The 55803-nt window shown below is 64.2% G+C and carries 58 protein-coding genes (1 of these 58 only partly in view); 35 read left to right on the top strand and 23 right to left on the bottom strand.

What is annotated here, in order from left to right; all coding sequences use genetic code 11:
• Nucleotides 1–170, top strand: the final stretch of a protein-coding gene (locus UP10_RS26560) for a DUF1501 domain-containing protein (protein ID WP_044590193.1). The gene continues 1054 nt to the left of window position 1, outside the view; 170 of the gene's 1224 nt are visible here — the last part of the coding sequence; the start codon falls outside the window, past its left edge; it ends in the stop codon at nt 168–170.
• A gap of 161 nt (nt 171–331) precedes the next feature.
• On the opposite strand, the gene UP10_RS26555 is transcribed toward UP10_RS26560, so the two are convergent.
• From UP10_RS26555 to UP10_RS26540, 6 genes are all read right to left on the bottom strand, one after another.
• Nucleotides 332–1273, bottom strand: a complete 942-nt coding sequence (locus tag UP10_RS26555; RefSeq protein WP_044590192.1) for an aldo/keto reductase — start codon at nt 1271–1273, stop codon at nt 332–334.
• Between the two features lie 315 nt (nt 1274–1588).
• Nucleotides 1589–2050 carry a GNAT family N-acetyltransferase gene (locus UP10_RS26550; protein ID WP_044590191.1) on the bottom strand — a complete coding sequence of 154 codons (462 nt, stop codon included), beginning with the start codon at nt 2048–2050 and terminating at the stop codon, nt 1589–1591.
• A 90-nt stretch (nt 2051–2140) separates the two neighbouring features.
• Nucleotides 2141–2953 (bottom strand): PAS-domain containing protein, encoded by an 813-nt coding sequence (locus UP10_RS26545; protein WP_044590190.1) that lies wholly within the window; start codon nt 2951–2953, stop codon nt 2141–2143.
• 198 nt (nt 2954–3151) lie between these two features.
• The gene (locus UP10_RS45420) at nt 3152–3289 is read right to left on the bottom strand and encodes a hypothetical protein (RefSeq protein ID WP_197082684.1); all 138 of its coding nucleotides are present in this window, start codon (nt 3287–3289) and stop codon (nt 3152–3154) included.
• 62 nt (nt 3290–3351) lie between these two features.
• Nucleotides 3352–3528, bottom strand: coding sequence for a hypothetical protein (locus UP10_RS45415; protein ID WP_197086901.1), 177 nt, complete (start codon nt 3526–3528; stop codon nt 3352–3354).
• Nucleotides 3529–3695: 167 nt separating this feature from the next.
• Nucleotides 3696–4349, bottom strand: coding sequence for a glutathione S-transferase family protein (locus UP10_RS26540; protein ID WP_044590189.1), 654 nt, complete (start codon nt 4347–4349; stop codon nt 3696–3698).
• 573 nt (nt 4350–4922) lie between these two features.
• Here UP10_RS26540 and UP10_RS26535 point away from each other — a divergent pair.
• From UP10_RS26535 to UP10_RS26500, 8 genes are all read left to right on the top strand, one after another.
• The gene (locus UP10_RS26535; protein WP_044539491.1) at nt 4923–6125 is read left to right on the top strand and encodes a pyridoxal phosphate-dependent aminotransferase; all 1203 of its coding nucleotides are present in this window, start codon (nt 4923–4925) and stop codon (nt 6123–6125) included.
• A gap of 238 nt (nt 6126–6363) precedes the next feature.
• The gene (locus tag UP10_RS26530) at nt 6364–6882 is read left to right on the top strand and encodes a DUF992 domain-containing protein (protein WP_044590188.1); all 519 of its coding nucleotides are present in this window, start codon (nt 6364–6366) and stop codon (nt 6880–6882) included.
• Nucleotides 6883–7117: 235 nt separating this feature from the next.
• Nucleotides 7118–7603, top strand: coding sequence for a DUF992 domain-containing protein (locus UP10_RS26525; protein WP_044590187.1), 486 nt, complete (start codon nt 7118–7120; stop codon nt 7601–7603).
• Between the two features lie 186 nt (nt 7604–7789).
• Nucleotides 7790–9838 carry an elongation factor G gene (locus tag UP10_RS26520; RefSeq protein ID WP_044590186.1) on the top strand — a complete coding sequence of 683 codons (2049 nt, stop codon included), beginning with the start codon at nt 7790–7792 and terminating at the stop codon, nt 9836–9838.
• A 95-nt stretch (nt 9839–9933) separates the two neighbouring features.
• Nucleotides 9934–10575 carry a YoaK family protein gene (locus tag UP10_RS26515; protein ID WP_044590185.1) on the top strand — a complete coding sequence of 214 codons (642 nt, stop codon included), beginning with the start codon at nt 9934–9936 and terminating at the stop codon, nt 10573–10575.
• Nucleotides 10576–10606: 31 nt separating this feature from the next.
• Nucleotides 10607–11449, top strand: coding sequence for a shikimate dehydrogenase (locus tag UP10_RS26510; RefSeq protein WP_044590312.1), 843 nt, complete (start codon nt 10607–10609; stop codon nt 11447–11449).
• A 118-nt stretch (nt 11450–11567) separates the two neighbouring features.
• Nucleotides 11568–12146: a hypothetical protein gene (locus UP10_RS26505; RefSeq protein ID WP_502692260.1), complete on the top strand. Its 579-nt coding sequence runs from the start codon at nt 11568–11570 to the stop codon at nt 12144–12146.
• Nucleotides 12147–12355: 209 nt separating this feature from the next.
• Nucleotides 12356–12964 carry a single stranded DNA-binding domain-containing protein gene (locus tag UP10_RS26500; protein WP_044590183.1) on the top strand — a complete coding sequence of 203 codons (609 nt, stop codon included), beginning with the start codon at nt 12356–12358 and terminating at the stop codon, nt 12962–12964.
• 173 nt (nt 12965–13137) lie between these two features.
• Here the strand turns inward: UP10_RS26500 and UP10_RS26495 are convergent, their stop codons facing one another.
• Nucleotides 13138–14274, bottom strand: a complete 1137-nt coding sequence (locus UP10_RS26495) for an alpha-hydroxy acid oxidase (RefSeq protein WP_044590182.1) — start codon at nt 14272–14274, stop codon at nt 13138–13140.
• A gap of 131 nt (nt 14275–14405) precedes the next feature.
• Between UP10_RS26495 and UP10_RS45410 the strand changes: the two genes are divergently transcribed.
• From UP10_RS45410 to UP10_RS26445, 11 genes are all read left to right on the top strand, one after another.
• Nucleotides 14406–14579 (top strand): hypothetical protein, encoded by a 174-nt coding sequence (locus UP10_RS45410; protein ID WP_197086900.1) that lies wholly within the window; start codon nt 14406–14408, stop codon nt 14577–14579.
• A 216-nt stretch (nt 14580–14795) separates the two neighbouring features.
• Entirely contained in the window at nt 14796–16139 is a 1344-nt protein-coding gene (gene glmM, locus UP10_RS26490) for a phosphoglucosamine mutase (protein WP_044539378.1), read from the top strand.
• Between the two features lie 281 nt (nt 16140–16420).
• A complete protein-coding gene (locus UP10_RS26485; RefSeq protein WP_044590181.1) occupies nt 16421–17677 on the top strand; it encodes an MFS transporter in 1257 nt (418 codons plus the stop codon).
• A 310-nt stretch (nt 17678–17987) separates the two neighbouring features.
• Nucleotides 17988–18845 (top strand): outer membrane protein, encoded by an 858-nt coding sequence (locus UP10_RS26480; RefSeq protein WP_044590180.1) that lies wholly within the window; start codon nt 17988–17990, stop codon nt 18843–18845.
• Nucleotides 18846–19022: 177 nt separating this feature from the next.
• Nucleotides 19023–19874, top strand: a complete 852-nt coding sequence (locus UP10_RS26475) for an outer membrane protein (RefSeq protein WP_044590179.1) — start codon at nt 19023–19025, stop codon at nt 19872–19874.
• 75 nt (nt 19875–19949) lie between these two features.
• Nucleotides 19950–20540, top strand: a complete 591-nt coding sequence (locus tag UP10_RS45405) for a glutathione S-transferase family protein (protein WP_044590178.1) — start codon at nt 19950–19952, stop codon at nt 20538–20540.
• Between the two features lie 18 nt (nt 20541–20558).
• Nucleotides 20559–21029, top strand: coding sequence for a GNAT family N-acetyltransferase (locus UP10_RS45400; RefSeq protein ID WP_044590177.1), 471 nt, complete (start codon nt 20559–20561; stop codon nt 21027–21029).
• Between the two features lie 167 nt (nt 21030–21196).
• Nucleotides 21197–21409 carry a hypothetical protein gene (locus UP10_RS26460; protein ID WP_044590176.1) on the top strand — a complete coding sequence of 71 codons (213 nt, stop codon included), beginning with the start codon at nt 21197–21199 and terminating at the stop codon, nt 21407–21409.
• 78 nt (nt 21410–21487) lie between these two features.
• Complete coding sequence (locus tag UP10_RS26455) at nt 21488–22660, top strand: phosphoserine transaminase (RefSeq protein ID WP_044590175.1); 1173 nt, start codon at nt 21488–21490, stop codon at nt 22658–22660.
• A gap of 232 nt (nt 22661–22892) precedes the next feature.
• Nucleotides 22893–24482 (top strand): phosphoglycerate dehydrogenase, encoded by a 1590-nt coding sequence (gene serA, locus UP10_RS26450; RefSeq protein ID WP_044590174.1) that lies wholly within the window; start codon nt 22893–22895, stop codon nt 24480–24482.
• Nucleotides 24483–24642: 160 nt separating this feature from the next.
• On the top strand, nt 24643–25815 hold the full coding sequence (locus UP10_RS26445; RefSeq protein ID WP_044590173.1) for a thiolase family protein: 1173 nt from the start codon (nt 24643–24645) through the stop codon (nt 25813–25815).
• Between the two features lie 76 nt (nt 25816–25891).
• Here the strand turns inward: UP10_RS26445 and UP10_RS26440 are convergent, their stop codons facing one another.
• A complete protein-coding gene (locus UP10_RS26440) occupies nt 25892–26338 on the bottom strand; it encodes a MarR family winged helix-turn-helix transcriptional regulator (protein ID WP_197086903.1) in 447 nt (148 codons plus the stop codon).
• A 96-nt stretch (nt 26339–26434) separates the two neighbouring features.
• Between UP10_RS26440 and UP10_RS26435 the strand changes: the two genes are divergently transcribed.
• The gene (locus tag UP10_RS26435) at nt 26435–27862 is read left to right on the top strand and encodes an MFS transporter (RefSeq protein ID WP_044590311.1); all 1428 of its coding nucleotides are present in this window, start codon (nt 26435–26437) and stop codon (nt 27860–27862) included.
• 175 nt (nt 27863–28037) lie between these two features.
• Nucleotides 28038–29717 (top strand): mucoidy inhibitor MuiA family protein, encoded by a 1680-nt coding sequence (locus tag UP10_RS26430; RefSeq protein ID WP_044590171.1) that lies wholly within the window; start codon nt 28038–28040, stop codon nt 29715–29717.
• Nucleotides 29718–29731: 14 nt separating this feature from the next.
• On the opposite strand, the gene UP10_RS26425 is transcribed toward UP10_RS26430, so the two are convergent.
• On the bottom strand, nt 29732–30292 hold the full coding sequence (locus UP10_RS26425; RefSeq protein WP_044590170.1) for a helix-turn-helix domain-containing protein: 561 nt from the start codon (nt 30290–30292) through the stop codon (nt 29732–29734).
• 55 nt (nt 30293–30347) lie between these two features.
• Nucleotides 30348–31133, bottom strand: a complete 786-nt coding sequence (locus UP10_RS26420; protein WP_050043816.1) for a cysteine hydrolase family protein — start codon at nt 31131–31133, stop codon at nt 30348–30350.
• Nucleotides 31134–31408: 275 nt separating this feature from the next.
• On the opposite strand from UP10_RS26420, the gene hmuQ reads away from it, so the two are divergent.
• Entirely contained in the window at nt 31409–31744 is a 336-nt protein-coding gene (gene hmuQ, locus UP10_RS26415; protein WP_044590169.1) for a heme-degrading protein HmuQ, read from the top strand.
• 200 nt (nt 31745–31944) lie between these two features.
• Here hmuQ and UP10_RS26410 read toward each other — a convergent pair whose 3' ends face one another.
• The 4 genes from UP10_RS26410 to UP10_RS26395 all read right to left on the bottom strand — a co-directional run bounded on the left by UP10_RS26410 (nt 31945) and on the right by UP10_RS26395 (nt 36342).
• Nucleotides 31945–32787 (bottom strand): carbohydrate ABC transporter permease, encoded by an 843-nt coding sequence (locus UP10_RS26410; RefSeq protein WP_502692259.1) that lies wholly within the window; start codon nt 32785–32787, stop codon nt 31945–31947.
• A gap of 52 nt (nt 32788–32839) precedes the next feature.
• Nucleotides 32840–33796 (bottom strand): carbohydrate ABC transporter permease, encoded by a 957-nt coding sequence (locus tag UP10_RS26405; protein ID WP_044590167.1) that lies wholly within the window; start codon nt 33794–33796, stop codon nt 32840–32842.
• A 109-nt stretch (nt 33797–33905) separates the two neighbouring features.
• On the bottom strand, nt 33906–35243 hold the full coding sequence (locus UP10_RS26400; RefSeq protein WP_044590166.1) for an ABC transporter substrate-binding protein: 1338 nt from the start codon (nt 35241–35243) through the stop codon (nt 33906–33908).
• A 55-nt stretch (nt 35244–35298) separates the two neighbouring features.
• Nucleotides 35299–36342 (bottom strand): C-terminal binding protein, encoded by a 1044-nt coding sequence (locus UP10_RS26395; protein ID WP_044590165.1) that lies wholly within the window; start codon nt 36340–36342, stop codon nt 35299–35301.
• 276 nt (nt 36343–36618) lie between these two features.
• On the opposite strand from UP10_RS26395, the gene UP10_RS26390 reads away from it, so the two are divergent.
• The gene (locus UP10_RS26390) at nt 36619–38304 is read left to right on the top strand and encodes a methyl-accepting chemotaxis protein (protein WP_044590164.1); all 1686 of its coding nucleotides are present in this window, start codon (nt 36619–36621) and stop codon (nt 38302–38304) included.
• A gap of 112 nt (nt 38305–38416) precedes the next feature.
• Here UP10_RS26390 and UP10_RS26385 read toward each other — a convergent pair whose 3' ends face one another.
• Both UP10_RS26385 and UP10_RS26380 read right to left on the bottom strand, forming a co-directional pair.
• Complete coding sequence (locus tag UP10_RS26385; RefSeq protein ID WP_044590163.1) at nt 38417–39367, bottom strand: DMT family transporter; 951 nt, start codon at nt 39365–39367, stop codon at nt 38417–38419.
• Nucleotides 39368–39591: 224 nt separating this feature from the next.
• Complete coding sequence (locus tag UP10_RS26380; protein WP_044590309.1) at nt 39592–40437, bottom strand: hypothetical protein; 846 nt, start codon at nt 40435–40437, stop codon at nt 39592–39594.
• Nucleotides 40438–40569: 132 nt separating this feature from the next.
• Here UP10_RS26380 and UP10_RS26375 point away from each other — a divergent pair, with 132 nt between their 5' ends.
• Entirely contained in the window at nt 40570–40971 is a 402-nt protein-coding gene (locus tag UP10_RS26375; RefSeq protein ID WP_044590162.1) for a DUF1330 domain-containing protein, read from the top strand.
• Nucleotides 40972–41097: 126 nt separating this feature from the next.
• Here UP10_RS26375 and UP10_RS26370 read toward each other — a convergent pair whose 3' ends face one another.
• Nucleotides 41098–41712, bottom strand: coding sequence for a TetR/AcrR family transcriptional regulator (locus tag UP10_RS26370; RefSeq protein ID WP_044590161.1), 615 nt, complete (start codon nt 41710–41712; stop codon nt 41098–41100).
• 85 nt (nt 41713–41797) lie between these two features.
• Between UP10_RS26370 and UP10_RS26365 the strand changes: the two genes are divergently transcribed.
• On the top strand, nt 41798–42202 hold the full coding sequence (locus tag UP10_RS26365; RefSeq protein ID WP_044590160.1) for a hypothetical protein: 405 nt from the start codon (nt 41798–41800) through the stop codon (nt 42200–42202).
• Between the two features lie 3 nt (nt 42203–42205).
• On the opposite strand, the gene UP10_RS26360 is transcribed toward UP10_RS26365, so the two are convergent.
• The 5 genes from UP10_RS26360 to UP10_RS26340 all read right to left on the bottom strand — a co-directional run bounded on the left by UP10_RS26360 (nt 42206) and on the right by UP10_RS26340 (nt 47024).
• Nucleotides 42206–43360, bottom strand: coding sequence for an alpha-hydroxy acid oxidase (locus tag UP10_RS26360; RefSeq protein WP_050043822.1), 1155 nt, complete (start codon nt 43358–43360; stop codon nt 42206–42208).
• A 99-nt stretch (nt 43361–43459) separates the two neighbouring features.
• Nucleotides 43460–44266 carry an MlaD family protein gene (locus tag UP10_RS26355; protein ID WP_044590158.1) on the bottom strand — a complete coding sequence of 269 codons (807 nt, stop codon included), beginning with the start codon at nt 44264–44266 and terminating at the stop codon, nt 43460–43462.
• A gap of 112 nt (nt 44267–44378) precedes the next feature.
• Entirely contained in the window at nt 44379–45305 is a 927-nt protein-coding gene (locus UP10_RS26350; protein ID WP_044590308.1) for a DMT family transporter, read from the bottom strand.
• A 258-nt stretch (nt 45306–45563) separates the two neighbouring features.
• Entirely contained in the window at nt 45564–45953 is a 390-nt protein-coding gene (locus tag UP10_RS26345) for a hypothetical protein (RefSeq protein WP_044590157.1), read from the bottom strand.
• 21 nt (nt 45954–45974) lie between these two features.
• A complete protein-coding gene (locus tag UP10_RS26340) occupies nt 45975–47024 on the bottom strand; it encodes a LysR family transcriptional regulator (protein WP_044590156.1) in 1050 nt (349 codons plus the stop codon).
• 94 nt (nt 47025–47118) lie between these two features.
• On the opposite strand from UP10_RS26340, the gene UP10_RS45970 reads away from it, so the two are divergent.
• From UP10_RS45970 to UP10_RS26315, 5 genes are all read left to right on the top strand, one after another.
• Nucleotides 47119–48339 (top strand): GNAT family N-acetyltransferase, encoded by a 1221-nt coding sequence (locus UP10_RS45970; RefSeq protein WP_245321882.1) that lies wholly within the window; start codon nt 47119–47121, stop codon nt 48337–48339.
• Between the two features lie 4 nt (nt 48340–48343).
• Nucleotides 48344–48937, top strand: coding sequence for an isochorismatase family protein (locus tag UP10_RS26330; protein WP_044590155.1), 594 nt, complete (start codon nt 48344–48346; stop codon nt 48935–48937).
• Complete coding sequence (locus UP10_RS26325; protein WP_044590154.1) at nt 48930–49166, top strand: hypothetical protein; 237 nt, start codon at nt 48930–48932, stop codon at nt 49164–49166. Before UP10_RS26330 ends, UP10_RS26325 begins: the two co-directional genes overlap by 8 nt.
• Before the next feature lie 112 nt (nt 49167–49278).
• Nucleotides 49279–50481, top strand: a complete 1203-nt coding sequence (locus UP10_RS26320) for an MFS transporter (protein WP_044590153.1) — start codon at nt 49279–49281, stop codon at nt 50479–50481.
• 106 nt (nt 50482–50587) lie between these two features.
• Entirely contained in the window at nt 50588–50845 is a 258-nt protein-coding gene (locus UP10_RS26315) for a hypothetical protein (RefSeq protein ID WP_044590152.1), read from the top strand.
• 6 nt (nt 50846–50851) lie between these two features.
• On the opposite strand, the gene ybaK is transcribed toward UP10_RS26315, so the two are convergent.
• Nucleotides 50852–51334, bottom strand: a complete 483-nt coding sequence (gene ybaK / locus UP10_RS26310) for a Cys-tRNA(Pro) deacylase (protein WP_044590151.1) — start codon at nt 51332–51334, stop codon at nt 50852–50854.
• Nucleotides 51335–51685: 351 nt separating this feature from the next.
• Here ybaK and UP10_RS26305 point away from each other — a divergent pair, with 351 nt between their 5' ends.
• The 4 genes from UP10_RS26305 to UP10_RS26290 all read left to right on the top strand — a co-directional run.
• Nucleotides 51686–52978 carry an adenylosuccinate synthase gene (locus UP10_RS26305; protein ID WP_044590150.1) on the top strand — a complete coding sequence of 431 codons (1293 nt, stop codon included), beginning with the start codon at nt 51686–51688 and terminating at the stop codon, nt 52976–52978.
• Nucleotides 52979–53013: 35 nt separating this feature from the next.
• Entirely contained in the window at nt 53014–54585 is a 1572-nt protein-coding gene (locus tag UP10_RS26300; protein WP_044590149.1) for a hypothetical protein, read from the top strand.
• 288 nt (nt 54586–54873) lie between these two features.
• On the top strand, nt 54874–55302 hold the full coding sequence (locus UP10_RS26295) for a DUF5413 family protein (RefSeq protein ID WP_044590148.1): 429 nt from the start codon (nt 54874–54876) through the stop codon (nt 55300–55302).
• Between the two features lie 258 nt (nt 55303–55560).
• Nucleotides 55561–55803, top strand: a 243-nt coding sequence (locus UP10_RS26290) for a transposase (protein ID WP_502692180.1), incomplete at its 3' end; no start/stop codon positions are given.

Genomic DNA, 55803 nt, shown 5'->3' with positions numbered 1-55803 from the left:
TGAAACCCGCCAATCTCTACCAGGCCCGCGACCTCGCCCCGACCATCGATCTGCGCGCGGTGATCAAGGGCGTGCTGCACGATCAGCTCGGCGTCGGCGAGCGCGCGCTCGCGGAGACGGTGTTTCCGGATAGCAGCCCGGTGAAGCCGATGAAGGGGCTGGTGGCGTAAGCGCGAGCCACAAATTCGATGTCGTCCCGGCGCAGGCCGGGACCCATTACCACCGAACGTTGTTGTTAGGAATCGCCGGGGCCCCAGCGCGGCATACCCATACTCATTCGTGGTTATGGGTCCCGGCCTTCCAGGCTGTGTGAAAACCTGATCGGCGGCGGTTACCCCTTCGTAATCCGATCGATCTCCGACATCTCGTCCGCGCTCAGCTTCCAGTCGATCGCCTTCACGTTCTGCTCGACCTGCTCGACGCGCGTTGCTCCCGCGATCACGCTGGAGACCTGCGGGCGTGCCGCCAGCCACGAAAACGCAAGCTCGAGCATGGTGTGGCCACGCTCCTTGGCAAAGGCCTGCAGCTTCTCGACGATGTCCTCGTTACGCGGTGTGACGTAGCGATCTTTCAGCGCCGGTGCTTTCGCAAAACGCGTATCGGCGGGGGCGGCGGCACCGCGTTGGTATTTTCCGGTGAGAAGGCCGCTGGCGAGTGGAAAGAACGGCAGCAGGCCGAGATTGTATTCCTTCGCCGCCGGCAGCAGGTCCTTTTCGATGTCGCGCACCACGAGACTGTATTCGTCCTGGCAGGAGACGAAGCGGACGACGTTCATCGCGCGCGCGACGTACTCGGCCTCGGCGATGCGCCATGCCGGGAAATTGGAATTACCGATGTAGCGCACCTTGCCCTGGCGGACGAGATCGTCGAGCGCGCGCAAGGTCTCGTCGATCGGCGTCAAGGGATCGTAATCGTGCTGCTGGTAGAGATCGATGTAGTCGGTCTTCAGCCGGGTCAGGCTCGCTTCCACCGCCGACATGATGTAGCGCCGCGAGGCGCCCTGCTTGGTGCCGTCGGCCGCCATCGGCTTGGAGTATTTGGTGGCGAGCACGATGTCCTTGCGGCGATCGCCCAGCACCGTGCCGAGCACGGTTTCCGAGCCACCCTGGCCTGCGTAAATGTCGGCGGTGTCGAACAGGGTGATGCCGAGGTCGATTGCCCTGTGGATCACCTTGCGCGAAGTTTCCAGATCGGTGCGCTGACCGAAATTGTTGCAGCCGATGCCGACCGCGGATACGCGCAGGCCCGAGCCGCCGAGATTACGAATTTCCATGAGATAATCCTGTGGGGGAGAAGCAAGGTCGGCGCATTGTGGCGCGTTGCCCCTCACCCGGCAAGGTGCGCTCCGGCCGCGCACGGCGCATGGCAATGGCGCAAAAAAAAAGCGGTCCCGGTCAGACGCGGCGACTGACGGGGACCGCTCGGGGCGCGAGATCCGAGACGGGGGGCCTGATCTTACGCAGGGCGAAGCCTAGCCGGGCTTTGTAACGCCCCGGTGACATCTGATCTTATCCACAGGGCTTCGGAGACGCGCTCAGAAGCTGCACTCAGAAGCGGTGCTCAGAAGACTTGGACTCAGAAGTGGTATTCAAAAGACTTGGCGATAGATGACGAAGCCCGGCTTCTCCGCGACCTTGTCGTAGAGCTGCATCGCGGTGTGGTTGGTCTCGTGGGTCTGCCAGTAGACCCGCGGCGAGCCTGCGAGCTTCGCCTGCGCGTAAACGCCGTTGATCAAAGCGCGGCCGACGCCTTTGACGCGCGCGGCCGCGTCGGTGAAGAGATCCTGCAGGTAACATGTCGGTTCGATCGCCGTCGTCGAGCGGTGAAACAAATAGTGCGTCAGCCCGAGCAGTCTGCCGTCCCGCTCGGCGACCAGCGCATGCACCGGCTCATAGGCATCAAAGAAGCGCTGCCACGTCACCGCGGTGATCTCAGGCGCCAGCGCCGTCGGCCCTGAACGTCCGTAGAACGCGTTGTAGCCGTCCCACAGCGGAAGCCACTGGGCGTAGTCCTGCCGGGCAACGAAGCGGATGGTGACGTCGTCGGACATGAGTGATCCTGCGGTGAGCGATGCGGCGAGCGGCCGGCAACGTTCTATCGTCGGGATCGTGCGGGATCAATTGCGCAAGCGCATCCTGCGTCACTCCGCGGCGTGCAGAGGCGGCGCCTGCGCGCGCTCGCTGCCGCGCAGCGAACGGAAATAGTCGGCCCTGTCGGGATCGTCGGTGTATCGCACCAGATCCGTCACCGGCGTGTAGCTCAGCATGCGCCCGCCATCGGGCAGCGCGGTGCAGCTGAAGCGCAGCACCTGGCCGTCGGCAAGGGTGATATTGATCGGCGTGGAATCGCCTGCGCGCATCTTCTCGGTACGCTCTGCGATGAACGCGCCCATCTCGTCCTCCGGCAACTCCCACGCGCCGGTGTCGCGGCCGTGATACATCAGCGCGATGAAGGGCGGCTTCGAGTCAGCCTGCGCGTCGGAGAGCGCGAAATATTCGCGGAAGGCGCGGTTGATGAATTCGGCGCGGGTGTCGGAGTCAAGCAGCACGATGCCGATGTCGACCTGGTCGAGCGCGTTGGCGAGCCGCGCTGCGGTGGCGTTATGCTCCTGATCGGCGGCGAAGGCATCGATCCATTTCTGCCGCAGCAGTCCGGTGATCAAGGCGGTGCCGGCGGCGGTTGCCGCCAGCATCAGCATCCGCGACACGTCTGTTACGCCGTAACCGGGCATCGCGCGATGATCGAGGAAGAACAGCGCCGAGCATATCACCGCGATCCCCGCGCTGGTCAGCCCGGAGGCGATGCCGCTGACGGAGGCGGCAAGTGCGACGATGCAGACGAACAGCGGCGCGGGGTTGGGGACCGCGACTAGATAACGATCGACAAGGAAGGCGGTCAGCGCGGTGACCGCCGTCAGAGCCGGACCCGAAATTGTACGCCAGTCGAACCGCATGGGCGTTCTCGTTGCCTGTCGAGAATAAGGGCCGCAGTTTGACGGCAGGTCCGCAACGCTGCCGGCATTTCCACTGTGAGCGTTAAGGCCTGCCTGCGGCGGCCGGGCGAGCTTTCGCCGCTTTCAAATCAAATGATAGGCACGTCGGCGAGCAACCGGCTCCGTGCATCTTCCGCAAACGGCGTTGAGCGCCGCGGTCTATTTGGCAGGCGTCATGATCCGCATCGGATGCGCACGGTCTTCGCCACGCGTGCCGGTCACGATCAAGAGCGACGCCGCGAGCAGGATCGCGACCGCCAACGTCACGGTTACCAGTCCGACGGGTGTCTTCATCATGTCGAGCCGCGCCGCCTCCACCGCGCCTTGCTGCGCAAAGGTGCCAACCGGAAAATGCTGAGTTAGGTCGCGAGCGGCATCGCGATGGCGATCTTGCTCGACAGCACCGTCAGCGTGACGACGAGGCAGAGCGTCAGCGCGCCGATCGCGAGCGATGCGGCGATCGCATTCGTCAGCCGGGTCGATGCCACGGGGGCAGGGCGGCTCTCGAAGCCTGCCGTGCCGGACGACCGTACCATGGTCTAAATCCTTCAGGGCGCGGGCGAATCACCCGCGACGTTCAACCCAAAATGTGCGGGTCGTCGCCGGCAATATTACGGCGGCCAAGCCATCGAAAACGGCAAAAACACGGCGGTATTAGTGGTTTTGCCCGCTATTTAGGCGGTTTTCCCGCTAAATCAGTTGTTCAGACGCTGGCGGCGAGGCGGGCCGGGGCCTCGATCCCGCTTCCGGACTGCCAATCCATGGCGACGAATCCGGGGGTCTGCTCGACCCGTCGGAGCCAGGCGCGGATCGCCGGGAAGGTCGCAAGGTCGAAATCGCAGCGGTCGGCGACGTGGGTGTAGCCATACAGCGCGATGTCGGCGACGGTGAACTGGTTGGCGGCGAAATAGGCATGTCCCTTGAGGTGATTCTCCATCACCTGCAGCGCCGCATAGCCGCGTTCCATCCAGTCCTCCAGGGCATGCGTCTGCAAGTCCCGGCCGCCCCTGACCAGCGACAGCCAGAAATAGGCGGCGCCGATATTCGGCTCCAGCGCGTGCTGCTCGAAGAACATCCATTGCAGCGCTTCGGCGCGCTCGACCCGCGATTCCGGCGCCAGCGGCGTGCCGATCGCGACATACCAGAGAATGGCGTTGGACTCGGCGAGGTAGCGGCCTTCGGCGACTTCGAGCAACGGCACCTGGCCGCTCGGATTCTTGGCCAGGAATTCCGGGGTGCGGCTCTCGCCGCGCAGGATGTCGATCTCGACCGCCTCGTACGGCGTGTTCAGCAAGGCCAGCGCCAGGCGAACCTTGTAGCTGTTGCCGGAGCGCTGCATCGAATAGAGCTTGTACATTGCGTCGGGGTTCACTCGATCGGGAAGACGGGACGCTCGAAGACTGCGCGGCCTGTCACACCGCAATGCGCCTAAACAATGATGCCGATACCGGTGCGTCGCAAGCCCTCGACCCTGGAAAAAGTCGAAACGCCTACCGCACTGCACGCGTGCAGAACGATTCTATCGACACGGCAGAACAACTCGGATCACGCTTGCGCGACGCTGCGATCGATGCCAGCCGGCGGGTTGTGGTCGCGGATATTAACATGTTCAGGGCGTGCCGATCCCGAGTCCCGGTGATGCCGTGCTCGCAGCCAGCGCGCGGCGAATTGTCCTCGGAGCAATTCGTGTTGCTGCGCGTGGCGATGTGTTGTCGCGACGGGCCCGATCCGGCCGCCGCAGACCTTGCCGGATATGAGCCGATCGGGGCCGGAACTTGCGGAATGTTGCGTGCGCCGCGCGCGATCGCGCGAAAATTTCCGACTTTGCCGCCAAGCTTCTTGCGATGCAGCGGCGACCGGCCTAGTGTGCCGCGATCCCATTCAGATCAAGTCGTGGCCAACTGTTCACGACGTTTGCCCGGAGATGATCATGGCCTTCCTGTCCGCTGCGCTCGACCGTGTGAAGCCGTCCGCGACGATCGCGGTCACGGACAAAGCGCGTGCGCTGAAAGCCGCGGGCCGCAACGTCATCGGCCTCGGCGCCGGCGAGCCTGACTTCGACACGCCCGCCAACATCAAGCTGGCGGCGATCCACGCGATCGAGGCCGGCAAGACCAAGTACACCGATGTCGGCGGCATTCCGGAGCTGAAGGAAGCCATCATCAACAAGTTCTCGCGCGAGAACGGCCTCTCCTACAAGCCGAACCAGATCATCGTCGGCACCGGCGGCAAGCAGGTGCTCTACAACGCGCTGATGGCGACCATCAATCCGGGCGACGAGGTGATCATCCCGGCGCCCTATTGGGTCAGCTATCCCGAGATGGTCGCGCTTGCCGGCGGCGAGTCGGTGCCGGTGATTTGCCCGGCGTCGAGCGGCTTCAAGCTGCGCCCGCAAGATCTCGAAAAGGCGATCACGCCGAAGACCAAGTGGGTCATCCTGTGCTCGCCGTCGAACCCGACCGGCTCGGCCTATACGCGCAGCGAGCTGAAGGCGCTCACCGACGTGCTGGTCAAGCATCCGCATGTCTGGGTGATGACCGACGACATGTATGAGCACCTGGTCTATGACGACTTCGTCTTCACCACCGCGGCGCAAGTCGAGCCGAGCCTCTACGATCGCACGCTGACCGTGAACGGTGTGTCGAAGGCCTATTGCATGACCGGATGGCGCATCGGCTATGCCGGCGGTCCCGCACAGCTGATCAAGGCGATGCAGACGATCCAGTCGCAGTCGACCTCGAACCCGTCGTCGATCGCGCAGTGGGCCGCCGTCGAGGCACTGAACGGGCCGCAGGACTTCATCCCGGCCAACAACAAGGTGTTCAAGGAACGCCGCGACCTCGTGGTGTCGATGCTCAACCAGGCGAGCGGCATCGAGTGCCCGCGTCCCGAAGGTGCGTTCTACGTCTATCCGTCCTGCGCCGGCACGATCGGCAAGACGGCGCCGTCGGGCAAGGTGCTCGGCAACGACGAGGACTTCGTCACCGAGCTGCTCGAGAGCGAAGGCGTCGCCGTGGTGCAGGGCTCCGCGTTCGGGCTCGGACCCGCGTTCCGCATCTCCTATGCCACCAAGACCTCGGATCTTGAGGAAGCTTGCAAGCGCATCCAGCGCTTCTGCGGCAATCTGCGATAATTCACTGTCGGACGAAAATGCATTCCCGCACGTGATGCGGGAATGCGCAGGTGCGCGTTGAAGTCGCGCGCAGCGGCAAAAGCGCTGTGTCAAATCACGTCAAATCACATCCTGCTCAGGTCGTTACGGTCACACGCGGGAAGTTTTTACGGCATCTTTGCGAACCGCCTTGTTTTGGACATGACCCTTCCTTCCTGTCCGCCGCACAAATTCAGTTCATCTTGCGGAGACAGACCCAATGCGACTTTCGACACTCACCCTCGCCACGCTCGCGCTGCTGGCGCCGATCGCCACCGCCAACGCGGCGCCTCAGGTTCAGGCCGGAGTCCTGCAATGCCAGGGCGGGCAGAATGTCGGCTTCGTCGTCGGCTCCGTCACCCAGCTCGAATGCGTGTTCCAGAGCGCCAACGCCCGCCGGCCCGAGCCCTACATTGCGACCGTCAAGCGGATCGGCCTCGACCTCGGTGTCACCGCGCAGACCCAGCTCGCCTGGGCGGTCAGCGCGCCGACCACGCAGCTCCCGCGCGGTGCGCTCGCCGGCAGCTACGGCGGCGTCGGCATCAACGCGTCGGTCGGCCTTGGCGCCGGTGGTAACTTCCTGTTCGGCGGCCCGAACAATGCCTATGCGCTGCAGCCGATGAGCGTGCAGGGCCAGACCGGCCTCAACGTCGCGGCCGGCATCGCCGGCATCGACCTCGAGCCGGTTCGCGTCGGAGGTCCGCGCCGGCACTATCACCGCCATCATCACCACCACTAAGCCGACAGGCTTTGAATCAAGGAGGCTCGCGAAAGCGGGCCTCTTTTTTTGTCCGGTGACCGCGGCGTGGGTCGCTGGGATACGTCGTGCCAGCCACATCCCGCAATAATCGGAAGGCGAACGGCCCAAATCTGGCACGGCGTGCGATGTTATGGCATAGCAAGCCGGGCGCCTGGGGTGCGGCGTCCGTTCCGCTCTCAGCTCGCATCATGCCTTTCAGCCGGAGATCCCTCAAATGCGTCGCTTCATCCTCCTCGCCGGTGCTGCCATCGCCACGCTGGCGGCCTCGATCGCTGGCGCCAATGCGCAGCAGCCGATCCAGCGCGTGCAGGTCGGCGTCCTCGAATGCCGCGGCGGCGCAAGCGTTGGTTTCATCGTCGGGTCCGTGACCAATCTTGGTTGCGTGCTGCGCATCGACGGCATGCCGGAAGACCGCTACGTCGCGACCATTCGCAAAGTGGGCCTCGACCTCGGCATCACGCAGGAATCCGCGCTGGCCTGGGGCGTGTGGGCGCCGGTGGCGCGGCTTGGGCAAGGCGACCTGACCGGTGATTATGCCGGCGCGCAGGGCAGCGCGACGCTCGGCGTCGGCGTCGGCGGCAACGTGCTGGTTGGCGGCTCGAACAACACGATCGCGCTGCAGCCGCTGAGCGTGCAGGGCCAGGTCGGCATCAACATCGCCGCCGGGCTGGAGAGCCTCGAGCTGCGTCCGGGGCGCTGATGCGTTCCGATAGCTTGCGCATTGCGCAAGCTATGACCTCTCCCGTGAAGAGCGGGAGGGATTCTACGCCTCGCGCGCGACACCGCACCGCAGCGATTTTTCCGGCTTGCCAAAACCTCCGGACGGGCGGAGCATTGGAGGTCGCCGACCCAATCATGGGCCGAGCTCCAACGCGAGGAGGCGGCAATGGGACAAGACGTCAGAAGTCCCCGAGGTCCACGGTGCATTGCACTAGTGGGCCCTTTCCAAAGCGGTAAAACCACACTTCTGGAAGCGATCATGGCGCGCACGGGCGCCATCAAGAGTGCCGGCAGCGTCGATGCCGGAACCTCCATCGGCGATGCCAGCCCCGAGGCGCGCCAGCACAAGATGGGCGTCGGCCTGACCGCCGCCACCACCCATTTCATGGGAGATAGCTATACCTTTATCGATTGTCCCGGCTCGGTTGAGTTTGCGCACGACATGCGCGCCGCGCTGCCGGCGGTCGATGCCGCGGTCGTGGTCTGCGAGGCCGATGAAAAGAAGCTGCCGCAGCTGCAGATCATCCTGCGCGAGCTCGAGGAGCTCGGCATTCCCCGTTTCCTGTTCCTGAACAAGATCGATCGCGCCAACAAGCGCATCCGCGAGACGCTCGCGACCTTGCAGCCGGCTTCGCGCGTGCCGCTGGTACTGCGCCAGATCCCGATCTGGAACGGCGATCTGATCGAAGGTTTCGTCGATCTCGCGCTGGAGCGCGCCTTCGTCTATCGCGAACACAAGCCGTCGGAGGTCATGGCCCTCGAAGGCGGCGATCTCGACCGCGAGAAGGAAGCGCGCTTCTCGATGCTGGAGAAGCTCGCCGACCACGACGATGCGCTGATGGAGCAATTGCTGGAGGATATCCAGCCGCCGCGCGACGCGGTGTTCGACGATCTCGCCCGCGAGCTGCGCGAGGGCCTGATCTGCCCAGTGCTGCTTGGAGCTGCGAGCCGCGAGAACGGCGTGCTGCGGCTGATGAAGGCGCTGCGCCACGAAGCGCCCGGCGTTGCCGAAACTGCCAAACGCCTCGGCGTGTCCGGGACCAAGGATGCGCTGGCCTATGTGTTCAAGACCCTGCATCTGCAACACGGCGGCAAGCTGTCGCTGGCGCGCGTGCTCGCGGGCCGCCTCGACGACGGCGCGACGCTGCAATCCTCGACCGGCGAGAGCGGACGTGTCTCCGGCATCCTGGCGGTGAGCGTCGGACATGACAGCAAGCGACCGTCGGCGGAAGCCGGCGAGGCCGTCGCGCTCGGCAAGCTCGACGCGATCAAGACCGGCGACACGCTGTCGAGCGGCAAGACCGCGCCGACGTCACTGGTGACGGTCGAGCCGGTTGCGCCGGTGCTGTCGATCTCGATCGCAGCGACCGACCGCAAGGACGACGTCAAGCTCGGCCAGGCGCTGTTGCGGCTGAACGAGGAGGATGCCTCGCTGTCGATGGTGCAGAACCCGCAGACGCACGACACCGTACTGTGGGGGCAGGGCGAGATGCATCTGCGGGTGGCGCAGGAGCGGTTGAAGGATCGCTTCGGCATCAGCGTCAAATCGCATCCGCCGGTGATCGGCTATCAGGAGACGATCCGGAAAGCCGTCACCCAGCGCGGCCGGCACAAGAAGCAGTCCGGCGGCCACGGCCAGTTCGGCGACGTCGTGCTCGAGGTCAAGCCGAAGCCGCGCGGGACCGGCTTTGAATTCCACGAGAAGGTGGTCGGCGGCGCGGTGCCGCGCAACTATATCGGTGCGGTCGAAGAGGGCGTCGTCGATGCGATGGCGCGCGGACCACTCGGCTTCCCCGTCATCGACGTCGACGTCACGCTGATGGACGGTTCCTATCACAGCGTCGATTCCTCCGATCTCGCGTTCCGCACCGCCGCGCGGGCCGGCGTCAACGAGGCGCTGCCGCAGTGCCAGCCGGTGCTGCTGGAGCCGATCCACCTGGTCGAGATCGTCTGTCCGACGGAGGCGACCGCCAAGATCAATGCGATCCTGTCGGCGCGCCGCGGCCAGATCCTCGGCTTCGATACCCGGGAGGGCTGGAGCGGCTGGGACTGCGTCCGCGCCACCATGCCGGAAGCCGAGATCGGCGACCTCATCGTCGAGCTGCGCTCGGCCACCGCCGGCGCCGGCAGCTTCACCCGCCAGTTCGACCGTATGGCCGAAGTGACGGGCCGCGCCGCCGACCAGATCATCGCCGCGCATCGCGACGCGGCGTGATGCAGGCTTGCGATCACGCCCCGATGGGGCGTGATCGTTGGCAAGATCGCCGGGCGAAGCTAGCTTGCATCCCATGATGGGGCTGCAAGACCAGCATGCTTGAATCCCGCCGCAACCTGGCGCTGGCCTGCGCGCTGAGCGCACTGGCCGGCTATGTCGACGGCATCGGCTATCTGCATTTGGGCGGTCTGTTCGTCTCCTTCATGAGCGGCAACTCGACGCGGCTTGGCGTGACGCTCGCCGAGGCGCATTGGGCGCATGCCCTGGAGGCGTTGGGGCTGATCGCCCTGTTTGTCGCCGGCGCTGCGGCCGGCAGCCTGATCGTGCTCAGCCGCGCGGCGCATCGCCAGCCCCTGGTCCTGCTCGCCGAGGCGTTGCTGCTCGCGGCCGCGGCGCTGAGCGCCGCGTTCGGCCTGCCGAATATCGCGGTCGCGGCGATCGTGCTGGCGATGGGGCTGGAGAACGCGGTGTTCCAGATCGACGGCGGCGCCGGGCTCGGCCTGACCTACATGACTGGGGCGCTGGTGAAGGTCGGTCAGCTGACGGCCGCCGTGCTGACCGGTGGCGCCCGCTGGGCCTTGATACCCAACCTGCTGCTGTGGGCGGCGCTCGTGGCGGGCGCGCTGCTTGGCGCGCTCGCCTACCACTGGATCAACCTCGCCGCGGTCTGGTTTGCCGCCGGCACGGCACTCGGGCTTGCCGCGCTGCTTGCCGCAACCGCGAAGCGGACGGATTGACAGCGCGGGTGCCATGGCCGATGTCACGGCAATGACAACCACGACCAAAGCCCGTGCCGCATGTCTGATCGGTTGGCCGGCGGCGCATTCCCGCTCGCCGCTGATCCATCATTACTGGCTGCGCACGCTCGGCATCGAGGGCGGGTACCTGATCGAGGCGGTGCCGCCTGGCGATTTCAAGGATTTCGTGCTGCGGCTGTCGCTGCGCGGCTTCGTTGGAGCCAATGTCACGATGCCGCACAAGGAGCAGGCGCTGGCGCTGTCGACGCCGGATGAGCGCGCCCGCGCCGTCGGCGCCGCCAATACGCTGTGGTTTGCCGACGGTGAATTGCGTTCGACCAACACCGACGTCGAAGGCTTCATCAACAATCTCGACGCCTGCGCGCCCGGCTGGGACAAGTCCGATGACGCGCTGGTACTCGGCGCCGGCGGCGCGGCGCATGCGGTGGTGTTCGGCCTGATCGAGCGCGGCATCGCGCGCGTGCACCTGGTCAACCGCACCATCGATCGCGCCCGCGCGCTCGCCGATCAGTTCGGCGCGCGCGTTCTTCCCGCGACGTGGGAGGCGGTGCACGACCTGATGCCGCGCGCGGGCCTGCTGGTGAACACCACCTCGCTCGGCATGCACGGCCAGCCCGCGCTCGACATCGATGTCGGCCTGTTGCCGCCGAATGCTGTTGTTTCCGATCTTGTCTATGTGCCGCTGGTGACGCCGTTGCTCGCGGCCGCGCAGGCACGCGGGCTGAAGACCGCCGACGGGCTCGGCATGCTCCTGCACCAGGCGGTGCGCGGCTTTGAATTGTGGTTCGGGCAGCGCCCGCAGGTCACGCCAGAACTGCGTGCGCTGGTCGAAGCCGATCTCACAAAGACTTGAGACATGGAATAGCGCTGCAAGGGTGGGGTCAGTGCTACATCAGCCTGCGCCCCCTCCCGGAGATTACGCCATGCCGTCCCGCCGTACCCAATTCGTTCGTCCCCTCATTGCGCTTGCGATGGTGACGGCGTCGACGCTCTACGCCATCGCGCAGCAACCGCCCACACCGACGCGGGTTCGCGGAACCGTCGAAGGCGTTGATGGCGATACGCTCGAGGTGAAGTCGCGCAGCGGCGAAGAGGTCAAGCTGCACATGACGGGCAACATCCTGGTGCTCGGCCTCACCAAGATCGGCCTGTCGGAAATCAAGGTCGGGTCCTTCATCGGGACCACCACGGTGCCCGGCCCCGACGGTGTGCCGCAGGCGGTCGAGGTGCATGTGTTCCCCGAAAACATGCGTGGCACCGGCGAGGGCTCGCGGCCATATGATCTTAAGCCCAACAGCAGCATGACCAACGCCACCGTGGCCGAATCCGTCGTCGGCAATGACGGTCACACGTTGTTGATCAAGTACAAGGACGGTGAGAAGAAGGTGGTGGTGCCGTCAGAAACGCCCGTCGTGACCTATGTTCCCGGCGACAAGTCGGACCTGAAGGCCGGCGCCAAGATCATCGCCTTCATGAAGAAACTGCCGGATGGCTCGCTCGAGACCGATCGCGTCAGCGTCGGCCGCGACGGGCTCACCCCGCCGATGTGAGGCGTCTTACCCTCTCCCCTTGTGGGAGAGGGTCGCTTCGCGCAGCGAAGCGGGGTGAGGGGTTTGCGTCCGCGGATAGAGACCCCTCATCCGGCGCGGACTGCGTCCGCGCCACCTTCTCCCACAAGGGGAGAAGGTAAGGAGCCCGGAATACCGCCAACAATCCGGTGTTCCTGATTCCGCGAGCCAACCCACTGAGAGGGACACCCATGCCGAAATCACTTTTATTCGCCGCGCTGTTCGCAATTGCCTTTGCCTCCGTCGCGTCCGCGCAACAACCGCAGACCGTCCGCATCCGCGGCACCATCGAAGCCGTCGACGGCTCCCTGCTGTCGATCAAGTCGCGCGACGGCGCCGACATGAAGGTGCGCATGACCGACAATGTCGCGGTGTTCGGCGTTGCCAAGACCGAGTTGTCGGAGATCAAGCCGGGCTCCTATATCGGCGTCACCGCGATGCCCGAGCCTGACGGAACCCAGAAGGCAATCGCGGTTCACATTTTCCCGGAGAACCAGCGCGGCGCGGCGGAAGGCTTCCGTCCCTGGGATCTGCGCGCCAACTCGACGATGACCAATGCCACCGTTGCCGAGACGGTGAAGGGCGCCGACGGCCAGAACATCCTGGTCAAATACAAGGAAGGTGAGAAGAAGGTCGTGGTGCCGCCGGAGACCCCGGTCGTCACCTTCGTGGCCGGCGACAAGTCCGAGTTGAAGCCGGGCGCCAAGGTCATCATCTTCGGCGCGGTGAAGAAGGACGACGGCACGCTCGAAGCCAACCGCGTCAATGTCGGCCGCGACGGGATTACACCGCCGATGTGAGGCTTAGACTAGCGAATCTCTATCCACGCGTCGTCCCGGCGAAAGCAGGGACCCAACCACCGATGATTGTTGTTCAGAAAAGCTGTGGCCACAGCTGTGCCAAATCTCGCGCAGCTGTGGCTATGGGTCCCGGCTTTTCGCCGGGACGACGGCTGAAATGAGCGGCCTGTGAATCACACCGCCAGCACGTGATCGTCGATCTCGGCGATGGTGTTGACGCCGCACAGGCCCATCGTGGTGATGAGCTCCTTCGCCAGGATGTCGAGTGCTTTCGCGACGCCTTCTTGCCCGCCGGCGCCGAGGCCGTAGGCATAGGCGCGGCCGATCATGCAGGATTTGCCGCCGAGCGCGAGCGCGCGCATCACGTCCATGCCGGTGCGGATGCCGCCGTCGAACATGATCTCGATCTGCGAGCCAACAGCGTCGACGATCTCGGGCAGCACCTCGATCGACGATGGTGCGCCATCAAGCTGGCGGCCGCCATGGTTGGAGACCACGATCGCCTGCGCGCCGGTCTTGGCGGCGAGCTCGGCGTCCTCGACGTCGAGAATGCCCTTCAGGATCAGCTTGCCCGGCCAGATCGAGCGGATCCAGTCGATGTCCTTCCAGTTCAGCGAGGTATCGAACTGCGATGCGGTCCACTCCGACAGTTTGGTCAGGTCCTCGGTGCCGTTGACGTGGCCGACGATGTTGCCGAAGCTGCGGCGCTTGCCGCGCATAACGCCGGCGACCCATGACGGCTTGCTCGCGAAGTCGAGCAGTTTCGACAGCGACCATTCCGGCGGCACGCTCATGCCGTTCTTGATGTCCTGGTGGCGCTGGCCGATCACCTGCAGGTCGACGGTCAAGACCAGCGCCGAGCACTTCGCCGCGATCGCGCGCTCGATCAGCGACTTGATGAAGCCGCGGTCCTTCATGACATAGAGCTGGAACCAGAACGGCTTGTCGACGGCTTCAGCGATGTCCTCGATCGAGCAGATCGACATCGTGCTCTGGGTGAAGGGAATGCCGGCCGCCTGCGCGGCGCGGCAGGCGTAGATCTCGCCGTCACCATGCTGCATGCCGAGCAGGCCGACCGGGGCCAGGATCAGCGGCATCGCGGAGGGCTCACCGAGGATCGTGGTCGACAGATTGCGCTTGGAGACGTCGACCAGGATGCGCTGCCGGAACTTGATCTGCTGAAGGTCGTCGGAATTGGCGCGCAGCGTGTCCTCGGTGTAGGAGCCGCGGTCCGCATAATCGAAAAACGCCTTCGGCACCCGGCGCTTGTGCAACTGGCGCAAATCCTCGATGCAGGTGATGTGCTTCATGGACGCTCCCGGCCCTTTTTGTTTGTCGCGAGTCTTGTTTGTCGCAAGTCTTGTTGGCGTAAGGTTCTGTCGTCATCTAGCATGGTTGGACGGCCTGCCAAATCGCCTGGTGGAACCGACAGGAGAGTGCGATGCCTCGCTCAGGGTCCAAACCAAAAGCCGACGAGGGCGCTGAAAAGCGCCGGCTCGATGATGCGCTGGAGGAGGGGCTGGAGGAGACATTTCCGGGTTCCGACCCCGTCAGCGTCACCCAGCCGGCGCCCTCGACGGGTGACCGCCCCGTCAAGCACAACGGTAAAGACTAGGTCCGAATTATCGCTCCCGGGATCCCGTTGGAGGAGATAATTCTCTATTTTTCAATGCCTTAACGTCGGACCTAGCGGTTCGATGATGGTAATGATTCATCATATTTTTTGAAGTCATTTTAGCGCCTGAGGGTCTATAAGGCCGATGCACGCTAAACTGGTGGGCGTTCGGGGCTTTCTCGCATGGTGGGTCGGGAAGCCCGTGCTGGGGGATACATGAGCCGCAAATATTTCGGGACCGACGGGATTCGGGGCCGCGCCAACGGGCTGATCACGCCGGAGCTCGCGCTCAAGGTGGGGCAGGCTGCAGGCCTGGTGTTTCAGCGCGGTGACCATCGTCATCGCGTCGTAATCGGCAAGGACACGCGGCTGTCCGGCTACATGATCGAATACGCCATGGTCGCGGGCTTCACTTCGGTCGGCATGGACGTGCTGCTGCTCGGCCCGATGCCGACGCCGGCGGTCGCGATGCTGACCAAGTCGATGCGCGCCGATCTCGGCGTCATGATTTCGGCGTCGCACAATCTGTTCGAGGACAACGGCATCAAGCTGTTCGGCCCGCAGGGCTTCAAGCTCTCCGACGACGTCGAGAAGCAGATCGAGCTGTTGCTCGATGAATCGCTCGACCGCCGGCTGGCGCAGAGCGCGAGCCTCGGCCGCGCCCGCCGCATCGATGGCGTCCACGACCGTTACATCGAATTTGCCAAACGCACGCTGCCGCGGGACCTCTCACTCGACGGCTTGCGCGTGGTCGTCGATTGCGCCAATGGCGCTGCCTACAAGGTGGTTCCGGAAGCGCTGTGGGAGCTCGGCGCCGACGTGATACCGATCGGCGTGGAGCCCGACGGCTTCAACATCAACAAGGAATGCGGCTCGACCTCGCCGGAGGCGCTGTCCAGGAAGGTGCGCGAGATGCGCGCCGACATCGGCATTGCGCTCGATGGCGACGCCGACCGTGTCATCCTGGTCGACGAGCGCGGCCACGTCGTCGACGGCGACCAGCTGCTCGCGGTGATCGCGCAGAGCTGGAAGGAAGACGGCCGGCTCTCCAAGCCCGGCATCGTCGCCACCGTGATGTCCAACCTCGGGCTGGAGCGCTTCCTGCACGGCCATGGCCTGCAGTTGATCCGCACCCCGGTCGGCGACCGCTACGTGCTCGAGCAGATGCTGAGCGGCGGCTACAATCTCGGCGGTGAACAGTCGGGCCACATCATCCTGTCCGACTATGCCACCACCGGCGACGGCTTCGTTGCGGCGCTCCAGGTGCTCGCCGTGGTGCAAAAGCTGCGACGCCCGGTCTCCGAAGTCTGCCGGCGCTTTGATCCGCTGCCGCAAATCCTGAAGAACGTGCGCTATCGCAGCGGCAAGCCGCTCGACGACGCCGAGGTCAAGTCCGCGATCACCGACGGCGAGAAGCGTCTCAACGGCCACGGCCGCCTGCTGATCCGCGCGTCGGGTACCGAGCCGGTGATCCGCGTGATGGGCGAGGGCGACGACCGCATCCTGGTCGAGGACGTCGTCGACACCATCGTCCACGCGCTCGGACAGGCCGCGGCTTAAGGCCCACGGCCTCATATTCTCGCCAGAAATGACGGTGGCGGACTTGAGTACACCGCTTTATCCACGTCATTGCGAGCGTTAGCGAAGCAATCCATCGCGCCACAAGCGGAGGCATGGATTGCCTCGTCGCTATCGCTCCTCGCAATGACGGACGGATGGAGCCGATTCCAAGAGGCCGGCCATCGAGCGCATCGCTGCTATCGGCTATTGCAACTGGTCGCAGCCGCCTCCGCGTCGTACGAGACGGAGGTATTTTCGCGAATCCGTTTCGGAATGCTGCAGTGAACAAACCCGTCGTGAGTGAAGAGGCTCTGGGCGAGCCGGTGCTGGTGCCCGAGTTGACGCCTGCGCTGGCCGCGAAGGCGGCAGCCGCGGGGCCAGCCTATATCGTGCTTGCCGGCATCAGCTTCTCGCATTTCCTCAACGACACCATGCAGTCGTTGATCGCCTCGATCTATCCGATCCTGAAAGACAATTATGCGCTCGACTTCGCGCAGATCGGCATGATCACGCTGGCGTTCCAGTTCACGGCGTCACTGCTGCAACCGGTGATCGGGCACTTCACCGACAAGAAGGCGCAGCCGTTCTCGCTGTCGATCGGCATGGGCTTCACCTTCTTCGGCCTGCTGCTGCTCAGCGCCGCGCACGCCTACGGGATCATCCTGATCGCCGCCGCGCTGGTCGGTCTCGGATCTGCCGTGTTCCATCCGGAGTCGGCGCGGATCGCGCGGCTGGCCTCGGGCGGCCGTTACGGCTTTGCGCAATCGGTATTCCAGCTCGGCGGCAGCTTCGGCACCTCGATGGGGCCGGTGCTCGCGGCGTTGATCGTGGTGCCGTTCGGCCAGCCCTCGATCGCCTGGTTCTCTTCGATCGCGTTCCTCGCCATCGTGATCCTGTGGCGCATCGGCGTCTGGTACAAGCCGCAGGTCGCGGGCAAGAAGGCCGCGGTGATCGAGCTGCATCCCGATCATCCGGACCAGCGGCGCGTGATGATCGCGCTCGGCGTGCTGGTCGCGCTGCTGTTCTCCAAGCAGCTCTACGTCTCGAGCCTGTCGAGCTACTACATCTTCTATCTGATCGACAAGTTCGGCGTCTCGACGCAACGAGCGCAGTTCTACCTCTTCATCTTCCTGGCCGCGAACGCGGTCGGCACCTTCTTCGGCGGGCCGCTAGGCGACCGCTTCGGCCGCAAATATGTGATCTGGTTCTCGATCCTCGGCGCGCTGCCGTTCACGCTCGCGCTGCCCTATGCCGGCCTGTTCGGAAGCGCCGTGCTGTCGGTGGTGATCGGCCTGATCATCTCGTCGGCGACATCGGCGATCATCGTGTTCGCGCAAGAATTGATGCCGCATCGCTTCGGCATGATCTCCGGCGTGTTCTTCGGCGTCGCCTTCGGCATCGGCGGTCTCGGCGCAGCCGTGCTCGGCAAGCTCGCCGACCACACCTCGATCGCCTTCGTCTATGATCTCTGCGCGTTCCTGCCGGCGATCGGCCTGCTCGCGGTGTTCCTGCCGAAGATGCCGAAAGCGATGCGCTGAACGGTTCTTCTCTGCGGAAGCGCACAACCGCGCGCGCACTAAGCATTCGCTAACAGACGCGGCTCTGTGCGCCGCAACAGCGCGTGTTCCTCAACGCATCGTTAGCACTTGTGGCAGTTTCGCCATTTTTCGCGCCGCCGCTTTCCGCATATTGATGGACCCATAAGCCGCACCCGCAAAAAAGAGTGAGAGAAAATCAACCTTAAGAATTAGGGTTAAGTGCCGCTTAAACATTTCCTGAGATCGTCCGGTTGAGTTTCAGACGTGGGGCTTTTCGTATCGCCTCACTTGGCCCAAAAGGACGAAGCCAATGCGTAGCGTTAAGTCTCTGATTGCCGCAGGCGCGGCAACCCTGCTGTCCTCGGCGGCGTTCGCTGCCGACATGCCCATCATGCCGCCACCCCAGATGGCGTACGCGCCCCCGCCGGTCCAGGACTTCGGCGGCTGGTATCTGCGCGGCGACATCGGCGTGACCAATTCTAGCGCCAAGCTGCACGATAATCTTTTCGACACCTTGCCGGCCGGCTCGACGCTGACGCATGACGGTCACGGTTTCACTGGCGGCCAGTCCTACGGTCTCGGCGTCGGTTATCAGTTCAACAGCTGGTTCCGCGCTGACATCACCGGTGAGTATCGCTCGCGTGTCAGCTTCAGCGGCACCGATGTCTCCACGTTCCCCGGTGGCAGCAGTCTCTCCGACGTCTACCAGGGCGGCTATACGAGCTGGGTCGGACTGGCCAACGTCTATGCGGATCTCGGCACCTGGTGGTGCCTGACGCCCTTCGTCGGTGTCGGCGTCGGCGCCGCGCATATTCAGACCACCGGTCTTCAAGACTCCGGTGTCGCGTTTGCTCCCGGCGTAGGTAGCTTCGGCTCCTCTTCATATTTCGCCAACGGCGCTTCGACGACCAACTTTGCCTGGGCCGCGCATGCCGGCGTCGCCTACAAGGTGAACCAGAACTTCACCGTCGAACTGGCATATCGCTACCTCAACATGGGAACTGCCGTTCACGGCAACGGCCAGTCCTTCGATGGTTCGAATGCCGGCCCGTCGTCCTTCCAGTACCGCGATCTGATCTCGCAGGACGTGCGGCTTGGCGTCCGCTTTGCTCTCCCCTGCTGCGACGTGCCGCCTCCGCCGCCGCCCCTGCTGATCCGCAAGGGTTAATATCCAGCCTTCAAAGGTTAACGATCGGAAGCGGCGCGGGATCATCCCGCGCCGTTTTGCTTTTGCGGCGCGCGCGATTTGCAACGTGAGCATGTCGAAAGTGGTGCGCGACAACGATTGGTTAAGGTTAACGGGCGATGATCATCGCGCAATCGGTGTGGTCGATGGAGCGTTGCAATGCGTAGGTTTTTGCTGGCGGCGATGATGTTCGGGGCGGTGACCGGCGCGCACGCGGCCGACATGCCTGATTTTCTTCGCGGCAGTCTCCCGGCTTCCAGCACACCAACCAGAAACTGGGACGGCTGGTACGCCGGCGGCCAGGTCAGCCAATCATGGATCAATACCGACTTCGGAAGCAGCGTTGTGTCCCTGACCAATTCCATATTTCGCAACACCACGCTGCAAGATGCGACGTCCCAGTTGAATGTGCTGGGTCGGGTCAATGGGCACAGCTCCGGCTTCGGAGCGTTTGTCGGACGCAACTATCAATATGATGATGTCGTGGTGGGCGTCGAAGCAAACTATAACTATTGGTCGGGTCTGGGCGGATCGACCTCCGCAAGTTTGGGTCCAATTCAAGTCGCCGAGCCGACCCTGGTCTTGCCGGTGGGTGCCACTGCCGCCGACGGTGTGTCGTTGAACGGAAACGCCACGCTGCAGGTCAGGGATGAGATGACCTTCCGCGGTCGAGCAGGTTGGGCAACCGGCAACTTCCTGCCCTACATCTTCGGTGGTCTTGCGGTCGGTCGCATGGACGTCGCGCGTACGGTGTCGAGTTCTGTGACCAGAACGATCAACTTTGCTGACGGAACTTCGACCAGCTTTGTGTTGCCGCAGTTTACGCAAACCGTCACTGACGGGAGAACCAGCAATTTCGTCGCCGGCTGGACCGCCGGTCTGGGCCTGGAATACATGTTGTGGGGCAATGTTTTCGTGCGCGGCGAATGGGAGTACGTCAAGTTCATGTCGGTCAAGAACACGTCGGTCACGCAAAACACCGTACACGCCGGCATCGGCTACAAGTTCTGATCCGCGACGCGGCATCGGCTTGACAGCCAATAGCAGCGCTGGTCCTCTGCCGCTCCAGGGTCGGGAGCGCAATCAATGAAGATCTACGGCGACACCAATTCGGGCAACTGCCTGAAAGTGAAGTGGGTGTGCGACAAGCTGGCGCTGCCATACCATTGGGTCGAGATCGACACCATGAAGGGCAGCAGCCGGACGCCTGAATTCCTCAAGCTCAACGGCTGGGGGCAGGTGCCGACGGTGGAGCTGGACGACGGCCGCACGCTCGCCCAGTCCAACGCCATCATTCGCTATCTCGCGCGCGGCAGCGATCTGATCCCGGGCGATGCGTATCGCGAAGCGCAAATGAACGCGTGGATGTTCTGGGAACAGAACACCCACGAGCCCTATGTGGCGGTCTGCCGCTTCCACATCGTCTATCTCGGCAAGACCACGGCCGAGCTCGATCCGAACCTGGTGAAGCGCGGCTACGCGGCGCTCGATCACCTGGAGCGGCAACTCGGTGGTGCGCGCTTCCTGGTCGGCGAGGCGGTCTCGCTCGCCGACGTCTCGCTGCTTGCCTATACCCGCGTCGCGCATGAGGGCGGATTTGACCTCGAGCGCTATCCCATGGTGCGCCGCTGGATCGGCGACGCCGAAGGCGTGCTCGGCCTGCCGCCGGCTCGCTGAATTTTGCGAGAGAGCGACATGACCGCAGCTTCATCCATCGTCATTCGCCGCGCGCGCCGCGACGACGTCGCCGCGATTATTGGCATGCTGGCGGATGATCCGCTCGGCCGCGGGCGCGAGCGGATCGAGCATCCGTTGCCGCAGCCTTACTACCAGGCCTTCGAGCGGGTCGAGCGCGATCCCAACCTGCAGCTCGTCGTCGCCGTCGACGGCGACGGGGCCGTCGTCGGCTGCCTGCAGCTTGCCATCCTGCCGGGCCTGAGCTCGCAGGGCGCTTCGCGCGGATTGCTCGAGGATGTTCGCGTCGCAAGCCATTGCCGCAGCCGCGGCATCGGGGAGAGGCTGGTGCAGTGGGCGGTGGCGGAGGCGCGCGCGAAAGGCTGCGTGCTGGTCGAGTTGCTGACGCATCACACCCGCGTCGATGCGCAGCGCTTTTATGAACGGCTCGGATTCGCACGCAGCCATGTCGGCATGACGATTCGCTTCTGAGATACGCGCGAGTTGTATGCGCAGCGCACCCATGCCTGCGGTGGTTCTCGCTCTCCTATTCAGTTAAGGAGCAATAAACTAAGCCGATCTCCGTGATTTTACGGGGAGGAATGACTGCGCTATGTCGACGTCTCCCATGGGGCGCGGCGGCAGCTTGGGGATTTCCAATGCCAGATTATTCGATCGTGCGGGTCGGCAACGAGTACATCGTGCAGGCCGGCGAAAAGAGCATTTTGAAAGTATCGAGTCGGCGCCGGGCCGCGAAGCTCGTGACCGAGGCGGCGGAGCTGTTGGATCAGGAGACCGCAACGCGGCTCGAGGACGCTCCATCAATCAGCTGTGATTCCGATATCTTGCCCGATACGTCTGAACTTCCTTGACGTTTTGGGGGCTTTCCACTACTTCCGGCGGCGGGATACCTCTCCCCACCGAGAGGCAGCTATCTGGAAGGATAGATTATGACTGCAGCGAAGCCCGCTTTGCGGCCTCATGTGCCGCATTTCTCCTCCGGCCCCTGTGCCAAGCGCCCCGGCTGGAACCCCGAAAATCTCAAGGACGCAACCCTCGGCCGCTCGCATCGCGCGAAGGTCGGCAAGGCCAAGCTCAAGCTCGCGATCGAACTGACGCGTGAAGTGCTTGAAGTGCCTGCCGACTACAAGATCGGCATCGTGCCGGCGTCGGATACCGGCGCGGTCGAGATGGCACTGTGGTCGCTGCTCGGTGCGCGGCCCGTCACCACTATCGCCTGGGAATCGTTTGGCGAGGGTTGGGTCAGCGACATCGTCAAGGAATTGAAGCTCAAGGACGTCACCAAGCTCAACGCGGCCTATGGTGAAATCCCCGATCTCTCCAAGGTCGATCAGAACTCCGACGTCGTCTTCACCTGGAACGGCACCACGTCAGGCGTGCGCGTTCCGAACGCCGACTGGATCAGCGCGACCCGCGAGGGCCTGACGATCTGCGACGCGACCTCGGCAGCCTTCGCGCAGCCGCTCGACTTTGCAAAGCTCGACGTCGTCACCTTCTCCTGGCAGAAGGCACTCGGCGGCGAGGCGGCGCACGGCATGCTGATCCTCTCGCCGCGCGCAGTCGAACGGCTCGAGAACTACAAGCCGGCCTGGCCGCTGCCGAAGATCTTCCGCCTGACCAAGGGCGGCAAGCTCAACCAGGGCATCTTCGAAGGCGAGACCATCAACACGCCGTCGATGCTCTGCGTGGAGGACTATCTCGACGCGCTGAACTGGGCGAAGTCGATCGGTGGCCTGAAGGCGCTGATCGCGCGCGCCGATGCCAATACCAAGGCGATCGCCGACTGGAAAGCGAAGACGCCATGGATCGATTTCCTGGCCAAGGACGCAGCGATCCGCTCCAACACCTCGGTGTGCCTGAAGTTCACCGATCCCGCGATCACCTCGCTCTCATCGGACGCGCAGGCCGACTTCTGCAAGAGGCTGGTCGCGCTGGTCGAGAAGGAGAACGCCGGTTTCGACTTCGCGTATTACCGCGATGCGCCGGCGGGCCTGCGGATCTGGTGCGGCGCCACTGTTGAAGCAAAGGACGTCGAGCTGCTGACGCAGTGGATCGACTGGGCCTTTGCCGAAGCCAAGGGCGCGTTGGCCAAGGCCGCGTAATTTTCTTGTCACCTCTCCCCGTTCTCACGGGGAGAGGTCGGATCGCTCCCGGCGATGCGCAGCATCGTCCGGTGAGATCCGGGTGAGGGGCCTCTCTCGGCTTGTTCCTCGCCTGTGGCTGCCCCTCACCCCAACCCTCTCCCCGTAAGAACTGGGAGAGGAAGACGTGATCAGAGACTTCATCACATCGGTCCAAGAGGCCCGCCCGCTGCAGGGCGAAGGAGCCATTCACATGTCGAAACCCAAAGTTCTCATTTCCGACGCGCTGTCTCCCGCGGCCGTGCAGATATTCAAGGATCGTGGCATCGAGGTCGACTTCCAGCCGAACCTCGGCAAGGACAAGGAAAAGCTCGCCGAGATCATCGGCAATTATGATGGCCTCGCGATCCGCTCGGCCACCAAGGCGACGGCAAAAATCCTCGAGAAGGCGACCAGGCTGAAGGTGATCGGCCGCGCCGGCATCGGCGTCGACAATGTCGAGATTCCGGCGGCGACCGCCAAGGGCATCATCGTGATGAACACGCCGTTCGGCAATTCGATCACGACCGCCGAGCATGCCATCACGCTGATGCTGGCGCTGGCGCGCGAGATTCCGCAGGCCGACGCCTCGACCCAGGCCGGCAAGTGGGAGAAGAACCGCTTCATGGGCGTCGAGATCACCGCGAAGACTCTTGGTGTCATCGGCTGCGGCAATATCGGCTCGATCGTCGCCGACCGCGCGCTCGGCCTGCGCATGAAGGTGATCGCGTTCGATCCGTTCTTGTCGCCGGAGCGCGCCAAGGACATCGGCGTCGAGAAGGTCGAGCTCGACGACCTGCTCAAGCGCGCCGATTTCATCACGCTGCACACGCCGCTGACCGACAAGACCAGAAACGTGATCGACGCGGCCGCGATCGTCAAGATGAAGAAGGGCGTTCGCATCATCAACTGCGCGCGCGGCGGCCTGGTCGACGAGCAGGCGCTGGTCGATGCGCTGAATTCCAAGCACGTCGCGGGCGCTGCCTTCGACGTTTTCGTCGAGGAGCCGGCCACCACGAACGTGCTGTTCGGTCATCCAAACGTGATCTGCACCCCGCATCTCGGCGCCTCCACCACGGAAGCGCAGGAGAACGTCGCGCTGCAGGTCGCCGAGCAGATGTCGGACTATTTGCTGACCGGCGCGATTTCGAACGCGGTCAACTTCCCCTCGATCACGGCCGAAGAAGCGCCGAAGCTGAAGCCATTCATCGAGCTCGCCGAGAAGCTCGGCTCGTTCGCCGGCCAGCTCACCGAGAGCGGCATCGTCAAGATAGAGATCACCTATGAAGGCCACGTCGCCGAGATGAAGATCAAGGCGATCACGTCGGCCGTGCTGTCCGGGCTGCTGCGCCCGATGCTCGGCGAGGTCAACGTGGTCTCGGCGCCGGTGGTGGCAAAAGAGCGCGGCATGGTGGTGGACGAGATCGTCCGCGCCGCGCAGAGCGACTATGAAAGCCTGATCACGGTGACTGTCACCACCGAACGGCAGGAACGCTCGGTGTCCGGCACCGTCTACGCCGACGGCAAGCCGCGCCTGGTCGACATCAAGGGCATCCGTGTCGACGCCGAGTTCGGCAAGTCGATGATCTATGTGACCAACGAGGACAAACCGGGTTTCATCGGCGCCTTCGCAAGCCTGTTGGGCGACGCCAAGCTCAACATCGCGACCTTCCATCTCGGCCGCGTCAAGCAGGGCGGCGACGCCATCGCGCTGGTCGAGGTCGACGGCGCGGTGCCGGCCGAACTGCTTGCCAAGGTTCAGGCGCTGCCGCAGGTCAAGCAGGCCAAGGCGCTGACGTTTTAAGTTATCGATATTCCGATCTGCGGAACATGGTGCCGTCTCCGATCCTGGAGGCGGCGTTTGTGTTTGCGCGGCCTCTGGTATTCCTGTCGCATCAGCCAAAATATGTGTACGAACGGGCTAGGACGGGCCACAATGGCGGCCATCTCAGAGGGAGAAAACAATGCGTGAAGCCGTAATCGTTTCCTATGCGCGCACCGGCCTGGCGAAGTCCGGCCGTGGCGGATTCAACATCACCCCGCCGATGTCGCTGGCGGCGCACGCCATCAAGCACGCCGTCGAGCGCTCCGGCGTCGACAAGGACTATGTCGAGGACAGCTACCTCGGCAATTGCGCCCACGGCGCGCCGAACATCGGCCGCCAGGCGGCGCTGCTCGCCGGCCTGCCGACGTCGACTGCCGGCGTTTCGGTGAATCGCTTCTGCTCGTCGGGCCTGCAGACCATCGCGATGGCTGCGAACTCGATCCGCTCCGATGGCTCGGATTGTATCGTGGCCGGCGGCGTCGAGAGCATCTCGATTCCCGGCGGCGGCACGCCGAAGGAATCGATCGATCCGGACCTGCTGAAGACCGCGCCCGACATCTTCATGGCGATGATCGACACCGCCGACATCGTCGCCGAACGCTACAAGCTCAGCCGCGAATATCAGGATGAGTTTTCGCTGGAGTCGCAGCGCCGGATGGCGGCAGCCCAGCAGGCCAACAAGTTCAAGGACGAAATCGTCCCGATGAAGACCAGGATGAAGGTGGTCGACAAGGCGACCAAGGCCGAGTCGATCGTCAACTACGTCGTCGACAAGGACGAATGCAACCGTCCCGAGACCACGCTGGAAGGTCTCGCCAAGCTCGAGCCGGTCAAAGGCCCGGGCAAGTACGTCACGGCCGGCAATGCCAGCCAGCTGTCCGACGGTGCTGCCGCAGTGGTGCTGATGGAAGCCAAGGATGCCGAGAAGCGCGGCCTCAACCCGCTCGGCCGCTTCGTCGCCTGGGCCTCCGCCGGCTGCGAGCCCGACGAGATGGGCATCGGCCCGATCTATGCCGTGCCGAAGCTCCTGAAGCGTCACGGCCTGAAGATCGAGGACATCGATCTCTGGGAGCTCAACGAAGCCTTTGCCAGCCAGTGCCTCTATTCGCGCGACAAGCTCGGCATCGATCCCGAGAAGTACAATGTCAACGGCGGCTCGATCGCGATCGGCCATCCCTTCGGCATGACCGGCGCCCGGCTCACCGGCCATCTGCTGCAGGAAGGCCGTCGCCGCAAGGCCAAGTGGGGCGTCGTGACAATGTGCATCGGCGGCGGCCAGGGCGGCGCAGGCCTGTTCGAGATCTATAGCTGAGCTTTACGCGGTACTAAGATCAACGGCCCGGCGATCGACGCCGGGCCGTTTTTCATTCCAAGCACGGGTTGCGAGTTTATGCCGTCGGCGAGATCTCGCCAAATTCGAGCGATGCGACCAATTCGAGCGTCTGTCGCAGATCGGCCGCCTGTTTCGCGCCGAAAGCCGTCTCGAACCGGTCCTGGGCCAGCTGCCAGGCAGCCTGCGAATCCGCGAGCTTGGCTTCGCCGCGTTTGGTCAGTCGCACCAACTTGCTGCGCCGGTCATTCCTGTCGGCAGTGACGGTCACAAGACCGTCGCGCAGAAGCGGCTTGAGGTTGTGGTTGAGCGCCGTGCGGTCGAGCACCAGCGCGGCAGCAAGCTCGCCCATAGTCGGCGATCCGCCGGACCTTGCGACATTGACCAGAACCGCGCGTTGCGTTGCGCGCAGCCCTGAGGACGCAAGGATCGCGTCGTAGAGCTGGGACACGTTCCGGGCGGCCTTGCGCAACGCCGTAACATTGCACCGGGCCCTTTGCGCCATCGTTTTTACCATCGCCGCCTCCAGACTGTGCTTGACAATTACATGTATATGCACCTATTTGCAATAGATGCATATGCACATACTGTGGAGGGCATGATGTCTGGGGCGGAAGCCGAAACGATCGACCCGCCTGCCGGCATCGCAGCGCGACCGCGCACGGCGAAAGCTTCCCCGAAACAGGTTCTCGCGATCGTATCGGTGGGCATCTGCCTCGCCAATCTCGACCTGTTTATCGTCAATGTCGGCCTGCCAAACATCGCGCAGGATTTTCGCAATGCCTCGCTCGAGGATCTGTCCTGGATCCTCAATGGCTATGCGATCGCCTATGCTGCGTTGCTGGTGTTCTTCGGTCGGCTCGCCGAGCGCCACAGCCGCAATCTGAGCTTCCTGCTGGGCGTCGCGCTGTTTACGGTCGCCTCGGCAGCCTGTGCGCTGGCCAGGAATGTCGAATTCCTGGTCATCTTTCGTATCGTCCAGGCCGCCGGCGCGGCCTTGATGACCCCGACGTCGCTCGGTCTGCTGCTGGCGTCCTTTCCGCCCGAGCAGCGCTCCAGCGCAGTCCGCACCTGGACAGCCATCGGCGGGCTCGCCGCGGCGCTGGGGCCGCTGGTCGGCGGCGTACTGGTGACGTTCGATTGGCGCTGGATCTTCATCGTCAACGTGCCGATCGGGATCATCGCGCTTGTGATCGGTTGGCTGAAATTGCCCGAGGTGCCGGGCCATGACGTGCCGCGCCCGAGTCCGTGGGCGGCGCTGCTGGTGACGTGCGGCATCGGCGCGCTGATTCTTGCGATCGTGAAGGCGAACGACTGGGGATGGAGTTCACCCGGCATTATCACTGCCCTTGCGGTCGCAGCGGTCTGCCTCGCCGCCTTTATCTGGCACTGCCTCACATCGCGAAATCCCTTCGTCGATCCCGCGCTGTTCAAGGTCCGGCCGTTCACTGGGGCGTCGCTGGTGATGGCGCCGTACTCGGCCGCCTTCGGCGCGATGCTGTTTTCCGTCGCGTTGTGGGAGCAGACCGTGTGGGGCTGGTCGGCGTTGAAGGCCGGCCTTGCGATCGCACCGGGTCCGCTGCTGGTGCCATTCACTTCACTATTGTTCGCCGGCCGGCTGATTGCACGGTTTGGCGCCGCGACCGCGGTCACCGCCGGCATCGGGTTCTTCGCGTCCGGCTTCGTCGTCTGGGCAACCCTGCTGGGGGCGGAGACCAACGCGCCGGTCGTCGTCGCCGGTGTCATGCTGATGGGCGTCGGCGTCGGATTGACCTTTCCGACATTGATGGGCGTGAGCGCCGGGTCCTTGCCGCCATCCTCGTTCGCAACCGGCTCCGGCGTCATCAACATGATCCGGCAGGCGGCGTTGGCGGTCGGCGTCGCGATCTTCGTCGCAATCCTTCCGGCGTCGGCCGCGATCACCGACAGGATCGCGGCATTTCATCACGGCTGGTGGATCATGCTCGCCTTCACCGTTGCCGGCCTGGTGCCGAACTATCTCTTCATCCGGCGCAAGTCGGCTCGCTGATCACTGAAGTCATCGCTGCGCCACGCCGCGGCCGTGACCGCGCCATTGTGGCGCCGCGCAGAAACCTCAATCGAACCAGTTGCTTGCTTGCTGCGTCTCACCGCGAGGAGGGGGCGTCTTGAGCCGGCGTACCCCCAATGTCTCGCGCGATGCGGCGCTTTTCCGGAGGGATGTCATGCGATTGATTTCGAATTGTCTCGTTACCACAAGCCTGGTGCTCGTCACTGCGCTGGCCGCCGCGCCGTTGCACGCGGCCGATCTCGAAGCCGCATCCAACATCGACGCCGTCACCGTCTATCCGGATGGCGCGAGCGTCACCCGGATCGTCACGCTGGATTTGCCGGCCGGCGAGAATACCCTGGTGGCGAAGGATTTCCCGGCGTCGCTCGATCCGTCCTCGCTGCGGGTCGAAGGCGAGGCGGGCACGAAGCTGACGATCGGTGCGATCGATGCACGGGAGCCGCTGACGGTACCGGTCAACCTGCCCGAGATCGACAGGCGGATCGAGGCGCTGAAGGATTCGCGCGACGATCTGCAAGGGCTGGTCAGCGCGGCCAAAGCGCGGCGCAAATTCGCCGAGCGCTTTGCCGAGGCCTCGCCGGCCGGCCTGGGTGAGAAAGGTGAGGCACGGCCGCTGAGCGAATGGCGTGCCGCGTTCTCCGCCGTCTCGGACGAGGTCGCGACCGCTGACAGCGCGATCCGTGACGCCATGCGCAAGCAGCGGGAGATCGACCGCGAGATCGCACAGCTCGAAGTCGATCGCGACGCCAAGCCGCCAAGCAAGGTTGAGGTGAGGATCGACGTCGTTTCCACGGCTGCGACCAAAGCGACGCTGCGGGTGACCTATTCGGTATCAGGCGCGCGCTGGACGCCGCTCTATGACGCCCGCCTCGATAGCGGCGCGAAGGACCGCAAGCCTGCGATCGAACTGGTGCGGCGCGCCGAGATCGCACAGTCGACCGGCGAGGATTGGTCGAACGTCACGCTCGGCGTCTCCACCGTGCGCGTTGCGCGCGGCGGCAACGCGCCCGATCTCAATTCGCTGATCGTGCAATATCCGCAACCGCCGCGGCCGCTGGCGCAGGCAGCCAAGGTGTCTGACAGCATGCGGCTGCGTTCCGCACTTGCGCCGGCAGCACCGGCCCCGGAGCCCGCCGAGGCCGACGTCGCCTTTGGCGGCATGCCCGCCCAGGAACGTGAGGCGACAGCCGAGGTCGGCGCCTTCCAGGCAACCTTCAAAATTCCCGGACGCGTCAGCGTCGCCGCCAATGAGGGAGCCAAGAGCCTCCGGATTTCGACTGCGGCGATTGCGCCCGATCTCGTGGTCCGTGCGGTTCCGGTGATCGATCCGACGGCGTTCCTCGAAGCGAGCTTCGTGCAAAGCGAGGACGCACCGCTGTTGTCGGGGCGGGTCGCGATCTATCGTGACGGCATCTTCGTCGGCCAAGGCAGGATGACTGCTGCGGCAAAGGACGAGACCGTGCGGCTCGGCTTCGGCGCCGACGACAAGGTCAAGATCGAACGCACGGTGGTGAAGCGCAACGAGGGTTCTGCGGGACTGATCGTGACGACGTCGAAGACCGACGAGCGCGCGTTCAAGACCACCGTGCGCAATGGTCACGACTTCCCGATCAAGGTGGCGATCCAGGATCAATTGCCGGTCAGCGAGAACCAGGACATCGTGGTGGAGATGCTGCCGTCGTCGACGCCCGCAACCACCACCAACCTTCGCGACAAGCGCGGCGTGCTGGAATGGGCGTTCGAGGCCAAGCCGGGCGATGTCAAGGATATCAATTTCGCCTGGCGAATGCGCTGGCCCAAGGACAAGGGCGTCGTGATGGTACCGGCGGGGTGAGCGCCGGTCATCCGTCACGAGTTGCGGACGACAACGATGTAATGCGCCGTGGTGCGGCCTGCGTTCTCGAACGAGACAGGCCGCATCACGTCGAAATCCAGGCAGTCTCCCTCCGACAGCGCGAAGCACTTGTCGCCGACGAAGACGTTTAGTTGCCCCTGCTGCAACAATACCTGCTGGGTATACGCTCTTCGACCCCACGGACTGTAGGAGACGCGCGTCTCCGGCAGAAGTTCGACGACAATGATCTCGATACCGCTCGCGGCGCTGCGCGCCGAAGCATGTCGACGTGTATATCCGGTCTCCGGATCGCGCCACACCGGCTGTTCCGACTTTCTCGTCAACCGTTCCGGCGGTCGATCGGAAAGGCCAACGACAGCGCTCAGCGTGGTATCGAGCGCCGAGCAGAGTTTTCCAAGCAGCATGGCGGTTGCACTGCTTTCGGCCCGCTCGATACGCCCGATCATGGCGCGGCTGACGCCGGAGCGGTTCGCCAGCTCGTTGAGGCTGAGCCCGGATTTCATTCGCAGGTGCTTCAGGCGCAATCCGATCGCCTGGTCCAGGTTTGTTTGCATCGGCGGCTCTCGAATGTTCGAGAGCTTCGACCGGCGGCGAAGCTCTCGTTTCACTCTAGGCCCGTTTTGAAAGTAGTTCCACAAACCGATCTGCCGATATTACCGGCGCGAAGAAGTTGTTGATGCGCTCCATTGCGGCAGCTTCCTGTTCGGGCTTCTGGCAGGCGCAGGCGTCGCCGATTACGATCGGAAGATAGCCAGCGTCACGCGCCGCGCGCGCATTGCCCTCGATACACCAGTCGAGGTGAATGCCGGTGAGAACGATCGTCTGAATCCGCTTGCGTGCGAGTTCCAGCGGCAACTGGGTGCCGGCGAACGCCGTCTGCAGTGCGAGCTCGTTGAACTCATTGTCGCCGGGATGGACCAGCGCGCGTAGTTCGCCGACGAGTTCGTTGTCCACCTTCTTCATCTCGGGGGTGAAATTCAGGCCCTTGGTCCAGCTTGCATATTGCACCCGGTCGAAGTCGGATTGCGGGTAGTTCTCGCGGAAGACTTCGTATCCAATCCAGTTGAAGGACTTGAAGTTCGACACCTTGCGCGTGGCGTTCACGACCTTGACCGTGGCCGGGAGGCTGCCGCGTTCGCGATGCCGCTCCGCGGACTGGACGCCGCCAGGATCATAGAGTGACTTGTTTTGGCTGACCGACATATAGGCCGCGGGCCGCGACAGGATTTCAGCGAGATCTAATTCACTCCAATGCGCAGCGAGCGGCGGTATTGCATTGATGCCGCCTACACCTGAGGCAGCATGTGCTGATTTTTTGGCAGTCAGCGCGGATGCTGCGGCAACGGCCACGGCTCCAGCGAGGGCTTGCCGGCGGGAAGCGACGGGAAGATTCATCTCAGACTCCTTTGATTGTTGGTTTGGCACCGCGAGACAGGGACGACCGGTCGTCCGTGAGGCGCGACCACCGTAAATCAGCGAGCAATGCGAATGCCGGAGAGGAGACCAAAGCGGTCAATATATTGGAATCCACCGAGCGGGGCATCCAGTATGCCGCGGCCTCTCGCGTGGATATCGGCGCCTCCCGAATACTGCGGCGCGATAGGTCGTGCTATCAAGGAGCTCAGCTGGCAGGATACGAAGGTATCCGCTGCATACAGGAGAATGCTTTCATGTTCATCGCAATGAACAGGTTTCAGGTGACGAAGGGCTCGGAGCAGGCGTTCGAGACCGTCTGGAACACCCGGGAATCTTATCTCGGCGACACGCCGGGTTTCATCGAGTTTCACCTGGTGAAGGGGCCCGAAGCCGAGGACCACACGCTCTATGCCACGCACACGGTGTGGGCCGACAAGGCCGCATTCGAGGCTTGGACTAAGTCGGAAGCGTTCCGCCGCGCTCATTCCCGTGCCGGCAACGAAACCGGTGGCAGCCTCTATCTCGGCCATCCCAGGTTTGAAGGTTTCGAGGTGTTGATCACCGAGCGGGCGAAAACCAGCGTGGGATGACGAGGGCAACCGCGTTTGCGCGCCACCTATTGTACGTTCGCAACCAAACATTCAGCGTCGTCCCGGCGAATGCCGGACCCATAACCACCGACGGTCATTATTGCGTACCGATGGAACGACGAGTCCCGTTGACAACATCCGCCGCGGAGTATGGGTCCCGGCCTTCGCCGAGACGACAGTGGAGCGTGTGCGCGCCGGTGCTACTCCTTCACCGCGCCGGTCAGCGACGACACGTAGTAATCCACGAACAGCGAGTAGAACAGCGCCACCGGCAGCGAGCCGAGCAGCGAGCCGGCCATCAGCGCGCCCCACTGGTAGACGTCGCCGGTGACGAGCTCGGTCAGGATTGCGACCGGCACCGTTTTGTTGGCGCCGCTCTGGATGAAGGCGAGCGCGTAGATGAACTCGTTCCACGACAGCGTGAAGGAGAAGATGCCGGCCGAGATCAGGCCGGGCACCGCCAGCGGCAGCGTGATCCGCCACAGGATCTGCAGCCGCGTCGCGCCATCGACCAGCGCGCATTCCTCGAGCTCGTAGGGGATCGATTTGAAATAGCCGATCAGGAGCCAGGTGCAGAACGGCACCAAGAAGGTCGGATAGACCAGGATCAGCGCCATCGGGGAATCGAACAGGCCGAACTGCACGATCACGGTCGCGAGCGGAATGAACAGGATCGAGGGCGGCACCAGATAGGCGAGATAGATGCCGAGACCGACGTAGGGGCTGCCGCGGAAGCGCAGCCGCTCGATGGCATAGGCCGCCAGTGTCGACGCGAGCAGCGACAGGAAGGTCGCCCCGGTCGCGACCAGCATGGTGGTCATCAGCCAGTGCGGATAGGAGGTCTCGAACAGCAGATGCTTGATGTGTGCGAGCGTCGGCGAGGTGATCCAGAACGGATTGTGCTCCTTGTAGTTCAACAGCTCCGCATTCGGTTTGAACGACGTGATCGCCATCCAGTAGAACGGAAACAGCAGGATCACGATGAAGCAGGCCAGCGGCAGGTAGATCATCACCACCCGCCGCGAGCGGGAATCCCACGACATCGTGTCGGGCGTGGCGCTGGCGACGTTGCTGTTGCCCGGCGAGGCGGTGACGTCAGTCATTGGCTTCCCCCTGCTGCCATTTGCGGCGCGCGAGGCCGAAGTAGGAAAACAACGTCGCGAACACGAGGAACGGGATCATCGACACCGCGATCGCTGCCCCCTCGCCAAGCTCGCCGCCGGCGATGCCGCGCTGGAACGCCAGCGTGGCGAGCAAATGCGTCGAGTTCACGGGCCCGCCGCGGGTGATGGCGTAGACCAGCTGGAAGTCGGTGAAGGTGAAGATGATCGAGAACGTCATCACGATCGCGAGTATAGGCATCATCATCGGGAAGGTGATGTAGCGGAAGCGCTGCCAGGCGGTGGCGCCGTCGAGCATCGCGGCCTCGTAGAGCGAAGGCGAGATGGTCTGTAATCCCGCGAGCAGCGAGATCGCCACGAACGGGATGCCGCGCCAGATATTGGCCGCGATCAGCGAGAACCGCGCCGGCCAGGGCGAGCCGAGGAAGTCGACATTCGTGGTGCGCAGATGCAGCACGTCGACCAGCAGATAGGAGATGATCGAGAATTGCGGATCGTAGATCCACCAGAACGCCAACGCCGACAGCACCGTCGGCACGATCCACGGCAACAGCACAATGGCGCGGATCAGGCTCTTGAACGGGAAATGATTGTTGAGCAGCAGCGCCAGCCAGAAGCCGAGCGCGAATTTTCCGAAGGTCGCGATCCCCGTGTAGAAGACGCTGTAGAACACCGCGTTCCACCACAGGGGATCGCTGAGCAGATACTGGAAGTTCTCCAGCCCGACATAGACGCCGCGCCGGCCGATCGTGGTGTCGGTGAAGGCGAGCCAGATGCCAAGCCCGAGCGGATAGGTCAGAAACACCAGCAGCAGGCCGATCGCGGGCGCCAGGCACACCACGATCAGGAATGGCTTGTAGTCGAACACCCGCGCGAGCAGGCCACGCTGCCGGAGCGCGTAGGTGCAGGCGGGGATTGTCGTTACGGACATTAGATGGTTGTCCTGACTTGAGATGTCATTCCGGGATGGTGCGCAAGCACCAGACCCGGAATCTCGAGATTCCGGGTTCGACGCTTCGCATCGCCCCGGAATGACGGCGTCACCTCCGGAAATACCGCTTGGCGCGCCGCTCGGCTTCCGCCGCGGCGGCTTCCGGCGTTGCCGCGTCGGTCGCCACCGATGCGCACATCTGCACCAGCACGTAGTCGGCGTTGACGGCGCCGGTCGCGGTCGAGATCGGGCCGTTGTAGCCGTTGTAATAGGGGCTCTTCATCGTATCCTTGAAGATTGCGACCTTGGGGTCGCCCGACCACACCGCGGCATCGGCATAGGCCGCCAGCGGCTGCGCCCAGTAGCCGGAGTTGGCGTTGAGCCACGGCTCATACTGTTCCTTCTCCAGCATGAACTGCAGGAACGCCTTCGCCGCGTTGGGGGAGGGGCTGTGCTTGAACGCCATCGCGTTCAGCGTCAGGCCCGACATCGGATAGGTCGCAGCCAGCCCCTTGGGCAGGAACTGATGCTCGGTGTCGTCGGCGATCGCCTTGGTCGCGGGATCGTTCTTCAGCGAGAAATACAGCGAGACGCCGTTCGCGGTCAGGCCGATGTCCCCCGCCGAGTAAGCGCGGTTGTTGGAGACGTCGTTCCATGACGGCGTGCCGGCGATCAAGGTCGGATACAGCTCCTTCAGGTACTTCAACGCCGCGATGGTCTCCTTGCTGTTGATGATGATGTTGCCTTCTTCATCGAGCAGGGCGGCGTTGTGCGACCACAGGATCCAGTTGGCGAAGCCGTTGCCGTCGCCGACTGCGTTGCCGAGCGCAAAGCCCGCGGGCTTGCCGGCCGCTTTCAGCTTCTTGCAGAGCTCGAGCAGGCCGGCATGGTCATCCGGTACCTTGTCGTAGCCGGCCGCGTTGACCAGCGACTTGCGATAGACCAGCGGGCCGCCCGAGGCGCCGAACGGCAGGCCAACCCAGTTTTTGGACTTGGCGCGTATGCCGTATTTCTTTGCCAGCGCCAGCCAGCCGCCATAGCGCTGGCCGAGATAGTCGGCGACGTCGGTGAGGTCGATCAGCTTGTCGACATAGATGTGCGGCGCGTCGCCGAAGCCGATGATGATGTCGGGGCCCGCGCCGGAGTTCGAGGTCACCGCGGTCTGCTGGTTGATGTCTTCCCAGCCGACGAAGTCGACCTTGACCTCGACGCCGGTCTTGTCGGTGAATTTCTTGGCGTTGGCGCGGAACACGTCCTCGTCGGCCTGGACGAAGCGCACCGGGCGCAGCATGCGCAAGGACGCGCCCTTTTCGATCGGCAGCGACGGCGCCGCCACCTCAGTGGCCTTTATTTTTGATGCATCCTGCGCCGCAGCACCGGTGGTGGCCAGCGTTGCCGCAGACAAGCCCAGCGCTAACGCGTCACGACGGGTGAGGTCGTTCCTCATCACTTCCTCCCTATTTTGTGACCTTCCCGGCGTTGATCGCCAGTGAAGGAGCCGCCTAGCTGTTCGGACCGCGATCCATGCTGACAGGCTGCCAGCGGCGCAGCGCGGTGTCTTGCAGCACCGACGGGTTGACGCAGCTTACCGGCCACATGCCTTGCAGCACTAGTGACAATTCGTAGCCCACGCGGCGCTTGCGCGCCTCGTCGAAACGTGCCGAGGCCGAGGCGACATGGGCGGTCAAGGTCACATTGTCCATCCCGAGCATCGGGTTGTTGTGCGACGGCGGCTCCTTTTCCAGCACGTCGAGCGCGGCGTGCGCGATCCAGCCCTCCTGCAACGCCTTGATCAGCGCCTCCTCGTCGACGGTGGCGCCGCGGCCGGTGTTGATGAAAACAGCCGATTTTTTCATCTGGCGAAAATGCTTCTCGGTCAGCATGTGGTGCACCTCGGGCCGCGCCGGTGCATGCATCGAGACGAAGTCCGACTGCGACAGCACCTCCGACAACGTCGAGGGGATCACGCCGTGGTCGTACATCAGCGTTTCCTGGATGAAGGGGTCGTAGGCCATCATCCGCAGGCCGAAGGGCGCCGCGCGTTTCGCCACCGCGCGCGCGACCCGGCCGAACGAGATGAAACCGAGCGTCTGCCCCATCAGGCGGGGAATTTTCAAAAGCGCGGGGCGGCCCTCGGCCCAACGGCCGCTGCGCACCATCCTGTCCTGCTCGACCAGGCGGCGGAAGCCGGCCAGGAGCAGCATCATGGCGTGGTCGGCGACCTCTTCGATGAAGGTGTCGGGGATGTTGGTGACGGGGATGCCGCGGGCGGTCGCGGCCTTCACGTCGACCGAGTCGACGCCGACGCTGCCGAGCGTGATCACCTTGCAGTTTTCCAGGGCGTCGATGATGTTTTTCGTGATCGGCATGCCCTTGGCGTAGATGGCGTCCGCGGTCCTGGCCGCGGCGATGAACTCGGCCTCGTTGGTCGGGGCTTCGATGATCTCGGCGCCAATCGGGTCGAGCGCCTCCTTCTCATAATCGTAGCCGCCGCCGGCGACCGTGAAGCTTGCGCCCTTTGGCGTGACCACTCTGAATTTCGACATTGTCTGCTCCCGATGAAGTCTTGTGTTTTTATTTGTTGCTGTCCGAGTCTTGCCGCTTTGGGCTACCGGCTCGGCCCGCCGCCCATATGCTTCTACGCGACCCGGGCGGCTCGCTCCACAATTGCTGGTTGCTCCCCCATCCCGATCATCCGGGCTTCTACGGGGAGGCAGCGTAACCAACGAGTAAAGGTCTCACGTTACCGTGAGGGTCATCAATACTTTGAAGGTTATCAATTCGCCCGTCGCGCCGCGTTCCCCACCGCCCTGGAGATCCCCGTGAAGCTGTCAAATATGAAGATTACCCCCAAGCTCGGCATCTTGGTGGGGGTGGCTCTCGTTGGCCTGTGCGCCGCCGGCATCCTCGCGATCAACCTGATGCAGCGCGAGATGACCAATGCGCGCATCGACCAGGTCAAGTCCATGGTCGAAATGGCCAAGAACTACGCGGCAAGCCTGAAGAAGGACGTCGATGCCGGCAAGCTGACCAAGGAGGCTGCGCTGGCCGAGCTGGGCAAGCGCGCCAACGCCATGACTTACGACAATGGCTCCGGCTATCTGTTCGGCACCTCCTATGACGGCACCACCGTGCTGGCGCCCGATCCGAAGCAGGTCGGCACCAACCGGATGGAGGTCGTGACCAACGGCCGCAAGTTGTCTTGGGAGCTGATGAACGGCGTCAAGGCCAACGGCGAGATCCTGCTGTTCTATGAATATGTCAAACCCAACCAGGAAACGCCGATCCGCAAGCTCGGCTATGCGGTCGCGGTCCCCGGCTTCGACATGTATCTCGGCACCGGCGCCTATCTCGAGGACATCGATGCCAAGATGCGGCCGATCACCTGGATGCTCGGGCTTGCCATCCTCGGCCTCGGCATCATCTCCAGTTCGGTCGCCTGGTTGATTGGCCGCAGCATTTCCCGGCCGCTCAATTTGCTCGGCAACCGCATGCGGGACATCGCCGACGGCAAGCTCGACGGCGAGATTCCAGGCGTCGGCCGCGGCGATGAGGTCGGCGCTATGGCGTCGACCGTGCAGATATTCAAGGACAATGCGGTCCGGATCCGCGGTCTCGAACAGGCCGAAGCCGAAACCCAGGCCCGTGCCAGCGCCGAGCGCCGCGGCGCGATGGAGAACATCGCGAGCGACTTCGAGCGCAGCGTGAACGGCATTGTCCGCTCGGTGGCGACGGCTGCGGCCGGCATGCAGACCACCGCGCAGTCGATGACCGCGACCGCGAGCGACGCCAGCGCACGTGCTGCAACAGTTGGTGCAGCCTCCGACAGCGCCTCCAACAATGTCGGCACGGTTGCTGCCGCGGCCGAAGAGCTCTCCTCATCGGTCGCCGAAATCGCCCGCCAGGTGGCGCGCTCCAGCGAGGTCGCCGGCAAGGCGGTGGCCGATGCCGAGCGCACCAACGCGACCGTGCAGGCGCTCTCCACTGGCGCCGAGAAGATCGGCGAGGTGGTCAAGCTGATTCACTCGATCGCCGCCCAGACCAACCTGCTGGCGCTCAACGCGACCATCGAGGCCGCCCGCGCCGGTGAATCCGGCCGTGGCTTCGCTGTGGTCGCGTCCGAAGTGAAGGCGCTCGCCAACCAGACCGCGAAGGCGACCGAGGAGATCTCGGCGCAGGTCGCGGCGATGCAGGCCTCCACCGGCGAGGCGGTGGCCTCGATCGGCGGCATCACCGAGACCATCGCGCTGATGAGCGAGATCACCTCCTCGATCTCGACCGCGATCGACCAGCAGGGCGACGCAACCCGAGAGATCGCGCGCAACATCCAGCAGGTCGCGGCCGGCTCCAGCGAGATCTCGGCCCATATCGGCGGTGTCACCACCGCGGCCGCCGCCACCGGCACCGCGGCGGGCGATGTGCTGTCGAACGCTCGCGAGCTCGACACCCAGTCCGGCATGCTGCGCAACGCGGTCGACGAATTCCTGCAGAAGGTCCGCGTGGCGTAAGTACCTGCGTAGGGTGGGCAAAGCGAAGCGTGCCCACCACTCCTTGCAATGCTGGTGATGGTGGGCACGGCGCAAGCGCGCCTTTGCCCACCCTACGATTCTCGTTAGGCCGCTACCGCTTCGCCGATCCCTGCCGCGAGGCGATCACGACGCCGGCGAGCACCAGTGCGTAGCCGATCAAATGATACGGCGCGAGCTGTTCGCCGAGCAGCAGGATCGCCATCGCCGAGCCGAACACCGGCACCAGATGGAAGAACGGCGCGGCGCGGTTCGGGCCGATCAGCGCGACGCCGCGGTTGAAGAACAAATAGGCCAGCGTGGACGGGAAGATCAGCACAAAGCCCAGCGTGGCCATGGTCAGACCGTCGAATTGCAGCCGCACGCCGGCGGAGAATTCCCAGATCGCGGCCGGCAGCAACATCAGCGCGCCGCAGCAGGTGGTGAACGAGATCAGCGAGAGCTGGTGGATCCTCGGCCGTCGCGGGATCAGCGCCGAATAGAGCCCGAACGACACCAGCGAGGCGCCGAACATGATGTCACCCTTGTTGAAGCTGATGCTGGCCAGCGCCGAGATATCGCCGCGCAGGATGATGGTGAGCACGCCGGCCAGCGAGATCGCGATGCCGGCAAGTTGTGCCGGCGTCAGCCGCACGCCGAACAGGACCAGCGACCATAGCGCAACGAACAGCGGGCCCGCCGACTGGATCAACAGCGCATTCAGCGCCTCGGTATATTGCATCGCCCAGTAGGAGATCGCGTTGTTGAATGCGAAGCCGACCGCTGACAACAGCAGCATCAGCGGCAGCACGCTGCGCAGCTTCGGCCAGTCCTGTTTCAGATGCGGCCAGGCAAACGGCAGCAGGATCAGGAACACGCCGAACCAGCGGATCGTGGTCAATGTGATCGGCGGCACATGGCTGCCGACATGCCGCGCCAGCACGATGTTGGCGGCCCAGAACAGCGATGTCAGGCTGAGCAGCAGATAAGGCTGGTTGTTGAGCCAGTGCAGCGGCGAGCGATGCGTGGGTGCGGCAGGTGCGGGCAAAGCGCGAAGGTCGGTCATTGTTGCCGGATGTTGTGCCCGAATCTGTTGCTGCGACAAGACGAAAGAGCGAATTGGTGCCATGCGCAGCCACAGTCACCGATGTCATCACCCGCGCATGCGAGTGATCCAGTATTCCAGAGACGCCAGCGATAATTCGAGAGGCCGCGGCGTACTGGATACCCCGCTTTCGCGGGGTATGACACGGTCACTCGGGGCATCGGCCCGCGCCCCGCATGCCCCGTCTATTTCTGCGGTCCCGACAGCGAGATATCGCGTTCGGCGCGGAACACGTTGCCGTAGAGATTGGCGGTCCATTGCCGGCCGCTGGAGGTGATGTCGAGGTGGCGGATCGCCGTCTGCACATGCGGTGCGACGCTGTTCCAGTAGAACTGGGGATACAGGTTGACGATGTCAGCCGGCGAATCGTAGCCGAGCTGGCGGTTCAGCCCTGCCTCCTCGAACTCATGATACAGCGCATTGGCCTTGCGGATGTAATGGGGATCGCCGAGCTGGCCGATCAAATCGGCGGCGCGAAGCAGGGCTGCCTCGTCGTCGAACGCCGCGTTCTCGCGGGGCACGCTGTCCGGGAATCGCGTGCCTTCGATGGCGCGCGCGATGCGGTCGCTGTCGAGCTGTGCGATGCCCTTGATCCGCTCCATCACGAACATCTTGGAACGGTCGACGTGATAGGGCAGCAGTGCGGCGTCCGACGCGCCGCGCGGCAGCGCGACCTTGCGTCCATCAGCGGCGACCAGATAGCCATCCTTGTCGTCGGCGTCGAACAGCCCGCGCACGTAGCCGATGTCGTGGGTCAGGCAGGCGATGATGACATGGGCATAGTCCTCCGCGGTCATGTGCGCGTGCAGCGCGCGTCCGCGCAGGATGTCGTGGCCGGCCAAGGTCACGAGCATGGTGTGCTCGACATTGTGATACAGCGCGTCGCTGTTGCCGATGCATTCGATCGCGATCCGCGCGATCGAGGGCACCGTCTCGACGAGGTGGGACTGCGCGGCGCCGAACCGGCGCTGCATGTACTCGCCGAGGAATTTGCCGAGCGCGTCGGCCGCAAGTTCAGGAAGGGTCATCACGGCCTTGACCTCCGGGGTCGCGCGTCGGCATGGAAGCCTAAGCCCCGCGCGCATTTCAGGGTAGCCCCGCCATGTGACATAATCTTTGCGGCCGGACCGCGGCCCCGGTTCGGTCTTTGGTGGGAGCTATTGATGGGCGTCGACCTCTTGAACGTCAAAGGCCTGAGCGAACTGGACGGTGAGGCGCCGGTCGTGATGGTCAATCTGATGCGGTTTCGCGCCCGATCGCTCGACGGCGACGGCTCGGGCTGGGATGCGTATTTGCGCTACAGCGCGCTCACCGTCCCCATGATCAAGGCGCGCGGTGGCACGCTGCTGTGGACCGGCAACGCCGAGAAGGTGGCGCTGGGCGAGCCGGCCGGCCAGCAATGGGACTACCTCGCGCTGGTCTATTACCCCAGTGTCGCGGCCTTCACCGACATGATGACATCGGCCGATTACGAGACCCTCTGCGACCCGCACCGCCGCAACGGCTGCGAAGAGCACGTGATCATCGCGACGCGCGAGGCGTATAGCAAGTTCGGGGGAGGGTGAGGCGGAGCGCAGCTCTAACCACGTCATTGCGAGCGAAGCAATCCATCGCGCGGCATATGCGGAACGATGGATTGCTTCGTCGCTGTCGCTCCTCGCAATGACGGCTGGATATAAGCTCGCAGGCGCTCAGGATGACGGATTTGACAGCGGCGCCAGCGCCGCGTGACAGGCTTCCTGCACCAACCGGCACACCTCATCCCTCGACCGCCCCACGCTCAGCGACGCAAACGTCGGATAGCTCGTCAGCGCGAAGATCAGATCGACCGCGTCCTTGCGAGCCTGTGACGCGGCTTTACTCGCGATGCGATCGATCAGCACAATGAGGATCTTGCGGCGGCGCTCGTTGCGTTCGCGCACGGCCTCGGCGAAATCAGGATCGGTCGCCATTGCGTCGTGCAATCGGCCGACTGCCGAATCGCGGCTCCAGAATCCGCAGAAGACCTCGACCATGCGATCGAGCGCGGCGCGCGGATCGCTCATCGTCATGATGTCGGCGATCTGGTGCAGGCCGCCGGCCTGCGCGATCTCGTCGAACACAGCTTCCAGCAGTCCGCGCCGCGAGCCGAACTGGTTGTAGACCGTCAGCCGTGTCACGCCGGCCGCCTTCGCCACCGTATCCAGCGAGAACCGCGCGATGCTCTCGCCCTCGCGCAGCGTGCGCGACGCCGCCTCGATCACCCGGTCGCGGGTTTCGGCGGCGGCGGCATTGCGCACCGAGCTCACATAGCTGCGCGGAGGCATCCCGTTGCCCTTTCGATAAATTAACTATACATATTGTATACTTAATATCCAAGCCTGATACCAAGCCGGATTTCGGAGCGACACGATGCAGACCGCCCTTGTCATAGCCCTGTCCCTTCACGTCCTGTCATCGGTGTTTTGGGCCGGCTCCAGCTTCACTTTGGCCCGCACCGGCGGCCTCGGCGGCGAAAAGCTGCTCGGCCCGCAAATCGGCGCCGCGACGGTGGCGATCGTGACCGGCGCCACGCTCTGGCACCTGGTTCACGAGGGTTCGTTCGCGCTGTCCGAGATGATTTTGGCGGCCGGTGCGATCGCCGCGCTGTTTGCCGTGGCGGTGCAGATCATCGTCGGCGGCGGTGCTATCAGGCAGTTGCGCAACAGCACGGCCGATGTGTCAAGCGCGCGCTCGCGGCTGGCAATCGCGCAGCGCGTGGCGGCGGGATTGCTGGCCGTCACTGCCCTCTGCATGGGCGCGGCGCGCTACGCGTAAGCCTCAAAACTTCCGCACCAACTCGGGCGTGATCTCCTTGAGGCTGCGGATGCCGAGCAGCGCTAGGTCGCGGTCGATCTCGGCGTGCAGCAGCGAGATCGCGCGCGCGACGCCGGCTTCGCCCGCGACCACGGCGGCATAGAGGAAGGGACGGCCGACCCAGACGAAGTCGGCGCCGAGCGCCAAGGCCTTGATCACATCGGTGCCGCGGCGGATGCCGCCGTCCACCATCACGGTCATGCCGCCCTTTTGCGCCGCGATCTCCGGCAGCGTGCGCAAGCCGGAGACGGTGTAGTCGAGCTGGCGGCCGCCATGGTTGGAGACCATCACGCCGTCGCAGCCATGCTCGCGCGCCAGCCGTGCATCCTCCGGCGAGATCAGCCCCTTGACCACGAGCTTGCCGGGCCAGCGCTTGCGGATCAGCTCGACATGCTTCCAGGCCAGCTGGTCGCGGTTGCCGATGTTGCGCATCAGGTTTTTGGCGAGCACCGGCGGGCCCTGCTTGGCGTCCATGTTCTCGAAACGCGGCATGCCGTGGTTGACCAGCGTCCGCGCCCAGGTGTTGAGCAGCCAGTCGAGATGGCTGACGGTGTCCCAGAGCACCCGCGGCGTGATCGCGAGCGGCACCTGGAAGCCGTTGCGGATGTTGTTCTCGCGGTTCGGCGGCACCGGCACGTCGGCGGTGACGACGAAGGTGTCGTAGCCGGCGGCTGCGACGCGATCGACCAGCGGCTCGATCCGCGCGTCGTCGCCGGCGAGATAGGCCTGGTACCAGGCATCCGGGTTGGCGGCGCGGACGTCCTCGAGTGTGATCAGCGACGACGCCGACAGGATCATCGGCACGTCGGCTGCGGCGGCTGCGCGGGCCAGCACGATGTCGCCGCGATAGGCGACGAGCGCGGACGAGCCCATCGGCGGAATGCCGAACGGCGAGGCGTAGGTCTTGCCGAACAGCGTCGTGGTCTGGTCGCGGCCGGAGACGTCGTTCAGGACGCGCGGCACGAAACCGTATTCGTCGAACGCCCTGCGGTTGTCGGTGCGCGCCGCATCGGTCTCGGCGCCACCCGAGACGTAGCCATAGAGGAATTTCGGCAGCAGCCGCCGCGCCTGCGGCTCGAAATCATCGAGCGTGAGATAGCGCCGCAGACGCCGGGGCACGGCGCTGGTCGCGCGGGTGACGGTGGTGGGTGGCGGGGAGGCTGCGGCGATCCGGTCGTGCACGGCGGTGTTTCCGTTGTTCTTGATTGGTCAGTTACGTCAGCGCTTGCGGGCGCCGACAATTTTCTCGTTGAACGCGTTGACGGACTGGCTGACGTCACTGAGCGTCTTTCGGGTGTCGGCGATCACCGCGCCGGACTTCTTGTCAAAACTTTCGATCAATTCGTGCAGCGAGATCACGGTCGGCAGCAGCTCGCCGCCATATTTGTCGCTGCCGAGATTTTTGAGGAATTTGTCCGCCACGGTCATCTTGGCGTCAACGGTGTTGACGTCGGCCTCGGCGGCATCGATGAAGCCGGAGATCATTTCGCCATTGCCTGACAGCGAGTTGGTGAAGTTCTCGAATCCGCGCAGCGTGTCCTTGACCGCCCCCTCGTTCTCGACGATGACGCGGTCGACATTGCGCAACGCCCGACGCAGCTTCTCCGACACGCCCATGGTGCCTTCGGGATCGGCGGTCAGTTCCGGAATGCCGTCGGCGCCGGGCGGAGGCGGCGGGGCGTCGTCGGAGCCGCCGGTGAAGGAGATCGCGGCGATGCCGGTCAGGCCCTGGAATTCGAGGCCGACTTCGGTGTCCTTCCTGATCGGCGCGTTATTCTCGATCCGGGTCATCGCGACCACGCGGTGATGGTCGAGCCTGATCGACACCACCTCGCCGATCCGCACGCCGGCGAAGTTCACGCTGCCGCCGCGACGTAAGCCCGAGGCCGAGCCCTCGAAGATGACGCGGAACGGCACCTGGCGCTTGATGCCGGCATAGCGCTGATAGCCCAGCCAGCCGCCGAGCGAGCCCGCGATCAGGGCCAGCGTCAGGGTGCCGATCATCACATTGCTGGCGCGCGCCATCTCGTTCCGGATCCATTCGCGAAGCAGTCTCTAGAGATAGCGGATTTCGAGCGGCTAGTCACCGCGTGCCTCCCTTGCCTCGCCCCCGCCTGCGGGGCGAGGGAAAGCCGGCTCAAGCCGCCTGCTTCCGCGATGCCGCGAAGACGCCGGCCAGCACCAGCCCAAAACCGATGAAGTGGAACGCCTGCGGATGCTCGCCGAGGAACACGATCGACATCACGGTGCCGAACACCGGAACCACGTGGAAGAACGGCGCGGCGCGGTTGGCGCCGATCAGCTGGATGCCGCGGTTGAAGCAGAGATAGGCCAGCGTCGAGGGGAACACCGCGACATAGAACAGCGACAGCAGATTGTTGGTGGTGAGCTGCATCACCGGGCGCGTAGTGAGCTCCCAGATGAAGAACGGCACCAGCATCAGCGCGCCGCAGCCGAAGGTGAAGCCGGCGACCGACAGTCCGTGGATCTTCGGCCGCTTCAGCGTCAGCACCGAATACAGCGCGAAGATCACCAGCGCGACGATGAAGATCAGATCGCCCTTGTTGAACTCGATCTTCGACAGCGTGGTGAGATCGCCATGCAGCAGGATCACCAGCACGCCGCAGAGCGATAGCAGGACGCCGAGCGCCTGCGCCACCGTCAGCCGCACGCCGAGCAGGATCAGCGACCACACCGCGACCACCAAAGGCGCCGCCGATTGCAAGAGCAGCGTGTTCAGCGCCTGGGTGTGCTCGAGCGCCCAGTATTGCAGCGTGTTGAAGGCGCTGATGCCGGTGACCGACAGCATGATCATGGTGCCGAGATTTTTGCGGATCACGCCCCAGTCGCGCGCCAAATGCTTCCAGGCAAACGGCAGGATGATCAGGAACGCCGCGGTCCAGCGCAGGAATGACAACGTCACCGGCGGAATGTGACCCGCGGCGAGCCGGCCGACGATCGCGTTGCCAGCCCAGCAGATCGCGGTGATGCAGAGCAGCAGATAGGGCTGGTTGGCGATCCAGGAGCTGGATGCAGGTGTTGTCGCGGATTCGGAAGCAGACATGCGATGGACCGGGTTCACGACGCCGCGGCCCGCCCGGCGAGCAATCGCCGGGCCAGAATGACATGCCCGGCGCTTCTCACAGACACGGAATCCGACGCGCTATCAATGGGAGAGGACGCATCGCGACCATGCGCCAGGCTTCTTTGGCGCGCGCGACAGCGTTTGTCCTAACTGGGGACCGGTCCGGGATCATGGCAACAGGCTCAAGATGGGAACCGGGCATCCGGTTCTCATTCAGCGAGCACCGATTCTAGGGTTTTAGCCGGCCCCAGGCGAGGTGGTCTGGCGTTTGACGATCTGCTCCGCGAGCTCGATCAGGATCCGCTTGGTGTCGGGATTTTGTACTTCGCGGAACACGCGCAACATCCGCAATTCAAGCAGAGACTGCAGCGAGCGCGCGGCCTGAATGCCGGCGCGTACTTGCGCGGACGCAGCGGCCTGCGGACTGACGACGTCAGCGGTGATCCCGAGCACCTCAGCGAGCAGCGCCAAGCGGTCGTCATCGATCCGGGCCGCGCCGTTCTTGCCGTTGCTGGCTGGCGCGGAATTCGTGCACAGCACCTCGGCAAGGTCGCTCTGCGACAGCCCGATCGCGCGCCACCGCTCCTGCACGACCTGATCGATCTGTTTGTCTTGCGATGTGCTCATGATGCGCTCAGGCGATTCCCATCAGGCGGTCCTGGACCGCGGTTCTTTCACGAAGCCTGCGAACAGATTGACCAACGGCTCGCCCTTGTATGACTTCTGCAGATCATCGGGATGAACGAACTCGTCCCGGAACCACGGATATTTGCGGCCGTCGAAGGCCTGGATGGTCCAGTCGATCAGTTGCCGCACGCGCGGAATGCGCTTGGCGTCTGGATGATAGGCAAGCCAGATGTCGAGCGAGAAGTTGATGTCGATGTCGAGCGGGATCAGGGGACCCGCGACAGCCGGCACGTACGTCGGCAGCCAGCCGATGCCAGCGCCCTTGGCGACCGCCCAAACATGCGCGCTTGAGACGTTGTTGCGCATCGCGACGAAGCCGACCGGATCGCGGCCGGCATATTGGTCGTACATCGCCTGTGCGCGAGCCTGGTCGGCTTCCTGCAGTACGATGCGATGGTTCTGCCTGATGTCCTCCTGATCCTTCGGCATGCCGTAGATCTCGACATAGGATGGGCTGACGAACGGCATCACGTGCAGGCGGCCGATCTTGACGCGCTTGAGGTCGGGCTTGTTCGGCTCCTCGAGCTGGACCGCGACGTCGGCCTCGAGCCGCAGCACGTCGGCTGAGCGCATCTCGCATTTGAGGTCGACGAGCAGACCCGGATAGACACGTTGGAATTCGATTAACCGCGGCGCCACCCAGAAGGTGCCCAGCCCCTCGGTGATTGCGAAGCGGACCTCGCCGGTCAGCGCAGGGGTGGTTTGGCTCAGCGCCCGGTCGAGCCCGAAGGCGGCCTCTTCCATCCGTCGCGCTGCTTCCAGGACCTTCAGGCCCTCGGGCGTCAGGCGGATACCATCGACATGACGCGTGATCAGAGTTGTCTTGTATGCGCTCTCCAACTGCAGAATGTGTTTGCGCAGGAAATTAGCCGAGGCGTTGAGCTCGCTGGCCGCCGCGCGAAAGCTCCCAATACGGGCCACTTCCAGGAATATCCTGACCGAGTCCCATTGGGCGATCCGGCCCTGGGGGTGTGCACGGGGGTGAACGCCCCTGCGCTCAGGTGAGTGCATACAATTTGCCTCGTTTGCCGCCTTCTATCGTAACGGAACCAATATTCTATTCTTGGCAGAAACGCGGCGAATTCACAACCACAAGAGACGAACGATGACCGCGCTCGACCTCGATTTCGTAAGAAAGGCCGCCAGGAAGCGTCCCGCGACAGGCCCTGTCCGGTCGCTGGACAAGATGACCATGCTGCAATTGGCGCGCCGCACGGTGATTTTCACCGTCGACGCGGCCGGTATCGCCGCCCTGATGGATGCTGCGCGGCAGGATCTCCCGGGAATAACTACCAACCGCATCGTCCAGACTGTCACCAACCATAACCCGGACGTGTTCTGGGCGATCGCGCGCAAGGACCATTTCGACATCGGGGCTCCCAGGGGCGAGGGCTTCCTCGCCGCGTTGCCACTGACGCACGAAGGCACACGCCGCCTCATCGACGGCACGCTAGACACCAAGAACCCGGATCTATCGTGCATCACGCGGCAGTCGGAGCGACCCGCCGGCATCTATGTCTGGTGCATCCATGCCAAGGGTACTCTGGTCGCTGGCATCCCGCTGGTGCTGCAGAAATTCTCCACGCCGCTCTATCAGGGCATCAACATCTTCTCGCGCCCGATTACCAAGGAGGGCCTGCGCGTGCTCGATCCGCTCGGCTTCTCGCCGGGAGCGCGCTACGACGGCCTTTACGCGCCGCATCTTCAGATGCTCGATCGCTCGCACGAATTGCCACCGATGGTGGCGGCCGAACCAGTCGATCAGGTGACGGTGCAGGTGGTGCGCTCGATGGAGGAGATGGCGCGCGTAATGGCGATCCGCAGCGCGGTCTATATGGGCGAACAGCATTGCCCTTTCGAAGAGGAATTCGACGGCAATGATTTCTCGGCGACCCATCTGATTTGCCATCAAGGCCGCGAACCTGTCGGTTGTTTGCGCATCCGCTATTTCGCCGATTTCGCCAAGTTCGAGCGGCTGGCCGTGCGCAACGAGAGCCGCAATGCGGGCCTTGCCAGGCGCATTGTTGATGCCGCGATCGAGCTCTGCCGCAAGAAGGGCTATCGCACGCTCTATGCGCATTCACAGAAGCGCTTGTTGAATTTCTGGGAGCAGCGCGGCTTTGCGCGTATGCAGGGCGGACGCGAATTCACATTCTCGGATTTCGACTACGTCGAGGTCTGCCTCGATGCCGCGCGCCATCCAGCGCGTATTTCGCTCAGCGAAGATCCCTACGTGCTGATCCGTCCCGAGGGGCAGTGGGACGTGCCCGGTATTCTTGAGATGTCGGCGGCCCGCGGTGCCGCGCCACTAACGAGCGCAGGTTAGCAATATGAGCCAGGTGATCGATCTCAAAGCCTATGCCGGCGCATCCCTGAGCCGCCTCCTCGTTATGGTCGACCTGCAGGAAGACAACTGGCGGCGCCTTGTGCGCGACCAGGCCTGCGGGCTCGACCGCGTGCTGGATCAATGCCGCACCGCTATCCAGCACGCCCGCGACAACGGCATCCCGATCGCGTTCACGCGGCCGGGCGAGGCTTTGGGTGTCGGCGAGCGGCGGGCGCAGTCGCCGTGGTTGCCGGGACTGGAACCAAAACGAGCCGACATGGTGTTCGAGCGTCAGCAACCGTCCTGTTACGGCAATTCGCTGTTCAACGACGTGGTATCCCGGATCGGCAGCTTTGCCATCGGTGGGCTCGCCGCCGAACAGATCGCGCTCGCCACTGCGATCGATGCTGCGGCGCGCGATCATCACGTCACTTTCCTGAGCGATGCCTCGGCCAGCCACCGGCGTTCGCACGCGGATTCGTCTGCAGTGCACAGCATCGCCACATCGGCTATAGGATTGTTCGCCGACGCCGCCACCACTAGCAATTGGCTTGTTGCGACGGCGCCACGGTCCCTGAGAGGGCATCGTTATGGATGAGTTGAGTGCCCGCCGTTTGCGTAAAGTCATTCCGGTGCTTGCCGAGCAGCGCGATATCGTTGTCGGCGCCGGCTTCTCCTTTGCCGGCCATTTGCTCGATCTCACCATCATGCAATTGCGTTTGAGCTTGCACGACATTTCCGAGGACGAACTGTCAGAATTCTCCAACCGAGTCAGCTTCGACCTCGTCAACGGAAAATCGTCGAACGAGAGTCCTGTCGGACGCTAATGCGCGATGAGATCGGGTTGAATCGTGATCGCGCTTTAGCGCCTTGTCTTAGCATGACCTTATTTACATTTTTCCGGATCATGCTCCAGCTTCGAGCCCAGGGAGGCAGCTAATGCCGCACCGCCGGTGGATCGTCCTCGTAGTGCTGTTCGCGGCGCGCGCCGCCACCGGATTTCAATTCCAGTCGGTCGGCTCCAGCACGCATGTGCTGATGGCCGATCTCGCGCTCGACTACGCGACGCTCGGTCTGCTGCTCGGCGCCTATCTGCTGCCCGGCGTCGTCGTCGCGCTTCCAGCGGGTCTGATCGGCCAGCGCGTCGGCGAAAAATCGCTTGGTATGATCGGCCTCATGCTGATGGTTGTATCCGGCGTGCTGCTTGGCCACGCCGACGGCTTGGCGACGGGGCTCGTTGCGCGCATCATCGGCGGCATCGGCGCCACCATCGTCGGCCTGGTCGCAACCAAGATGACGACGGACTGCTTCGATGGCCGAGAGATCGTGCTCGCGATGTCGCTGTTGCAAATGAGCTGGCCGTTCGGCGCGATGGTCGCGCTGCCGGTGCAGAGCTGGCTGTTGCAGATATCCGGCTGGCCGGCGGTCATGCATTCGGGAGCGCTCGGCGCGCTCGCGGTACTGGTGGCCTTCATCCTGCTGCCGCGCAGTGCGACGCAGCCGCAGGCGGCAGAGATGACGCGCTCGCGCGGGCGGCTGGCGCCCGCCGTGCTCCTTCCGGTCATCGTCGCCGGCGTGATCTGGGGGGCGATGAACCTGGCCTGCGTGCTGTTCTTCAGCTACGCACCGCTGTTGCTGCAGTCGGTCGGGTTCGCGCCGACGATGGCGGCCTCGCTGACGAGCCTCGCGATCTGGTTCACGATTGTAGCGATCCCGACGGGAGGTTATCTCGTGCATCGGTCCGGCAAGCCGGTCGCTGCCATCGTGGGATGCGGGCTGGTGGCGGCCTTCGCGCTCACTCTGTTCGCCGTCGGCATCTATCCGGCGATCATCGGTCTTGTCTTCGGCATTGCGATCGGCCCGCTGTCGGGTGCGATCCTGTCTCTGCCTGCGCGCGTGCTGGCGCCGCAGGACCGTTCGCTTGGCTTCGGCGTGTTCTACACCTGCTTCTACATCCTGATGGCGGTCGGGCCCTCCGCTGCGGGACGGCTGCAGGACGCGTGGAACACGCCGTCGGCCGCGCTCTTCTGTGGCGCCGGGCTGCTGCTTGCGATGGTGCCTTTTGTTCTCGTGTTCGTTTCGCTGGCGGCTCGGCAGGAGGCAGCCGCCAAGCCCGCGCCGGAGCTGCGCGCTGCATTGTGACGCTGCGGTGATTGGCGCGCGAGGTAGGCCCCCTCGGTCTCAAATCAATTTAGATAGACTACATCTTATTGTAGATATATATATAAATACAACCAATGGGTGAATAGTGAAGCGAGCCCCGGCCGGATTTATTGCCCCGACCTGTATCGAAGCTTTCCCGCTGGTCGTCGATCTCGCGACCAAAAGCGAAATTCTGGTGAAATTCGAGGAGGCCGCGCCGGCCGTCGAAGCCAAGGGCAGGCGCGAGCGCTTCGCGGCGCGGGCCAATGCGATCCTGGCCCTCGCCGAATGTCCGGAGAAGCAGCGGCCGAAACTCCGCGAGGCGATCGTCGAGGCAACGCTGTGGGCGCGGAAGCGGCCGTAACCTGAGTCACTCGTGCGACGCGACCACCGCCTGCATCTTCGCGCCGGCGGCCAGTGCGGCGTCGTTCGGATCGATCTCGATCTGCAGGCCGCGCTGGCCGCCATTGACGAACACGGTGACATGGGTGAGCGCGGACTCGTCGATCGCAGTCGGCACCCGCTTCTTCTGGCCGAACGGGCTGATGCCGCCGACATGGTAGCCGGTCAGCCGCTCGGCGTCGGCCGGGCGCATCATCTTCGCGGACTTGCCGTCCATCACCGAAGCAAGCTTCTTCATGCTGACCTCGCAGTCCGACGGCACCACGGCGCAGACCGGCTTGCCGTCGACCTCGGCCATCAGCGTCTTCAGCACCCGGTTCGGTTCGACGCCAAGCGCTTCGGCGGCCTGCAGCCCGATACTTTCAGCATTCGAATCGTAGACATAGGTGTGGAGCTTGAAAGCGATGCCAAGCTTCCGCAGGGCGATGGTCGCAGGCGTGGAATTGGGCATGGATCGAGCCGGTTAATATCGGTGGATGATTGCCGCAACGGCGGCCGCGATCAACCGCTTGCGCGGCCTGTCGCGGTGGCGCCAACATTAAATTCGCTGCTGCCTCGCGCAGGTTTGGGTCCTTCCGGATTTTCAGGGGATATCAAAGGGTTGGAGCCTATCCAAAAGGCCTAAAGCGCGCCCTTCTTGCTTGCGCAGCCGACCCGCTTCCTTTATCCGGTTAGGCGCCTTGCGTGCGAACGGCCCTCAGGCCGTGCTTTGGGCTGGGCACACCAACGCATGATCGCTGTGGGCGGACGCGTTTTCGCCGCGATCGTGGTCTGAGAAACACCTGAAGGGAATAGCTTCGAAATGGCCAATGTTGTCGTCGTCGGCGCCCAATGGGGCGACGAGGGGAAGGGCAAGATCGTCGATTGGTTGTCGGAACAGGCCGACATCGTCGTGCGCTTCCAGGGCGGCCACAATGCCGGCCATACGCTGGTGATCAACGGCGAGACCTACAAGCTGGCGCTGCTGCCCTCCGGCGTGCTGCGCCCGAACAAGCTGGCGGTGATCGGCAACGGCGTGGTGTTCGACCCGCAGGCCTTCCTTGACGAAGTGGCAAAGCTGAGGGGCCAGGGCGTCGCCGTCGGGCCCGACAATCTGCGCATCGCCGAGAACGTCACGCTGATCCTGCCGCTGCATCGCGAGCTCGACAGCTTGCGCGAATCCAGCAACGCGGTCACCGCGATCGGCACCACCCGGCGCGGCATCGGACCGGCCTATGAGGACAAGGTCGGCCGCCGCGCCATCCGCCTGATGGACCTCGCCGACCTCGATACGCTGCCGCACAAGATCGAGCGGCTCCTTGCTCACCACAATGCATTACGCCGCGGCCTCAATCTGGAAGAGATCGACGGCAAGGGGATTCTCGCCGAGCTGACCGCGTTCGCGCCGAAACTTCTGCCCTATGCCGAGACGGTGTGGCGGCTGCTGGATATCAAGCGCCGCGAGGGCAAGCGGATCCTGTTCGAGGGCGCGCAGGGCGCGTTGCTCGACGTCGACCACGGCACCTATCCCTATGTGACGTCGTCGAACACGGTGGCGGGGCAGGCCGCGACCGGCACCGGCATGGGCCCGGGCGCGGTCGGCTATGTGCTCGGCATCTGCAAGGCCTACACCACCCGCGTCGGCCTCGGCCCGTTCCCGACCGAATTGCATAACGAGATCGGCGAGGAGATCGGCCGCCGCGGCAAGGAATTCGGCGTCAACACCGGGCGCAAGCGGCGGGTCGGCTGGTTCGACGCCATGCTGGTGCGACAGACGGTCCGGACCTGCGGGATCGCCGGGCTGGCGCTGACCAAGCTCGATATCCTCGACGGCTTCGACTCGATCGAGGTCTGCATCGGCTACAAGCTTGACGGCAAGGAGATCGACCATCTGCCGGCCGGCGAGGGCGCGCAGGCCCGCCTGGAGCCGATCTACGAGACCATCGAGGGCTGGAAGGAGCCGACCGCCAATGCGCGGTCCTGGGCGGCCCTGCCGGCCCAGGCCATCAAATATGTCCGCCGGGTCGAGGAGCTGGTGGGGTGCCCGATCGCCCTGTTGTCCACCAGCCCGGAACGTGAGGATACTATTCTGGTACAGAATCCGTTCGAAGCTTAACGGGATATTACCTATATCCCACCAATTGTGTGGAAATGGCTGACTACTACCCGCTGATCGCCCGTGCCATTGCTGGACTGGATCCCAACGCCCCCGGCGAGAGCCGCCGCGCGCTCTATGAGCGGGCGCGGGCGGCGCTGATCCAGCAGCTGCGCAGCGTGCAGCCGCCACTCTCCGAATCCGAGATCACCCGCGAACGGCTGTCGCTGGAAGAGGCCGTCCGCAAGGTCGAGTCTGAGGCCGCCCAGCGTGCCCGCGAGTCCCGTTCGAGCGGCGGCGCCGCGCGTGGTGGCGATGCCTTCCGCCGCGCCAATGCTGCCCGCCCGCCGGAGGCGAATTCGACGCCCGGCGCATCGTCGCGTCCGCGTCCCGCCACGCCGCCTCCATCGGCCGAAACCCGCCCGCGCAATTTGCGCGCCGACGCGCCGCCCGTGCCGCCACGACCCCAGACCCCGCCCGCGCCGGGGACCGATCCGCAGGCGCCGGCAGGCCGCCCGCCCGTGCCGCGCCGCGGCGCCGAGGCCGCGTCGCCACCGGTCCCGCCGGCCGCACCGGGTGTACGCGGCTTCCGCGATATCACGGCTGACGCCGACGATCTCGGCCGCGCCGCGGCGCAGGCCACCCGCAACGCTCGCAAGACCTACGCCAACGTGCCGTCGCCCTCGCCGGAATTCGACCGGCTCGAGCCCAGCCTGGAGAACCGCGGCGCCGATCCCGACGCGCCGTACTCCTATGACGAGTCGATCGAGGAGGCCGAGCGCTACGCGCCGCAGACGCCGCAGACGCCGCCGCCGCGCTCGCGGATCGGCAGCGCCGAGCGCGAGCCGAAGAAGCCGGCGCGCGTCGGCGCGATGTTTCCGTTCAAGGGCGCGATCGTGGTCGGCATCGTGCTGATCCTGGCCGGCGCCGCGATGCTTTGGGGCAAGCCGGCGGTCAACTATGTCAGCGCCCTGTTCAAGTCGCAGCCGTCGGCGGAGGCCCCGAAGGACGCCGCTGCGCCGGCCACCAAGCCGAAGATCGCCGACCGCGTCGGCCAGCCCTCGTCGTCGGGCGAGCCGGTCGCCCCGGTCGCGCAGCGCGTCGTGCTCTATGACGAGGATCCGTCCGATCCGAAGGGCAAGCAATATGTCGGCTCGGTGGTGTGGCGCACCGAGCAGATCAAGGCGTCCGGCAACCAGAAGCCCGATATTGCCGTACGCGCCGACATCGACATCCCCGATCGCAAGTTCAAGATGACGATGTCGTTCCGCCGCAACACCGATTCATCGCTGCCGGCGAGCCACACCGCGGAATTGACCTTCATCCTGCCGCCGGACTTCGCCAATGGCGGCGTCGGCAACGTGCCGGGCATCCTGATGAAGTCCAACGAGCAGGCCCGCGGCACGCCGCTGGCCGGTCTTGCCGTCAAGGTCACCGACGGCTTCTTCCTGGTCGGCCTCTCCAACGTCGACAACGACCGCTCGCGCAATTTGCAGCTCCTGAAGGAGCGCTCCTGGTTCGACATTCCGCTGGTCTACACCAACCAGCGCCGCGCCATCATCGCGATCGAAAAGGGCGCGCCGGGCGAGCGCGCGTTCAACGACGCGTTCGCGGCGTGGGGGGAGTAGAGGGAGAGCATTCGCTCTTACCTCTTGCTCAGCCGTCATCGTCCGGCTTGCCGCCGTCGCTAAGCTCCGGCGCGCCTGAGACCGACTGCCACGTCGAAGCCTTGGCGTAGACGGGACGGGGCGACAGTATTCCAGAGGCGCCGGACGTTTACCGACAGGCCGCAGCGTACTGGATGCCCCGCTTGAAGCGGGGCATGACAGCGAGGAACGTTTCGATCTTGATCGAATTTCCCGTAGAACCGCTGCCAGACTGCGTTAGACTGAATGTCTACGTTCCAGGGACGCGCCATGAAACGCTATCTGATCTTCGCAGCCATCGGGCCGTTCATCGGCGGCTTCCTGCTGTTGCTCGCGACCACCTATCAGTCCGGCTACTGGACCGTGATCGAGGGCGGCGAGGTGGCAAAGCTGTTCACCGTGTTCGCAAAGTCGCTGCCGTTCAGTTACCTGATCGGGATCGTGCCCACGATGATGTTCGGCGCGATCGACGATATCCTGATGCATGTCAGGCGGATCGCACCCGTCGTGCGGATGCTGGTCGTCGGTGTGGTGGCGTTCTTCGCCGCGGCGTTCGCCTATGCTTCGCACGGCGCCGAGAGCGGCGCGGCGCAATTCATCCTCTATGGGCTGGTCGGCTTCGTGCCTGGCGTGGTCTCATCGTGGGTGGCGCACAAATATGCCGAAGAGCCGCAACCGGCGACGTCGGCGCAGCATTGAGGCGACGGGCGCGGGGCCGTCGGCCGCATCCAAATCCGGGCGCACATCCTGGCAATCCAATCTGAAACCAACCCCACGTCGTCCCGGGCAAGCGACGCGACCCGGGACCCATAACCACCGATGGTCATTGTTGCGCAATGCAGAGGCCACAGCTCGCTTCAACAACGCTACCCTGTGGCTATGGGTCCCGGCCTGCCAGGCTGTGTGAAAACCTGATCGGCTATTGTTGTCGGGATCGGGCTTTGATTCGAGGTTATGATGGCGCATGTGACGGGCCAGTCGCGGTATCAAACGACGCTTTTTCCTGAGGTTCTGGACGAGGTGGTGGGGCGCGACGATCCGGTTCGGGTGATCGATGCGTTTGTAGATGCGCTGGCTCTTGCGGAGTTGGGATTTTCGAAGGCTGCGGCCGAGGAACTGGGTCGGCCGCCCTATGCGCCGGGCGACCTGCTGAAGCTTTACATTTACGGCTATTTGCACCGGGTGCGGGCGAGCCGTCGG

The organism is Bradyrhizobium sp. LTSPM299 (assembly GCF_000938235.1).
Lineage (GTDB): Bacteria > Pseudomonadota > Alphaproteobacteria > Rhizobiales > Xanthobacteraceae > Bradyrhizobium.
This window is presented reverse-complemented; position numbering and strand designations above follow the sequence as displayed.

What these genes read in the sequence shown, in the direction of transcription:
- UP10_RS26400 (WP_044590166.1), bottom strand. Translation starts at nt 35,243, where the DNA reads ATGAGGAACGACCTCACCCGTCGTGACGCGTTAGCGCTGGGCTTGTCT.
- UP10_RS26320 (WP_044590153.1), top strand. Translation starts at nt 49,279, where the DNA reads ATGCCGCACCGCCGGTGGATCGTCCTCGTAGTGCTGTTCGCGGCGCGC.
- UP10_RS26460 (WP_044590176.1), top strand. Translation starts at nt 21,197, where the DNA reads ATGCCAGATTATTCGATCGTGCGGGTCGGCAACGAGTACATCGTGCAG.
- UP10_RS45415 (WP_197086901.1), bottom strand. Translation starts at nt 3,528, where the DNA reads ATGGTACGGTCGTCCGGCACGGCAGGCTTCGAGAGCCGCCCTGCCCCC.
- UP10_RS26455 (WP_044590175.1), top strand. Translation starts at nt 21,488, where the DNA reads ATGACTGCAGCGAAGCCCGCTTTGCGGCCTCATGTGCCGCATTTCTCC.
- UP10_RS26440 (WP_197086903.1), bottom strand. Translation starts at nt 26,338, where the DNA reads ATGGCGCAAAGGGCCCGGTGCAATGTTACGGCGTTGCGCAAGGCCGCC.
- serA (WP_044590174.1), top strand. Translation starts at nt 22,893, where the DNA reads ATGTCGAAACCCAAAGTTCTCATTTCCGACGCGCTGTCTCCCGCGGCC.
- UP10_RS45420 (WP_197082684.1), bottom strand. Translation starts at nt 3,289, where the DNA reads ATGATGAAGACACCCGTCGGACTGGTAACCGTGACGTTGGCGGTCGCG.
- UP10_RS26475 (WP_044590179.1), top strand. Translation starts at nt 19,023, where the DNA reads ATGCGTAGGTTTTTGCTGGCGGCGATGATGTTCGGGGCGGTGACCGGC.
- UP10_RS26305 (WP_044590150.1), top strand. Translation starts at nt 51,686, where the DNA reads ATGGCCAATGTTGTCGTCGTCGGCGCCCAATGGGGCGACGAGGGGAAG.
- UP10_RS26420 (WP_050043816.1), bottom strand. Translation starts at nt 31,133, where the DNA reads ATGAATCTTCCCGTCGCTTCCCGCCGGCAAGCCCTCGCTGGAGCCGTG.
- UP10_RS45410 (WP_197086900.1), top strand. Translation starts at nt 14,406, where the DNA reads ATGCCTCGCTCAGGGTCCAAACCAAAAGCCGACGAGGGCGCTGAAAAG.
- hmuQ (WP_044590169.1), top strand. Translation starts at nt 31,409, where the DNA reads ATGTTCATCGCAATGAACAGGTTTCAGGTGACGAAGGGCTCGGAGCAG.
- UP10_RS26410 (WP_502692259.1), bottom strand. Translation starts at nt 32,787, where the DNA reads ATGTCGTGGGATTCCCGCTCGCGGCGGGTGGTGATGATCTACCTGCCG.
- UP10_RS45400 (WP_044590177.1), top strand. Translation starts at nt 20,559, where the DNA reads ATGACCGCAGCTTCATCCATCGTCATTCGCCGCGCGCGCCGCGACGAC.
- UP10_RS26495 (WP_044590182.1), bottom strand. Translation starts at nt 14,274, where the DNA reads ATGAAGCACATCACCTGCATCGAGGATTTGCGCCAGTTGCACAAGCGC.
- UP10_RS26520 (WP_044590186.1), top strand. Translation starts at nt 7,790, where the DNA reads ATGGGACAAGACGTCAGAAGTCCCCGAGGTCCACGGTGCATTGCACTA.
- UP10_RS26530 (WP_044590188.1), top strand. Translation starts at nt 6,364, where the DNA reads ATGCGACTTTCGACACTCACCCTCGCCACGCTCGCGCTGCTGGCGCCG.
- ybaK (WP_044590151.1), bottom strand. Translation starts at nt 51,334, where the DNA reads ATGCCCAATTCCACGCCTGCGACCATCGCCCTGCGGAAGCTTGGCATC.
- UP10_RS26525 (WP_044590187.1), top strand. Translation starts at nt 7,118, where the DNA reads ATGCGTCGCTTCATCCTCCTCGCCGGTGCTGCCATCGCCACGCTGGCG.
- UP10_RS26385 (WP_044590163.1), bottom strand. Translation starts at nt 39,367, where the DNA reads ATGACCGACCTTCGCGCTTTGCCCGCACCTGCCGCACCCACGCATCGC.
- UP10_RS26300 (WP_044590149.1), top strand. Translation starts at nt 53,014, where the DNA reads ATGGCTGACTACTACCCGCTGATCGCCCGTGCCATTGCTGGACTGGAT.
- UP10_RS26510 (WP_044590312.1), top strand. Translation starts at nt 10,607, where the DNA reads ATGACAACCACGACCAAAGCCCGTGCCGCATGTCTGATCGGTTGGCCG.
- UP10_RS26535 (WP_044539491.1), top strand. Translation starts at nt 4,923, where the DNA reads ATGGCCTTCCTGTCCGCTGCGCTCGACCGTGTGAAGCCGTCCGCGACG.
- UP10_RS26355 (WP_044590158.1), bottom strand. Translation starts at nt 44,266, where the DNA reads ATGGCGCGCGCCAGCAATGTGATGATCGGCACCCTGACGCTGGCCCTG.
- UP10_RS26435 (WP_044590311.1), top strand. Translation starts at nt 26,435, where the DNA reads ATGTCTGGGGCGGAAGCCGAAACGATCGACCCGCCTGCCGGCATCGCA.
- UP10_RS26500 (WP_044590183.1), top strand. Translation starts at nt 12,356, where the DNA reads ATGCCGAAATCACTTTTATTCGCCGCGCTGTTCGCAATTGCCTTTGCC.
- UP10_RS26370 (WP_044590161.1), bottom strand. Translation starts at nt 41,712, where the DNA reads ATGCCTCCGCGCAGCTATGTGAGCTCGGTGCGCAATGCCGCCGCCGCC.
- UP10_RS26540 (WP_044590189.1), bottom strand. Translation starts at nt 4,349, where the DNA reads ATGTACAAGCTCTATTCGATGCAGCGCTCCGGCAACAGCTACAAGGTT.
- UP10_RS45970 (WP_245321882.1), top strand. Translation starts at nt 47,119, where the DNA reads ATGACCGCGCTCGACCTCGATTTCGTAAGAAAGGCCGCCAGGAAGCGT.
- UP10_RS26340 (WP_044590156.1), bottom strand. Translation starts at nt 47,024, where the DNA reads ATGCACTCACCTGAGCGCAGGGGCGTTCACCCCCGTGCACACCCCCAG.
- UP10_RS26430 (WP_044590171.1), top strand. Translation starts at nt 28,038, where the DNA reads ATGCGATTGATTTCGAATTGTCTCGTTACCACAAGCCTGGTGCTCGTC.
- UP10_RS26325 (WP_044590154.1), top strand. Translation starts at nt 48,930, where the DNA reads ATGGATGAGTTGAGTGCCCGCCGTTTGCGTAAAGTCATTCCGGTGCTT.
- UP10_RS26445 (WP_044590173.1), top strand. Translation starts at nt 24,643, where the DNA reads ATGCGTGAAGCCGTAATCGTTTCCTATGCGCGCACCGGCCTGGCGAAG.
- UP10_RS26550 (WP_044590191.1), bottom strand. Translation starts at nt 2,050, where the DNA reads ATGTCCGACGACGTCACCATCCGCTTCGTTGCCCGGCAGGACTACGCC.
- UP10_RS26545 (WP_044590190.1), bottom strand. Translation starts at nt 2,953, where the DNA reads ATGCGGTTCGACTGGCGTACAATTTCGGGTCCGGCTCTGACGGCGGTC.
- UP10_RS26395 (WP_044590165.1), bottom strand. Translation starts at nt 36,342, where the DNA reads ATGTCGAAATTCAGAGTGGTCACGCCAAAGGGCGCAAGCTTCACGGTC.
- UP10_RS26555 (WP_044590192.1), bottom strand. Translation starts at nt 1,273, where the DNA reads ATGGAAATTCGTAATCTCGGCGGCTCGGGCCTGCGCGTATCCGCGGTC.
- glmM (WP_044539378.1), top strand. Translation starts at nt 14,796, where the DNA reads ATGAGCCGCAAATATTTCGGGACCGACGGGATTCGGGGCCGCGCCAAC.
- UP10_RS45405 (WP_044590178.1), top strand. Translation starts at nt 19,950, where the DNA reads ATGAAGATCTACGGCGACACCAATTCGGGCAACTGCCTGAAAGTGAAG.
- UP10_RS26375 (WP_044590162.1), top strand. Translation starts at nt 40,570, where the DNA reads ATGGGCGTCGACCTCTTGAACGTCAAAGGCCTGAGCGAACTGGACGGT.
- UP10_RS26330 (WP_044590155.1), top strand. Translation starts at nt 48,344, where the DNA reads ATGAGCCAGGTGATCGATCTCAAAGCCTATGCCGGCGCATCCCTGAGC.
- UP10_RS26480 (WP_044590180.1), top strand. Translation starts at nt 17,988, where the DNA reads ATGCGTAGCGTTAAGTCTCTGATTGCCGCAGGCGCGGCAACCCTGCTG.
- UP10_RS26345 (WP_044590157.1), bottom strand. Translation starts at nt 45,953, where the DNA reads ATGAGCACATCGCAAGACAAACAGATCGATCAGGTCGTGCAGGAGCGG.
- UP10_RS26425 (WP_044590170.1), bottom strand. Translation starts at nt 30,292, where the DNA reads ATGCAAACAAACCTGGACCAGGCGATCGGATTGCGCCTGAAGCACCTG.
- UP10_RS26365 (WP_044590160.1), top strand. Translation starts at nt 41,798, where the DNA reads ATGCAGACCGCCCTTGTCATAGCCCTGTCCCTTCACGTCCTGTCATCG.
- UP10_RS26295 (WP_044590148.1), top strand. Translation starts at nt 54,874, where the DNA reads ATGAAACGCTATCTGATCTTCGCAGCCATCGGGCCGTTCATCGGCGGC.
- UP10_RS26515 (WP_044590185.1), top strand. Translation starts at nt 9,934, where the DNA reads ATGCTTGAATCCCGCCGCAACCTGGCGCTGGCCTGCGCGCTGAGCGCA.
- UP10_RS26350 (WP_044590308.1), bottom strand. Translation starts at nt 45,305, where the DNA reads ATGTCTGCTTCCGAATCCGCGACAACACCTGCATCCAGCTCCTGGATC.
- UP10_RS26405 (WP_044590167.1), bottom strand. Translation starts at nt 33,796, where the DNA reads ATGTCCGTAACGACAATCCCCGCCTGCACCTACGCGCTCCGGCAGCGT.
- UP10_RS26505 (WP_502692260.1), top strand. Translation starts at nt 11,568, where the DNA reads ATGGTGACGGCGTCGACGCTCTACGCCATCGCGCAGCAACCGCCCACA.